General features: G+C 52.4%; 45 protein-coding genes (1 of these 45 cut by a window edge). 34 read left to right on the top strand and 11 right to left on the bottom strand.

What is annotated here, in order from left to right; all coding sequences use genetic code 11:
- The 3 genes from H1D31_RS10125 to H1D31_RS10115 all read left to right on the top strand — a co-directional run.
- Nucleotides 1-43, top strand: partial view of a capsule biosynthesis GfcC family protein gene (locus H1D31_RS10125; protein ID WP_261258250.1) — the end only. 689 nt of this gene lie to the left of the window's left edge; 43 of the gene's 732 nt are visible here — the last part of the coding sequence; its start codon lies off the left edge, out of view; the stop codon is at nucleotides 41-43.
- Nucleotides 44-99: 56 nt separating this feature from the next.
- On the top strand, nucleotides 100-2,151 hold the full coding sequence (locus H1D31_RS10120; RefSeq protein WP_409976791.1) for a YjbH domain-containing protein: 2,052 nt from the start codon (nucleotides 100-102) through the stop codon (nucleotides 2,149-2,151).
- Between the two features lie 101 nt (nucleotides 2,152-2,252).
- Entirely contained in the window at nucleotides 2,253-2,558 is a 306-nt protein-coding gene (locus H1D31_RS10115; protein ID WP_008608044.1) for a DUF6170 family protein, read from the top strand.
- A gap of 62 nt (nucleotides 2,559-2,620) precedes the next feature.
- On the opposite strand, the gene H1D31_RS10110 is transcribed toward H1D31_RS10115, so the two are convergent.
- On the bottom strand, nucleotides 2,621-4,504 hold the full coding sequence (locus tag H1D31_RS10110) for a propionyl-CoA synthetase (protein ID WP_261258245.1): 1,884 nt from the start codon (nucleotides 4,502-4,504) through the stop codon (nucleotides 2,621-2,623).
- Nucleotides 4,505-4,882: 378 nt separating this feature from the next.
- Here H1D31_RS10110 and H1D31_RS10105 point away from each other — a divergent pair, with 378 nt between their 5' ends.
- The 17 genes from H1D31_RS10105 (at nucleotide 4,883) to H1D31_RS10025 (ending at nucleotide 22,496) form a co-directional block, all read left to right on the top strand.
- Nucleotides 4,883-5,698 carry an MSHA biogenesis protein MshI gene (locus tag H1D31_RS10105; RefSeq protein ID WP_261258244.1) on the top strand — a complete coding sequence of 272 codons (816 nt, stop codon included), beginning with the start codon at nucleotides 4,883-4,885 and terminating at the stop codon, nucleotides 5,696-5,698.
- Complete coding sequence (locus tag H1D31_RS10100) at nucleotides 5,682-6,272, top strand: PilN domain-containing protein (RefSeq protein WP_261258242.1); 591 nt, start codon at nucleotides 5,682-5,684, stop codon at nucleotides 6,270-6,272. The genes H1D31_RS10105 and H1D31_RS10100 overlap by 17 nt, the downstream gene beginning before the upstream one ends.
- Nucleotides 6,269-6,925, top strand: a complete 657-nt coding sequence (gene gspM / locus H1D31_RS10095) for a type II secretion system protein GspM (protein ID WP_261258240.1) — start codon at nucleotides 6,269-6,271, stop codon at nucleotides 6,923-6,925. The genes H1D31_RS10100 and gspM overlap by 4 nt, the downstream gene beginning before the upstream one ends.
- Nucleotides 6,903-7,220, top strand: coding sequence for a hypothetical protein (locus H1D31_RS10090; protein WP_008608053.1), 318 nt, complete (start codon nucleotides 6,903-6,905; stop codon nucleotides 7,218-7,220). Before gspM ends, H1D31_RS10090 begins: the two co-directional genes overlap by 23 nt.
- Nucleotides 7,210-8,871, top strand: a complete 1,662-nt coding sequence (gene mshL / locus H1D31_RS10085) for a pilus (MSHA type) biogenesis protein MshL (protein WP_261258237.1) — start codon at nucleotides 7,210-7,212, stop codon at nucleotides 8,869-8,871. Before H1D31_RS10090 ends, mshL begins: the two co-directional genes overlap by 11 nt.
- 3 nt (nucleotides 8,872-8,874) lie before the next feature.
- Nucleotides 8,875-9,753 carry an ExeA family protein gene (locus tag H1D31_RS10080; RefSeq protein WP_008608055.1) on the top strand — a complete coding sequence of 293 codons (879 nt, stop codon included), beginning with the start codon at nucleotides 8,875-8,877 and terminating at the stop codon, nucleotides 9,751-9,753.
- On the top strand, nucleotides 9,750-10,778 hold the full coding sequence (locus tag H1D31_RS10075; RefSeq protein ID WP_261258236.1) for a hypothetical protein: 1,029 nt from the start codon (nucleotides 9,750-9,752) through the stop codon (nucleotides 10,776-10,778). The genes H1D31_RS10080 and H1D31_RS10075 overlap by 4 nt, the downstream gene beginning before the upstream one ends.
- A gap of 4 nt (nucleotides 10,779-10,782) precedes the next feature.
- Nucleotides 10,783-12,522, top strand: coding sequence for a GspE/PulE family protein (locus H1D31_RS10070; protein ID WP_261258234.1), 1,740 nt, complete (start codon nucleotides 10,783-10,785; stop codon nucleotides 12,520-12,522).
- 4 nt (nucleotides 12,523-12,526) lie between these two features.
- Nucleotides 12,527-13,741 (top strand): type II secretion system F family protein, encoded by a 1,215-nt coding sequence (locus H1D31_RS10065; protein ID WP_261258232.1) that lies wholly within the window; start codon nucleotides 12,527-12,529, stop codon nucleotides 13,739-13,741.
- A gap of 96 nt (nucleotides 13,742-13,837) precedes the next feature.
- Complete coding sequence (locus H1D31_RS10060; protein ID WP_261258230.1) at nucleotides 13,838-14,377, top strand: prepilin-type N-terminal cleavage/methylation domain-containing protein; 540 nt, start codon at nucleotides 13,838-13,840, stop codon at nucleotides 14,375-14,377.
- A 9-nt stretch (nucleotides 14,378-14,386) separates the two neighbouring features.
- A complete protein-coding gene (locus H1D31_RS17325; RefSeq protein WP_314732997.1) occupies nucleotides 14,387-14,884 on the top strand; it encodes a prepilin-type N-terminal cleavage/methylation domain-containing protein in 498 nt (165 codons plus the stop codon).
- Nucleotides 14,859-15,350, top strand: a complete 492-nt coding sequence (locus tag H1D31_RS10050) for a prepilin-type N-terminal cleavage/methylation domain-containing protein (RefSeq protein ID WP_261260110.1) — start codon at nucleotides 14,859-14,861, stop codon at nucleotides 15,348-15,350. The genes H1D31_RS17325 and H1D31_RS10050 overlap by 26 nt, the downstream gene beginning before the upstream one ends.
- The gene (locus tag H1D31_RS10045; protein WP_261258229.1) at nucleotides 15,344-15,925 is read left to right on the top strand and encodes a prepilin-type N-terminal cleavage/methylation domain-containing protein; all 582 of its coding nucleotides are present in this window, start codon (nucleotides 15,344-15,346) and stop codon (nucleotides 15,923-15,925) included. Before H1D31_RS10050 ends, H1D31_RS10045 begins: the two co-directional genes overlap by 7 nt.
- Entirely contained in the window at nucleotides 15,925-16,713 is a 789-nt protein-coding gene (locus tag H1D31_RS10040; protein WP_261258227.1) for a prepilin-type N-terminal cleavage/methylation domain-containing protein, read from the top strand. Before H1D31_RS10045 ends, H1D31_RS10040 begins: the two co-directional genes overlap by 1 nt.
- Nucleotides 16,703-17,152, top strand: a complete 450-nt coding sequence (locus H1D31_RS10035) for a type II secretory pathway component (RefSeq protein ID WP_261258225.1) — start codon at nucleotides 16,703-16,705, stop codon at nucleotides 17,150-17,152. The genes H1D31_RS10040 and H1D31_RS10035 overlap by 11 nt, the downstream gene beginning before the upstream one ends.
- Nucleotides 17,149-20,493 (top strand): DUF6701 domain-containing protein, encoded by a 3,345-nt coding sequence (locus tag H1D31_RS10030; protein WP_261258223.1) that lies wholly within the window; start codon nucleotides 17,149-17,151, stop codon nucleotides 20,491-20,493. The genes H1D31_RS10035 and H1D31_RS10030 overlap by 4 nt, the downstream gene beginning before the upstream one ends.
- 122 nt (nucleotides 20,494-20,615) lie before the next feature.
- Nucleotides 20,616-22,496: a putative bifunctional diguanylate cyclase/phosphodiesterase gene (locus H1D31_RS10025; protein ID WP_261258222.1), complete on the top strand. Its 1,881-nt coding sequence runs from the start codon at nucleotides 20,616-20,618 to the stop codon at nucleotides 22,494-22,496.
- A gap of 62 nt (nucleotides 22,497-22,558) precedes the next feature.
- On the opposite strand, the gene H1D31_RS10020 is transcribed toward H1D31_RS10025, so the two are convergent.
- Nucleotides 22,559-24,400, bottom strand: coding sequence for a tetratricopeptide repeat-containing diguanylate cyclase (locus H1D31_RS10020; protein ID WP_261258220.1), 1,842 nt, complete (start codon nucleotides 24,398-24,400; stop codon nucleotides 22,559-22,561).
- A gap of 339 nt (nucleotides 24,401-24,739) precedes the next feature.
- Here H1D31_RS10020 and H1D31_RS10015 point away from each other — a divergent pair, with 339 nt between their 5' ends.
- Nucleotides 24,740-26,047: a hemolysin family protein gene (locus H1D31_RS10015; protein ID WP_065956392.1), complete on the top strand. Its 1,308-nt coding sequence runs from the start codon at nucleotides 24,740-24,742 to the stop codon at nucleotides 26,045-26,047.
- A gap of 48 nt (nucleotides 26,048-26,095) precedes the next feature.
- Here H1D31_RS10015 and H1D31_RS10010 read toward each other — a convergent pair whose 3' ends face one another.
- The 3 genes from H1D31_RS10010 to H1D31_RS10000 all read right to left on the bottom strand — a co-directional run bounded on the left by H1D31_RS10010 (nucleotide 26,096) and on the right by H1D31_RS10000 (nucleotide 29,450).
- Nucleotides 26,096-26,704 (bottom strand): DUF5610 domain-containing protein, encoded by a 609-nt coding sequence (locus H1D31_RS10010; RefSeq protein ID WP_261258219.1) that lies wholly within the window; start codon nucleotides 26,702-26,704, stop codon nucleotides 26,096-26,098.
- Between the two features lie 146 nt (nucleotides 26,705-26,850).
- On the bottom strand, nucleotides 26,851-28,194 hold the full coding sequence (locus tag H1D31_RS10005) for an MFS transporter (protein ID WP_261258217.1): 1,344 nt from the start codon (nucleotides 28,192-28,194) through the stop codon (nucleotides 26,851-26,853).
- 152 nt (nucleotides 28,195-28,346) lie between these two features.
- Entirely contained in the window at nucleotides 28,347-29,450 is a 1,104-nt protein-coding gene (locus tag H1D31_RS10000; protein ID WP_261258215.1) for an alkene reductase, read from the bottom strand.
- A gap of 222 nt (nucleotides 29,451-29,672) precedes the next feature.
- Here H1D31_RS10000 and H1D31_RS09995 point away from each other — a divergent pair, with 222 nt between their 5' ends.
- Entirely contained in the window at nucleotides 29,673-30,884 is a 1,212-nt protein-coding gene (locus H1D31_RS09995; protein ID WP_261258213.1) for an MFS transporter, read from the top strand.
- On the opposite strand, the gene H1D31_RS09990 is transcribed toward H1D31_RS09995, so the two are convergent.
- The 3 genes from H1D31_RS09990 to H1D31_RS09980 form a co-directional block, all read right to left on the bottom strand.
- Entirely contained in the window at nucleotides 30,856-31,614 is a 759-nt protein-coding gene (locus tag H1D31_RS09990) for a pseudouridine synthase (RefSeq protein WP_261258211.1), read from the bottom strand. The genes H1D31_RS09995 and H1D31_RS09990 overlap by 29 nt on opposite strands.
- 113 nt (nucleotides 31,615-31,727) lie before the next feature.
- Nucleotides 31,728-32,318, bottom strand: coding sequence for a DUF4136 domain-containing protein (locus tag H1D31_RS09985; RefSeq protein ID WP_008608079.1), 591 nt, complete (start codon nucleotides 32,316-32,318; stop codon nucleotides 31,728-31,730).
- A 181-nt stretch (nucleotides 32,319-32,499) separates the two neighbouring features.
- A complete protein-coding gene (locus H1D31_RS09980; protein ID WP_261258209.1) occupies nucleotides 32,500-33,960 on the bottom strand; it encodes an OmpP1/FadL family transporter in 1,461 nt (486 codons plus the stop codon).
- Nucleotides 33,961-34,278: 318 nt separating this feature from the next.
- On the opposite strand from H1D31_RS09980, the gene H1D31_RS09975 reads away from it, so the two are divergent.
- The 5 genes from H1D31_RS09975 to H1D31_RS09955 all read left to right on the top strand — a co-directional run bounded on the left by H1D31_RS09975 (nucleotide 34,279) and on the right by H1D31_RS09955 (nucleotide 43,160).
- Nucleotides 34,279-35,337: an efflux RND transporter periplasmic adaptor subunit gene (locus tag H1D31_RS09975; protein ID WP_008608082.1), complete on the top strand. Its 1,059-nt coding sequence runs from the start codon at nucleotides 34,279-34,281 to the stop codon at nucleotides 35,335-35,337.
- 13 nt (nucleotides 35,338-35,350) lie between these two features.
- Entirely contained in the window at nucleotides 35,351-38,584 is a 3,234-nt protein-coding gene (locus H1D31_RS09970) for an efflux RND transporter permease subunit (protein WP_261258206.1), read from the top strand.
- Nucleotides 38,581-41,703: an efflux RND transporter permease subunit gene (locus H1D31_RS09965; protein ID WP_261258204.1), complete on the top strand. Its 3,123-nt coding sequence runs from the start codon at nucleotides 38,581-38,583 to the stop codon at nucleotides 41,701-41,703. Before H1D31_RS09970 ends, H1D31_RS09965 begins: the two co-directional genes overlap by 4 nt.
- A gap of 252 nt (nucleotides 41,704-41,955) precedes the next feature.
- Nucleotides 41,956-42,516: a TMEM165/GDT1 family protein gene (locus H1D31_RS09960; RefSeq protein WP_008608085.1), complete on the top strand. Its 561-nt coding sequence runs from the start codon at nucleotides 41,956-41,958 to the stop codon at nucleotides 42,514-42,516.
- 113 nt (nucleotides 42,517-42,629) lie between these two features.
- Nucleotides 42,630-43,160 (top strand): hypothetical protein, encoded by a 531-nt coding sequence (locus H1D31_RS09955; RefSeq protein ID WP_261258201.1) that lies wholly within the window; start codon nucleotides 42,630-42,632, stop codon nucleotides 43,158-43,160.
- Here the strand turns inward: H1D31_RS09955 and H1D31_RS09950 are convergent.
- Nucleotides 43,140-44,000: a bile acid:sodium symporter family protein gene (locus H1D31_RS09950; protein ID WP_261258199.1), complete on the bottom strand. Its 861-nt coding sequence runs from the start codon at nucleotides 43,998-44,000 to the stop codon at nucleotides 43,140-43,142. The two genes, H1D31_RS09955 and H1D31_RS09950, sit on opposite strands and share 21 nt — an antisense overlap.
- Nucleotides 44,001-44,136: 136 nt before the next feature.
- A complete protein-coding gene (locus H1D31_RS09945) occupies nucleotides 44,137-44,994 on the bottom strand; it encodes a cation diffusion facilitator family transporter (RefSeq protein ID WP_261258197.1) in 858 nt (285 codons plus the stop codon).
- A gap of 195 nt (nucleotides 44,995-45,189) precedes the next feature.
- On the opposite strand from H1D31_RS09945, the gene H1D31_RS09940 reads away from it, so the two are divergent.
- The 7 genes from H1D31_RS09940 (at nucleotide 45,190) to H1D31_RS09910 (ending at nucleotide 55,909) form a co-directional block, all read left to right on the top strand.
- Nucleotides 45,190-47,499 carry a YgiQ family radical SAM protein gene (locus tag H1D31_RS09940; RefSeq protein ID WP_039925259.1) on the top strand — a complete coding sequence of 770 codons (2,310 nt, stop codon included), beginning with the start codon at nucleotides 45,190-45,192 and terminating at the stop codon, nucleotides 47,497-47,499.
- Between the two features lie 3 nt (nucleotides 47,500-47,502).
- Complete coding sequence (gene thpR, locus H1D31_RS09935; protein ID WP_008608094.1) at nucleotides 47,503-48,027, top strand: RNA 2',3'-cyclic phosphodiesterase; 525 nt, start codon at nucleotides 47,503-47,505, stop codon at nucleotides 48,025-48,027.
- Nucleotides 48,028-48,168: 141 nt separating this feature from the next.
- Nucleotides 48,169-49,422: an ectonucleotide pyrophosphatase/phosphodiesterase gene (locus H1D31_RS09930; protein ID WP_008608095.1), complete on the top strand. Its 1,254-nt coding sequence runs from the start codon at nucleotides 48,169-48,171 to the stop codon at nucleotides 49,420-49,422.
- A 5-nt stretch (nucleotides 49,423-49,427) separates the two neighbouring features.
- Nucleotides 49,428-50,582 (top strand): 23S rRNA (uracil(747)-C(5))-methyltransferase RlmC, encoded by a 1,155-nt coding sequence (rlmC, locus tag H1D31_RS09925; RefSeq protein ID WP_261258193.1) that lies wholly within the window; start codon nucleotides 49,428-49,430, stop codon nucleotides 50,580-50,582.
- Between the two features lie 127 nt (nucleotides 50,583-50,709).
- Nucleotides 50,710-51,372, top strand: a complete 663-nt coding sequence (gene imuA, locus H1D31_RS09920) for a translesion DNA synthesis-associated protein ImuA (RefSeq protein WP_261258191.1) — start codon at nucleotides 50,710-50,712, stop codon at nucleotides 51,370-51,372.
- A 10-nt stretch (nucleotides 51,373-51,382) separates the two neighbouring features.
- The gene (locus H1D31_RS09915; protein WP_008608105.1) at nucleotides 51,383-52,786 is read left to right on the top strand and encodes a Y-family DNA polymerase; all 1,404 of its coding nucleotides are present in this window, start codon (nucleotides 51,383-51,385) and stop codon (nucleotides 52,784-52,786) included.
- Between the two features lie 9 nt (nucleotides 52,787-52,795).
- Complete coding sequence (locus H1D31_RS09910; RefSeq protein WP_261258189.1) at nucleotides 52,796-55,909, top strand: error-prone DNA polymerase; 3,114 nt, start codon at nucleotides 52,796-52,798, stop codon at nucleotides 55,907-55,909.
- Between the two features lie 29 nt (nucleotides 55,910-55,938).
- Here the strand turns inward: H1D31_RS09910 and H1D31_RS09905 are convergent, their stop codons facing one another.
- Complete coding sequence (locus H1D31_RS09905) at nucleotides 55,939-57,489, bottom strand: methyl-accepting chemotaxis protein (protein WP_261258187.1); 1,551 nt, start codon at nucleotides 57,487-57,489, stop codon at nucleotides 55,939-55,941.
- Nucleotides 57,490-57,671: the final 182 nt, after the last annotated feature.

Genomic DNA, 57,671 nt, shown 5'->3' with positions numbered 1-57,671 from the left:
CCAACTCTTGGTTGAACTTATGCAGTATAGGATTGCAGTATGAAACGGATAACTATCAAACACTTGCTGCCATTTGCGCTATCGCCGCTGCTGCTAGCAATGTCTGCAACAGTTAACGCCGAACAACGCTGGCAGTTACCACCGGCAGGGGTATCACAAAGTGCTCATGGTGGCGTAGGTCTAATTCAGGTACCCACAGCTCGCATGGCGTCGGAAGGGAACTTATCGATTAATTATTCTGACAATGAAGAGTATCGCTTTTGGACGGTAAGTACCCAGTTATTTCCTTGGTTAGAAGCGACAGTACGCTATACCGATGTTAGAACTCGTTTATATAGTAATGACCCAGGCTTTAGTGGTGATCAAACTCTTAAAGATAAAGGAATAGATGCCAAATTTCGCTTAAGGCAGGAATCGAAATGGTTACCTGAAGTTGCTGTAGGTTTGCGTGATTTAGGTGGTACGGGCTTTTTTGAGAGTGAGTTTGCAGTTTTAAGTAAAAAATTTGGCGATTTTGATTTACATCTTGGTCTTGGGTGGGGGTATCTTGGTAACGCCGCAAATATTACAAACCCATTCTGTAGTTTGGCTGAGAGTTTCTGTTTGCGAGCTGCTGATGTTGGCCAGGGTGGTACCGTTAAATATGATAATTTCTTTAAAGGATCAGCTTCTGTCTACGGTGGTATTGAGTACCAAACGTCCTGGCAACCGCTCCGGTTAAAGCTGGAATACGAGGGTAACAATTATCTTGACGATGCAGCAGGGGCTCTAGCGCAAGATAGCCGCTGGAACTTAGGGGCGGTATACCATTGGCGTGATTTTGATTTTAGCCTGAACTATCAACGCGGTAATACCTTAGGTTTTGGTGTTTCCTATGCGCTGAATTTGCATAATGCCGCTGGCTATAAAGTAAAACCGCCACTACGTGATGTTCCTGCTGAGCCAAAGGTGGCACAGTTTGACCAGGTACAGCGTGAGCAATTGATTTATGATTTGCTTTATCAGGCGGGCTTTTTAGTTAAGAGTTCAGCCCTGGCAGATGGGGTATTAACCGTTTATGGTAACCAGATAGCCTATCGCGATCACGAAGAAGCGTTAGAACGGATTGGGCGTATTTTAGCGGCCGAGTTACCTGCGGATATCACAACCTATAAGATTGTAAATCTGAACGGCAATATTCCAATGCTGGAGTCGGTGATTGATGCGAGTGAGTTTAAGGCGGTGGCCCGTAACGAACGTTTAGGTGCACCTTTTACCTCCACCTATGTGCGGCAGGATGTCTCGGCGCAAAGTCTGGCTGATTTTAAACCGCTGGTAACCAAAGGTTTTTACACTAATATGGAGCTATTCTGGATCCAAACCTTTGGTAGTCCGGAAGAGTTTTATATGTATCAGGGTGGTGTGATCTTGGGTGCTGGCTATAGCTTTAACCCAAACTGGGCGCTGCATGCCTCCAGCAAAGTAACCTTAATAGAGAATTTTGATAAGTTTAACTTTACTGTAGATGCCTTTGATACTGGATTACCACGGGTGCGGACCTACATTCGTGAATATGTTACCCGTAGTAAGATTACCCTGGATACACTGTATGGCAATTGGCAGGAGCGTTTAGCGCCAAATCTGTATGGTCAGCTTTATGCTGGCTATCTGGAAGCCATGTACGGCGGGGTAGGTGGCGAGGTGATGTATCGCCCGGTGGACAGTAATTGGGCTGTCGGTTTTGATCTGAACTATGTGCGGCAACGTTCTTACGAAAACGATTTTAGCTTTTTCGATTACAAGGTACTGACTGGCCACGCCAATATTTATTGGAAACCGGATTTTCTGCCTGATACCCAGCTAACTTTCAACGTTGGGCGTTTTCTGGCAAAAGATTTGGGCGTTAACGTCGACTTCGCCAAGCGCTTTAACAGCGGCATAGTGATGGGGGCTTACGCGGCCATTACCGATGTATCGTCAGAGCAATATGGTGAGGGGAGTTTCACGAAAGGGTTCTATATTTCGATCCCATTCGATTTGTTCTCTATTACGCCGGCGACGGGCCGTGGTAAGTTACCATGGATCCCAATCTCCCGCGATGGCGGACAAATGTTGAACCGGCCGAGCATGCTCTACAACATGACCGAGCAACGCTCCCCCTTCTTCGACTAATTATCCACAGCACTCCGGTACCGGTCTGACCTGTTTATCCACAGCACTCCGGTACCGGTCTTACCAGTTAACGGGTAGGATTGAGGTTTTAAGGTATAGCGATGATTTATTTCAACAGTCAAAGTATCCCGGAATTACAAGGACTTAACTTTTCGCAGCGGATGCAGATTATTCGTACGGCAGCAGATCGTTTGCCGGCACCGACCAAAATTACCCTGAATATTATTAAGCTGATTATTTTATCAGTGCTGTTTATTATGATTGCACGCGCCGATGGCTGGGCAATAGCAGGCTACATACTGTTGCTGGTTGTGCTCTATCCACTGATCACCAGACCTATCACCTTCTATCTTTGCCGTAAGCAGTTTGCGACTATTCGCCGCCAGCAGTTTCCAGAGCAAAACTAAGTTATCCACAGCACTCCGGTACCGGTCAGAGCTCTTACCGGTACCGGAGACGTGTGGATAAGTCAGGCGAGGCCGTGCTGTTTCATCAGGGCTTCGAGTTCAGGTAGGCTCGCCGGATCGTCAATGGTGGAAGGGATCTGATAGGCCTGGCCTTCGCCGATTTGGCGCAGCAGTTTACGCAGGATTTTGCCGGAGCGGGTTTTCGGTAGGCGCGGCACGACTAAAGCGCGTTTAAAGCAAGCGACAGCGCCAATTTCCTGCCTTACCAATGCGACTAACTCATCCTGCACGGTCGAAGCATCGGTGTTGACGCCGTTTTTCAGCAAGACAAAGCCAACAGGTTGCTGACCTTTAAGTTCATCCGGTAAGCCTATAACGCAACACTCGGCAACCGCTGGGTGCGAAGCGATGATTTCTTCCATTTCACCGGTAGAAAGCCGGTGCCCGGCAACATTGATCACATCGTCAGTGCGGCCCATCACAAACAGATAGCCATCCTCATCCAGATATCCGCCATCGCCTGTCGCATAATAGCCTGGAAATTGGCTCAAATAACCCGCCACATAGCGATCCGGATTACCCCACACTGTACTTAAACAGCCGGGCGGTAAGGGAAGCTTAATCGCAATATTGCCCTGTTGGTTGGCAGCGACCGGTTGTCCTTCGTCATTCAGGATCTGTACGTTATAGCCGGGTACCGGACAGGTTGCTGAGCCGGCTTTGGCAGGCAGTAATTCAACGCCTGCCAGATTGGCGCAAATCGCCCAGCCGGTTTCAGTTTGCCACCAATGATCAATAACCGGCTTACCAGAGACTTCGCAAGCCCAGTGATAGGTTGGAGGATCCAGCCGCTCGCCGGCCATAAAGATGGTTTCCAGTTTACTCAGATCATACTGCTTCATCAGCTCAGCGTTCGGATCTTCTTTGCGGATGGCCCGAAATGCCGTAGGTGCCGCAAAAATCGCCTTAACACCGTACTCGGCGCAAACCCGCCAGAAAGCGCCGGCATCAGGGGTGAAAACCGGTTTACCCTCGTAGAGGATAGTTGTGCAGCCAGCTAATAGCGGGGCATAGACGATATAAGAATGGCCAACAACCCAACCGACATCGGATGCCGCCCAGAACACTTCGCCAGGTTTAATATTGTAGATGGCGTGCATGCTATAGTGCAGGGCAACGGCATGACCACCGTTATCACGCACCACGCCTTTGGGTTTGCCGGTGGTACCAGAGGTATACAGAATATATAACGGATCTGTGCTTTTTACCGGAGTGGGAGCTGCCGGGCAGGCAGTGGTCATTTCGGCTTGCCAATCGAGATCCCTGCCGGCAACTAAATTGGCGACTTGCTGCGGCCGTTGAAAAATAATACAGCGATCGGGCTGATGGCTGGCTTTCTCCAGAGCGCTGTCGAGCAGTGGCTTGTAGCTAATCACACGGTTAATTTCGATACCACAGGAGGCGCTTACCACTACCTTAGGTTTGGCATCATCAATCCGCACTGCCAGTTCATGCGGTGCAAAGCCGCCGAACACCACCGAATGAATGGCACCGAGGCGCGCTGTCGCCAGCATTGCAATTGCAGCTTGCGGGATCATCGGCATATAAATGACCACCCGATCCCCCTTGATCACGCCCTGAGCTTGTAATACTCCGGCAAAAAGCGCGACCTCATCCCGCAACTCGCGGTAACTGTAACGACGTTTACTGCCGGTAACCGGGGAATCGTAAAACATCGCAGTTTGTTCGCCGCGGCCTTGCTCCACATGGTAGTCGAGCGCTAGGTAGCTGGTATTGAGCTCGCCATCGGCAAACCACTGATATTGCCCATCTTGTGCGGTGAGTACCTGGGTTGGTTGCTTGAACCAGGCCAGCTTACTGGCTTTGTCGCCCCAAAACTTAACAGCATTGTCGACGGATCCTTGGTATTCGGTACGGTAAGACATGGTTTTTGCCCCTATTGATGGTCTTTATGTCGACACTTTACAAAATTTTACGCTGAATAAAACTTAGACTATTGGCTATAACCCCGCCAATTTTTATCCACAGCACTCCGGTACCGGTCTGAGGTCGGAGCTCTGGCCGGTACCGGAGTGCTGTGGATAACTTTGGGGTGAAGAATTTATTGCTCAGTCAGCGGCTTATCGTTATTCTAAAGCTAAGGGTTCACAAAGGTTATGTAACAGATGTTGCAGCAATTTTGGCGTAGGTTTTCAGGTCAGGCTCCGGGCGTTAGATCCTTGCTGGTACTACATCTGCAGGAACACCAAATTCATCTCTTATCGGCGCGGGCGGATAAGCTTAAATCCGGCTCATCTGCCCCGATGAGTCGACTTGTGCCGTTACAGGGCGCGACAGTATTAACGGCATTGCCAGCCTTGTTAAAAGAGTTGCCGGCGAGTGCGGTCAGTATCGTGTTGGGCCCGGAGCATTATCAGTTACTGCCGCTGGATAAACCCAATATCCCTGCTGCTGAAATGCATCAGGCTTTGCCCTGGCTGCTGAAAGACATCTGTAATTTGCCGCCGGAAGATATGCAGCTCGACTATCTGGATATGCCGGCAACTGCCGGTGCCAGTGCTAAGGTGAATGTGGTGGTTGCCAGTAAAGGTTTTTTACAGCAACTCTGTAAGCTGCTGGTCGACGCCGGCCATCAACCACAGCAAATTCTGGCTGAAGAATTATTAAGCCGCGATCTGTTATCGCCGCAAGGGCCGACCCGGTTAATTGTGCAACAACAGCCTGGTCATGAAGTGATTTTACAGGTCGTTCGCGACGGACAGCTCTGTTTTAGCCGGCATTTACGCGGCTACCAGCAGCTGTTAAAGAGCAGTAGCACAGAGTTACAGTTTGGCTTGCTAGATAACTTGCTGCTGGAAGTGCAGCGTTCGATGGACTTTATTGAAGCCCAGCTGAAATTACCGCCGGTGCGCGAAATTTTGCTACTGCTGGCGCACCCACAGTTAGCCGAGCTGCCAGCTTTGTTTCAGCAAGCTGGATTTAATCAGGCCAAGGTGCTGACCTTACCTGATAACTGGCCGTGGGCGCGACAGCTGGATCTGCCATTACACTGGCCGGCGATAGTGGCGTTGCATCGTTTACAGCAACCGGCAGAGGTGGCCTTTGAAGCAGCAAGTTAATCTGTTTTCTGCCAGCTTATTGCCGGCAAAGCCGGTATTGCCGCTGCGCAATCTGGGGATTTATAGTGCAATGTTACTCGCGCTCACACTGCTGTTGATGGCCGCATTCAGTTATCTGAGCCAGCAGCAATTGCACACAGTGCAGGCGTTACAATTACAACAGCAACAACTGCAGCAGCAGGCAGAAACCCTGCAACTGGCGTTATTGCAACGACAGCCAGACAGCCAGTTGCAGCAGCAATTATTGCTGGCGCAGCAGGATCAACTCAGACGTCAGGCCTTGTTACAGTTTTTGTTACAGCAGCAAAATGGTACCCGTTTTAGCCCGGTACTGACCGCATTAGTAAAAATCGACCGGCCGGAGCTGTGGTTAGAGCGCTTTAGTCTGAGCAGTAATGGCAGCAGTTGGCAGGGGCTAACCCAACAACCTGCCAGTGTCGCGCTCTGGTTAAACGAGTTGTCACAAGTCAATGAATTAAAAGGCCAGCAATTTCAGCAGGTGCAGTTACAACAGCAGGCGGAGTCGTCGTTAGTGCAATTTAAACTGGATAGCCGCCCGGGAGTAACGCCATGAGCGCAACCAGCTGGCAGCAATTAAATACACGTTATGACGCGCTGAAGCTAAGAGAAAAGCGGTTGGTTTTCTTCGGCCTCTTGTTAGTGCTGGCTTATTTGTTATTGATATTGCTGATAGAGCCGGCCTGGCTGCGCTATCAGCAGGCGCAGCGTCAAAGCGCGCAACTGCAGCAGCAACTGGCGGCATTGACGGCACAAAATGAACAGCTTGCTCAAGAGCTTAGCGTTGATATAAATCAGCCGCTGCGCCAACAACTGGCACAGCAACTTGAGCTGAATCAGCAGCAGGCTGAGCAACTTAAACCCTTTCAGGCCCGTTTTATCACTGGTAGCCAAACTGTGGCGCTGTTACACGATGTCCTTGCCGAACTGAAAGCCTTACAGCTAGTGTCATTACAAGCAGCTCCCGCGCAGCCCATGCATCTGCCGGGGCAGGATAGCGCTGAACCGCCGGCCCTGTATCAGCACCTGACCACGGTCGTGGTGCAGGGCAAGTATGACGAGCTGCAGCAGTTAGTGCAGGCATTGGAACGCTTGCCGTGGCTGCTGCGCTGGCAACAACTGGACTATCAGGTCCAACAATATCCGCTGGCGCATCTGACGCTGCAGCTGGCTACGGTAAGTGAACATGAAAGCTATATTCAGTTTTAGTCTGTTGCTGTTGGCACTGCCACTGCAGGCCGATCCAACCCGACCACCGGCAACAGTGCAGGCCCAGCAGCAGGGCGCTCAGAGCATGGCTGCGCCAGGGCCGCGGCTGGAGCTGATTATTGAGACAGCCAATGGTTATCAGGCTATGCTAAATGGCAACTTAGTCAAAGCCGGCGATCGTTTCGGGCACTACCGGGTGCAGAGTATTACGGCTGAACGTGTCGTGTTGGTTGGCGATAGCGGGCAGTTACAACTTTCGATTAATAATAAAAAGATCAAAACCTATGAACCTTAGTCGTCTGAGTTATTCCGTTGTCGCCCTATCCTCGCTGCTGTTAGCCGGTTGCAAGATCACACCGGATCCCAAGGTCACTGCCGATGCCACTAATCAGTTATCGCAGGCAGCGTCTATGCCGGCAGCCGTAGCGGCAAATCCTGCGGTACCTCTAGTGGTGCAACAGGAAGTGCTGGCCGAATCGCTGCGGCCGCTGCTGCGCAACGAACCCCGATTTAATGTGAATGCGCAGGATGTCGCCTTGCCGGATTTTCTGCGCTCGCTGGTGGCGGATACGCCTTACAGTATGGTGGTACACCCCGAGGTGAGCGGCCGCATCAGCCTGCAGTTAAAGCAGGTTACGCTGGCCGAGACGCTGGAGCAGGTCAGACAGCTGTTTGGCTTAGATGTGCGGCAAAGTGGCAGCATCTTTCAGGTGTTTCCGGCCGCGCTGCGTACTGAAACTATCGCCGTTAACTATTTGATGTTACAGCGTCAGGGCTTGTCGGCCATTACCGTGAACTCGGGTGGCGTCTCGCAAAACAGTAATAATCAAAGTAATCAGAATAACCGCGGCAATTTTAATAACAATAATCTTGGTAGCAGCAATAGCCTGGGGAATCTGGGCTCGATGGGTAATCAGCAGCAGTTTAGTGGCAGCAGTATCCAAACCGAGAACCGCACCGATTTCTGGAGAGATTTAGAGCAAACGCTGCAGGCCTTTTTAGCTCAAGCACCGGAGCGAATGGTGGTGGTTAGTCCGCAGGCTGGCCTGGTAACAGTACGCGCCATGCCGGATGAAATTGCGGCCATCCGTGCCTTTCTGGGGCAGACTGAGCAGCATTTGCAGCGCCAGGTGGTACTGGAAGCACGGATTATTGAAGTTACACTTAATGACGATTACCAGCAGGGGATTAACTGGCAAAATGCCCTGGCCTCTATTCGCAGCACGGAGTTTAACTTAACGACCTCTGGTATTACCCCGGCAAACGCCTTAACTGCTCAGCTGGGTGGCGTAACGGCGATCAGTTTTAATAATGCCGACTTTAACGGTGTGATTAACCTGCTGCAAACGCAGGGCAATGCCCAGGTCTTATCCAGCCCGCGGGTTACGGCGATGAATAATCAAAAGGCGGTGATTAAGGTTGGCCAGGATGAGTACTTTGTGACGGACGTTACCAGTAACACTACCATTGCCGGCACCGGTGCCACCACCACCTCACCCAACATCAGTTTACAGCCGTTTTTCTCCGGTATCGCACTGGACGTGACACCGCAAATTGATGCCCAGGGTGCGGTGATCCTGCATGTTAACCCGTCGGTAACTGAAACCTCGGAGCAAAGCAAAACCATCCGTTTTAGTGACGAAACCGTGGTGTTGCCGCTGGCGCAAAGTAATATCCGCCAGTCGGATACCCTGATCCGCGCCCGTAGCGGTGAGATAGTGGTCATTGGTGGCCTGATGCAAACGGTGAAGTCTGATTCGGTCTCACGTACGCCAATCCTGGGTGCTATTCCGGGACTGGGCCAGCTATTTACCAGCAAACGGCAAATCGAACAGAAGAAAGAGCTGGTGATCCTGTTAAAGCCGACGGTTGTCGAGCCGGGTGTCTGGCAGCAGCAAATTGGCCAATCCAGCGAGCAGCTGCAGCGCTGGCAGCAAGGGCAATAACGCATGTATACCGGCTATTTTCAGCTGACGCAGATTCCGTTCAGTCTGACGCCGGATACCGCTTTTTATCTGCAATTACCTCAGCATGAAGCCGCGCTGACCACCTTGCGTACCGCTATTGACAGTGGCGAGGGCTTTATCAAGGTTACCGGTGAAGTCGGGACCGGTAAAACGCTGCTTTGTCGTTTGCTGCTCAAGCACGCGCCAGCCAGTTGGCAGTTGGCTTATTTGCCGGATCCGGCGCTGACACCGCTGGAGCTACGCTGGGCGCTGGCGCAGGAACTGGGGTTGAAATACTCGGCTAATATCGATACCCCGCAGTTACTGCAATTATTACAACGTCAGCTAGTTTTGCTGGCTGGGCAGCAAAAACGGGTAGTGCTGGTCATTGATGAAGCTCAGGCACTGCCGGATGATACGCTTGAAACGCTGCGGCTATTAACCAATCTGGAAACCGAGCAGCAAAAACTGTTACAGGTGGTGTTGTTTGCTCAGCCAGAGCTTGATAAAAGGCTGGCGAGTTCTGCTTTTCGCCAGTTACAACAACGTATTACCTTTTCGCAGCAACTTACAGGAATGACCGCAGCACAGCTGCAGCATTATGTGCAGCACCGCCTACAGATCGCCGGCTCTACGCAGCAGCGTTTTTCTGTTACGGCATTAAAGCTGCTGCATGTATACAGCCGGGGTATTCCCAGGCTGGTGAATATTCTGGCGCACAAATGCCTGATGCTGGCTTATGGCGAGGGCGCCGCGCAGGTTAACTGGCGTCATATCCGTTTTGCCGCGGCAGATACGGCAGCAGTGCGCTGCCGTTCACATCACTGGCCGTTGCTGGGCCCGGCTTTACTCTGGTTAACGGCATTAAGGGTAAGCGGATGAGTGTGATTAATAAAATGCTGCAGGATTTAGAGAAGCGCCAGGCCAGCACTAATGCTATTGGCCATTCTGCTGCGTTAAGTAACGTCGTCCTAGAAGGTAAGCCTGCTCAGAGTCATTGGCGACGTAATCTGCTGCTATTTGTGCTGGGCTTTTTAAGCTATCAGCTGGTGAAGTACTTTTGGTTTGATACTGATAAGTCTCTGGCTTTGCCGCAGTTCCAATCCCAGCCTCAGTCCCAGATCAGCGTGGCCTCACCGGCCTTAGCTGTTACTGAAACTGTCGCGTCTGAGCCAGCGGCAGCTTTGCCAGTTACGCTAACCGAATCCACCGCTGGTGGCATCCCTACCGCTGCTGTGATACCAGCAGCGCAGAACACGGCTGCCATTAGCAGCCAAAATGCGGTTGTGCTGGTTGCGTCGGCGCAGCCATTAGCAGAGCTATCTGTAATAGAGAACCCGGTAACAGAGAACCCAACTAAGCGGCAAACAGTACAAGAAGACGATGCAGCCTTGGGATCTGAGCCAACAACGCCTGTTGCTGTTGCAACAAGGCAGCCTCAGGCAGCCGCCAATCTGCAGCTGGCAGCAAACCGTGGTGCCGGACAACAAGCACCAACTTCAATTCAAGCCGGTAGCGGTCAGCTGGCGATTGAGCAAAGCCGGCCATCCTACTTAGAACAACAGATGTCGCAGGCCGCGGCCTTAGTGGCAGCCGGGCAGTTACAACAGGCCTTGCTTGAGCTTAATTCGCCTGTTTCGGCCAGCGAGTTTCCGGAATATCTGGCGCTTAGGGCTGCGATCCTGCAGCAACAGCAGGACTGGCCGGCTGCGCTCTCGCTATATCAGCAGCTATTAACGGTTGAGCCGGCGCATCCAGGCTGGAACCTGGCGGCCGGAATAGCGGCAGCGCAGCAGGGGCAACAAGCATTGGCCCGGCAGTATTATCAGCAAGCCTGGCTGCAACAGCAGCGGCTGGCACCAGCCAGCCAGCAATTTTTACAACAACAATTGAACCAGATGAACTAACACCATGCAAAAACCAAAACTTAAAATGCGGCTGGGCGATCTGCTGGTTCACGAAAAAATTATCAGTGAACAGCAACTGCTGGAAGCCTTAAAGCGGCAGCAGGAAAGCGGTCGCAAGTTAGGGGCGACGCTGATTGAGCTCAATTTCCTGTCGGAGCAGCAGCTATTACAATTTTTGGCGCAGCAGCTGCAGCTGCCTTTTTTGGATATTGCACAGCGGCGGATTGAAGCGAAGGATGCCCAGCTATTATCCGAAGTCCAGGCGCGCCGCTTTCGGGCGCTGGTGTTGGAAGCCAATGAGCAATCCGTATTACTGGGAATGAGCGATCCGGCGGATCTGACGGCGCTGGATCAGTTATCGCAGTTTCTGGCGCCGCGGGAGATCCGACTGGCGGTAGTGCGGGAAAGCCAGCTAATGCAGGCGTTTGATACCCTGTATCGGCGCACCAAAGATATTGAAAGTTTTGCCACCCAGCTAAAGCAGGAATACGGTGCGGCGCCTGAGCAGGAATTTGCACTGGCCGAGCAGTCGGAAGCCGACAACACCATCTCGCGGTTACTGCAGTCGATTTTTGAAGACGCAGTGCAGGTCCGTGCTTCAGATATCCATATTGAACCGGATGAAAAAGTGCTGCGCATTCGCCAGCGGATTGATGGCGTACTGCAGGAAAATATTCTGAATGAGGTCAGTATCGCGTCAGCACTGGTATTGCGCTTAAAGCTGATGGCCAGTCTCGATATTTCGGAAAAACGCTTGCCGCAGGACGGTCGCTTTCAGATCACGGTAAAGCAACATAAGATTGATGTGCGGATGTCGACCATGCCGGTGCAATATGGCGAGTCGGTGGTTATGCGCTTACTGGATCAATCAGCCGGGGTGCTGACGCTGGAAGATACCGGTATGCCGGAGCAGATGCTGCGCCGGCTCAGACGCATTATGCAAAGCCCGCATGGTATGTTGCTGGTAACCGGGCCAACCGGCTCCGGTAAAACCACTACTTTGTATGGCATGTTAAGTGAACTGAATCAGCCGGGTAGTAAGATTATTACGGTGGAAGATCCGGTGGAATACCGCCTGCCGCGGATTAATCAGGTGCAGGTAAACCCAAAAATTGATTTAAGTTTTAGCAAGGTACTCAGGACCACGCTGCGGCAAGACCCGGACATTATTATGGTGGGCGAGATGCGCGATCAGGAAACGGCCGAAATGGGCCTGCGTGGCGCTTTAACCGGTCACCTAGTGTTGTCTACCCTGCATACTAATGATGCGGTAACCAGTACGCTACGCTTAATTGATATGGGCGCCGCGCCTTATCTGGTGGCGAGTGCACTACGCGCAATTATTGCACAGCGCCTGGTTCGCCGGCTGTGTGAATACTGTAAAACCCCATATCAACCCGATGAGATGGAGCAAAACTGGCTGCGCCATCATAAAATTCCGGAAGGCACGCCTTTCTGGCATGGCCCCGGTTGTCAGTCCTGCAATAATACCGGTTACAAGGGGCGGCTCGGGGTGTTTGAACTGCTGGTACTGACTAAGCCGCTGGCTGATGCACTGAGACGAAACGATGCTGAGGCCTTTACCAGCCTGGCGTACCACAGCGAGGGTTTTGTCAGCCTGGGACTGATGGCGCTGGACTACGCCCGTAAAGGCGTGACCAGCCTGGAAGAGGTGATGAAGGTGTCGGAATATCTGGAGTCAGACCCGCAAAGCGCCTTTAGTGCGCTGTTAGCAGAGAGTTAAGCCGATGCCCGGTTTTCAGTATAGCGCCCGTGATTTAAAAGGGCAGCCGGTAGCGGGGCAGTTAGAGGCTGCGGATCTGGCCGCGGCGGCCAATACGCTGCGCGAGCGCGGCCTGATCCCTGTTGTGATTAACCCGCTGACAGAGAGCAAGGGCGCAACCTGGTTTAGTTGGCAGGCTAAAGTGGGGCTGGATGAACTGATTATCTTTTCCCGGCAAATGTACTCGCTAAACAAAGCGGGGATCCCGATTATCCGCGCCATTAGCAGCTTACTGGAAAGTGCCCGCTCGGTAGCGATGCAACGGGTGCTGACAGACGTGCTGGAGCAATTGCAAAATGGCCGTAATTTATCCACAGCAATGGCGGCACATCCGCAGGTATTTAACCGGCTGATTATCAGTATGGTGCATGTCGGGGAGAATACCGGCCGGCTGGATGAAGCCTTTATGCAGCTCAGTTTTTATTTTGAGCAGGAGCAGGAAACCCGTAAACAGATCAAACAAGCCAGCCGTTATCCGACCATGGTGCTGATTGCCTTGTTGGTGGCGGTCGTGATTATGAACCTGTTTGTGATCCCGCAATTTGCTGCCATGTTCAGCCGCTTTAATGCGGAACTGCCCTGGTCTACCAAGATCCTACTGGCCAGCTCCGGCTTTTTTACCGCTTACTGGCCCTATTTGTTATTTAGTAGCGTGGTACTGGTTTTCTGGTGGCGACATTATCTGCAAACGGCCGCGGGTAAACTCTGGTGGGGGCGGATAAAGCTGCGCTTGCCGCTGGTTGGCGATATTATTAACCGTGCCACACTGGGGCGCTTTGCCCGCAGTTTTGGCATGATGTTAAAGGCTGGGGTACCTATTACTACTGCGCTAAATCTGGTGGCAGAGGCGGTGGATAACGACCATCTGGGCGAGCTAATTCGCGAGATGCGGCGCAATATTGAACGCGGCGAGAGCCTGTACCGGGTGGCGCAGCAAAGCGGAATCTTTACGCCGCTGGTGCTGCAGATGTTATCGGTAGGCGAGGAAACCGGTCAGATGGATGAAATGCTGACGGAAGTGGCAGGCTTTTATGAGCGGGAAGTGGGCTTTGATTTAAAAAGCCTGACCAGCAAAATCGAACCGATTTTAATTGCGATAGTAGCAGCGATGGTTCTGATTCTGGCACTGGGTATCTTTACCCCAATGTGGGATATGCTGGATGCCTATAAAGGGCGTTAGTATAGTCCGCCAAAGACCCCGGCTGGGTTAAAACTGTACTGGCGCGCACCAAGGTTATCGCGCATAATCAATTAAAAGGGCAGTGGATACACTAAGATGTTAAAGCGTAACGGTTTTACCCTGATTGAAATAGTGATAGTGATCATTATTCTTGGTTTATTGGCCGCCGTAGCCTTACCGCGTTTTATCAGCGCGACCAAGGATGCGGAAGAGGTGTCTATTGAAGCTGTGGCCAGCGCCTTTGCCTCGGCAGTAAGTTTAACCCGTAGCCAGTGGGAGTTGGCAGGGCGTCCCAGCGGGCAGGTATTGTTAGAGGGAACACCAATTTTGGTTAGTCCCAACGGCTACCCAACCGGAGGTGGTTTACCACAAGCCATGACTGCACAGCAGTGTTTACTTGTGCTGGACAGCATTATGCAAAGCCCGCCACGTGCCACCACTTCGGCGAGTATCGAGGATATCCGCCGCGCCCGGCTGTTTGTCCGGGTCGATACCCAGCTATTTGCCCCGGATCACGCCTGCACTTACTATCAAACAGCGGGGTTGGTAGCAGCACCAACTAATCAAATTAATCTGAATGGTTTTGTTTATGTCCCGGCCACCGGTCGGGTAAGTACTTTTATTAATAAGAACTGAGGTATCAGCATGAAACGGCAACAAAGCGGCTTTACGTTAATTGAATTAATTATTGTGATTGTGATTCTGGGGATCCTGGCGATTACAGCAGCTCCGAGGTTTTTTAATTTTGGTTCTGATGCGCGGGCTTCGACGCTAAATGGTTTAAAAGCATCTCTGGATAGCGCTGCGGCGCTAACCTACGGCAAATCTATTATTGCAGGTTCGCAAAATGTTGCTAAAACTGCGGTTACTCCACCTACTGTTACGGTATCTGACGGAGTCACAGTACTTACTCATCTGGGGTACCCTGTTGCGACAAAATCAGCATTACAGCTTGTTGCAGAACTATCAGATTCTGAATGGGATTTTGTTGAGGGTACATCTGATGCTGCTACCCCTCCGGAAAACTCAATTGCTGTGCTTCCTAAAGACTTTACTTTTAGTCAGAATTGTCACGTAGTTTACGCAGAATCTACAGGAAATGGGTCTAAACCTGTGATTGCTGTTACAGCAACTGGTTGCTAACCACGATATTATGATGAGCTCAGGCAGAGGCTTTACACTAGTCGAGCTTATCGTGGTCATTATTATTATCGGGGTACTGGCGATTAGCCTGGTACCCCGTTTTTTTTCAGCTGCAGGTAGCAGTGAATATTTGCTGCGTGAGCAGGCGCTTGCGGTGCTGCGGCGTGCGCAGCAACAGGCGATGCAGTGCACAGCGACTAACCCGGCAATTTGCCCGCCGGTGAGCATCCGACTGGCCGCTGATCGTTTGGGTACGACAACAGCGTGCTTAAACGATGCCAGTCATTTGTGTATCACCGATGGCAGTGTGCAACTCAGTAGCCAGCCTGTAAATTTAACCGAGCTGAACTTTGATAGCTGGGGCCGGCCGGTGCAATGTCAGGCTGCCGGCTGTCAAATTCGGTTGCAGGGCCAGGTTACACTGAGTCTGTGCCTGGAAAGCGAAGGCTTTATCCATCTATGTTAGCCCGTACCGCGTCTTTCACAGCGATAACCCAGGCCCGGCGTAAACAGCAGGGGGTAACGCTGGTTGAGTTAGTGGTTGGCATTACGGTGCTGGCGATAGCGCTTACCCTGATCACCTCGATACTAAGCCCGTTATTTGTACGTAGTACCGATCCCTGGCATCAGGTGCGGGCGGCAGAGCTTGGGCAAAGCCTGCTTAATGAAATTCTGGCGTTAAGTTTTGATGAAAACAGTAACCGCAGCGGCGGCTTACTGCGCTGTGCTGAGGCCGGTGCGCCTGCCTGCACCCCTGTGGGCCAGTTTGGTCCGGATGGCAGCGAGACCCGGCTTAGCTATAACGACGTGGACGATTTTCATGGCTTTGTTGGCAGTGCCGGTGAGCTAAGTTCGTTATTGGGTGAGGAGCTGGCCAGTGTCTATCTGAACTATCAGGTCATGGTGACCGTGAGTTATCCGGCGCCGGAGCAGGTTGGTGGTATCAGTTTACCGGCTTTTAGTGCTAAGCGCATCACAGTGGCAGTGACCACGCCGACAGGTAGCATCCTGCAGTTTAGCGCCTATCGGGGGAATTGGTAATGGCGCGCGGTTTTACGCTGATTGAGCTGGTGGTGGTAATGGTATTGCTGGCGTTGTTAGCGCTTGGTACCAGCCGCTATCTGGGCACCGGTGCCCGCATGTTTAGCGATGCCGCCGAGCGTGAGCAAATTTTAAGTGCCGGGCGTTTTGCTGCCGAGCGGCTGGTGCGTGAGCTACGCCAGGCTGCACCCAATAGTGTGCGGATTGCTACTGCTGCGCCCTGGCATTGCCTGGAGTTTACGCCACTACTTAGTAGCGGCCTGTATCAGCAGGCACCGATAGCGCCGGACAGTGGTAATCAGTTGCTTTTGCTGCACGCCAACTGGCAAGCTAATTTTGTCGGTTTGCCGTTTAGTATTTATCCAAGACAACCGGCCGATATTTATCAGCAGGGTGGGGCGACGATTTTACTTAGCGGCGCGCTGGCGCCGGATAGTGATGCTAACCCCGGTACTCATCAGTTTAATCTTAGTAGCAATCACAGCTTTCCGGCTGGCTCGCCGGAGCAACGCTTTTTTATTCTCGCTGACAGCCCGGTAAGCTTTTGTTATAACGCAATCAGCCGGGAGCTTAGACGTTTTAGTGACTATGCCTTTAATGCGGCGCAGCCCTTACCTCCCGCTGGTGGCGGCGTGCTGATGGCAAAACAGCTGGCTGAGGTGCGTTTTAGCCAGCAAGAAGTATCGCTGACGCGTAATAATGTGGTCAATTTACTACTGCGTTTTGCATCTCAAAGCGGCGATGATTTGTTTTTTAACTATGAGGTGCATCTATACAATGTACCCTAAATCGCACCCTGAATCGCGCCAGCCAACTTATTACCCAGCCACGGCGTCTAAGCAGCGCGGCAGTGCCCTGGTGATTGCCGTTTTTATTATTGTGGTGATGCTGGCGGTGATCCTCAGTTTATCGCGGTTATTGTTAAGCTCATCTGAGTCGCTGGTATATGAAGTGCAGGGCAGCCGGGCATTTTTTGCCGCACAAAGTGGGCTTGAGCTGGCGCTAACCCGGGTGTTTCCGCTCACAGGTGCCGCCAGTTGCAGTGCGCTGAGTTTAAATTTTAGCGATGATGGCCTGCGCGGTTGTCGCGCTGAGGTAAATTGCCAGGCGCTGAGTTTACCCGCCGGTAATGTGGCAACGGTGTTATATCAGCTGAGCAGCACCGGCATCTGTCAGGCAGATAACTTTATCACTAGCCGCGAGCTGGTGTTGGAGGTCAGGCAATGAGGGGGGCACTGTTACGCCTGGTGCTGGTGATCTGGCTGTTGGGGCTGCCAACCCTTGCCTATGCGGTAAATTGTAATGAGATCTGGACTCAGGCAATCCGGCCCAACAGTCCCGTGCCTGGAGGGATTAGTTTTCCGGCAGCTAATCCGAATTTTCCGCAGCCACTGACTAACACCGACTACTATTATGATCAGCCGGGTAGTTATCAAATTCAGAACAGTACGACTCGTACCACCAGCGGCCCGACCAGCCGGCTATTTATTAATGGTGACCTGACTATTGGCGCCAATACGCAGTTAAACAGTGCGGGGCCGCCGGAGAATCTGATTATTGTCGTCAGCGGCAGCCTGGCTATTCAGAATAATGTGCAGATCAATGGTTTTATTTATGCAGCTGGCGCCATTTCTATCGGTAATGATACGGTAATTTCAGGCGGCGTTACCGCCGGTAGCACCATTGCCGCGCCGGGCGCGCTGGTTCAGTTTGAGCAGAACGCGTTAATTCGTTTAAATGGCGGAACTTTCTGTGCTCTGGGGCTGGGGTGTGGCGTTGATAGTTTTAGTGATGCTGCACTGTCTGATAATTGGGTTACAGCGACCAGCAGTGGCAATTTTACTCCGCAAATTGTCAATGGTCGCTTGCGCATGACGCAGGCTGTAACCAATCAGGCAACTTCCGTTACCTATCAGCGGCTCTATCCGGCGCGAGATAACCTGGTGATAGTAGAGTTCGACTATCTGGCCTATGGTGGCAATGGTGCCGATGGTATGGCGGTAGTGTTATCTGACGCCGCTATTACACCTCAACCAGGTGCTTTTGGGGGACCCTTAGGTTACGGTTTTAAGCCCGGGATCCCAGGTTTTGCCGGTGGTTGGCTCGGTTTTGGCCTGGATGAATTTGGTAATTTCTCTAATGAGGGCGGTAGCACGAATGTCGGGCGGCGGCGCCAGGCTGTTGCTGTGCGTGGTTCAGGCAGTGGCACCAGCGGTTACCGATATTTACGCGGCACCTGTAATAATGGCACCGTCAACCCCAACGGCAATTGCCTGAGCCCGGCCGTTGATGGTAATCAGAATAATCCACATCGCTATCGTATTGTGGTTGATTCGCGCAGTGGCAGCAGCACCCTGGTGTCAGTAGAGCGTAATACCGGTTCGGGTTTTACAACGCTGATTGCTCCTTTTGATGCGCAATCTCAAACTGGCCAGGCGCCGGTGCCGGAGAATTTCTTTCTGTCATTGACGGGCTCAACTGGGGGGTCAACCAATATTCATGAGTTAGATAATGTCAGTATCTGTGCCTTACGATCATTGCCAGTGGGACAGCAGATCGATCATTTTGAATTCGATTACAGCAGCACACCGCTGACCTGTAAAGCAGAGAGCTTTACGGTCAGAGCCTGTGCCAACCCAGCCTGTAGTGAATTGGTTACTACGCCGGTTACCGCAACCCTGGCGCCGGCAACGCTGGCGAATGGTGGTTGGGTTGGCGGCAATGTGATTAGCTTTAGCGGGGGATCTACGCAGGTCACTTTGCAAAATCGCACAGCGTCTTCGGTAACGGTAGGGGTGACCAGTTCGCTGCCCGCTACCCGGCCACTGAGTCAAACGCTATGTCGTCGTGGCAACAGTACGCTAACAGCGCAAAATTGTAATGTTCCCTTCGCTGCCAGTGGTTTTATCTTTGATGTCCCTGATGATATTGCTGGTCGGCCGCGCTCGAATATTACATTGTCTGCGGTAAAGCAGGACGATGTGAGCCAGCAGTGTATCCCTGAATTTGCGAATGTCAGCCGTAATATCAGTTTCTGGAGCAGCTATATCAATCCCGGGCCCAGTGGCCGGCCGGTAAGCTTGCCGGTGCAGGTGAATTTGAATGATGTGGGTCTTAGTCAGGCGCAGGCAACGACTATACCGCTGAACTTTAATGCCCAGGGGCGGGCGACCATTAGTGTGAATTACCCGGATGCCGGACAGATGGAGCTCAATGCCCGTTATGTCGGATCTGCTGCAACCAACGATGCCGGCCTGATTATGACCGGATCAGATCGCTTTATTCGTCGCCCGGCGGGGTTGTGTGTCAGAACCACTGCCACATGCAATGCTGCCGACGCCAGTTGTCCGGCCTTTGCGGTGGCGGGAGACCCGTTCCCGCTAACGATCACTGCCCACAGTTGGGGTAATGGCAATCTGAATTATTGCGAAAATCCGATAACGCCTAATTTCGAACGTACCGCCATACCATTGCAGCTCCAGCTTTTGGCTCCCGCAGCAGGTGCGCTGGGTAGTCAGGGGGTGGCGCAGTATAACCATAGCCGTAACAGTCAGGCACAGACGGTGGTGCAGCAGTCTGTCTCCGAGAGTGGGGTATTCCGTTTTGGTACCAGCGCCTTTAGTTATCTGGGGATGGCAGAGCAGGTACCCCAGGCATGGAGTAATAGCACCGGACGTTTTGTGCCTGCTCGTTTTCGTTTATCGGAGTTAGAGCTGCTTCGGACGCCGACGTGTAACGTAAATGATAATTTGTATATGCGACAGAATCTTGCGCTGAGCTATCGCCTGACGGCGTTAAACCGGCAAGGCAATGTCACCACCAATTACCACTCGGGCTTTGTCCGCGCCACCCCGGTATTGGGTGCAGCCAGTTTATCTCCGGCCCAGAATCTGGCGGATCGTTTGCATTTTCAGGCTAACGCTGGCAGCTGGGCAGCGGGATCAGCTTTTTATACTACAGCAAGTCTGGCTGGTGAGTCACAGCTCTGGCTTAACCGGCAAAGCAATGGCCAGCCCGATGGCCCCTATGAAAATACGGTGCTGGCGCTACAGGTGTTGGATGGTGAAAACCCGCAACTCGCTTCAATCGAGAATCCGGATTTTAATGTCCTGATCCCTGGTTGTACCGGTGCCCAGTGTAATAGCCGGCGCCTTGCGACGTATACGCTGCGCTATGGCCGCCTGGCGCTCGATAACGCCTTCGGGCCGGAATTTGACGCCTTACCGCTGGTGTTACGGGCGGAATACTGGCAACAGGGACGCTTTATTACTAATCCGTTTGACCAATGTTCGGTCGTAGAGTCCGGTCGTTTAAGCTGGGTGAGTGGCGATTTTAATCTTGCTGCCAGTGGTGGCAGTACCGTTTTGGCAAATGGCATCAGTTCACCGCTGGCATTACTATTGGCTGCGCCCGGTCAGGCGGGCAGTGCCCGTTATCGTTATCAGGCACCACCCTGGCTAACTTACGATTGGGCACAAAGCGGTAGTTTTAACCAGCATCCGCAAAATGAAGTGATCTTCGGCCGCTACCGCGGCAACCCACGCCAAATCTTCTGGCGCGAACGCTAACTTATCCACAGCACTCCGGTACCGGTCAGAGGTCAGACCGGTACCGGAGTGCTGTGGATAAGTGTTGTGTGATATGGTTTTGCGTGTTTGCAGTTTTGCAGATACACTGAAGTTATCTGGTTTTGCAAGCCGAGGTACGCTTGACTGAGCCGCATCCCCCCGCAGATAGCTTTTTTAATATGGTCGCCACCATTTCGGGCGCTTTTGTCCAGGCGACGGCGGCTGACGTGGACGAAGTGATTAACTCTGCACTAGCGGCTATTGGCCGTTTCTATCAGGCAGATCGCTGCTACTTATTTAAGTTTTCCGCTGATTTAACAACCGCCAGTAATAGCCATGAGTGGTGTGCGCCAGGCGTGAGCCCGCAGCTGGAGCAGTTGCAGCAGTTGCCTTCTGCCGCTTTTGGTGACTGGTATCGGCAATGGACAGCAGGTTTGCCATCGATTCTTTGTGATATCAATAGTTTACCGCATGATTCCGCTGAGTATCAGTTATTAGCTCCGCAAGGGATCCAATCTTTACTGATGTTGCCGCTAAAAAGCCGGGACCGTCTGCTTGGGATGTTTGGTCTTGATATAGTGCGTGGTTTACAACAATGGTCTGCTGAACAAATTGCTGGGCTGCAGCTCATTGCGGGTAATATTTGTAGTGCCTTGATCCGGCAACAAATTGAACATCAAGCCGAGAGCCTGGCTTTTTATGATCCGGTAACCGGGTTGGCAAACCGGCAACTGATGCGGGACAGGATCCTACAGGCGCAGCTGCAAAGTAGCCGCAGCCAACATTACGCGGCTTTACTCTTTATTGATATCGATGATTTTAAAACCCTAAACGACAGTTTGGGATACAACACCGGTGATCGGGTTCTGAAATTGGTCGGGCAGTCGCTGCAGGCGGTGCTGCCGTCCGGTGATACCGTGGGTCGTTTAAACGCTGACGAGTTTCTGATCCTGACCGAAATGCTCTCAACCCAGCGGGCGGCGGCAGTGCAGGAGGTGACAGATTTGGCTGCCGCGCTGCAAGCTGCTGTGGCGCAGAATGTGGCACTAACTCAGTTACGACCGAAGAATACCCTTAGTATAGGCGCGACCTTGTTTTTAGGTGATCAGCTGGATACTGATGTCTTGATCACCCAGGCGGATATGGCAATGCATCAGGTTAAAGCTGTGGGAAACGGTTTGGCGTTTTTTGACGCAGAGATGCAGTTACAAGCCAGCCGGCGTTTGTTATTGGCGCATGAGCTGCGTGAGGCTATCGTCAATGATCAGTTTGAGTTGTACTTTCAGCCACAACTGGTGCATCCGGGTGTGGTAACCGGTGCTGAAGCGTTGTTACGTTGGCGACATCCAACACGTGGCATATTGGGACCCTATGAATTTATTGATTTCGCTGAGGAAAGTGGCCTCATTCTGCCAATAGGGGAGCTGGTATTGCGCAAGGCTTGCCAGCAGTTGGCGCTTTGGCAGCGTCAGGCTGGAACCAGCCGGCTCGAGCTGTCAGTTAATATTAGTGCCCGGCAGTTTCAGCAACCCGATTTTACGGCTCTGGTTATTGAAATCTTGCAGCAAAGCGGTGTTGATGCGACGAGTCTAAAACTAGAGCTTACCGAAAGTATGTTGGTAGATAACTTTGAGCAGGTCGTGGCCAAGATGCAGCAATTACGGGCTTTGGGTATTCGTTTCGCGTTAGACGATTTTGGCACTGGCTATTCGTCTCTGGTTTATCTAAAACGTTTACCGCTGTACCAGCTTAAAATTGATCGCGGTTTTGTCGATGAATTGGTGCAGGACGATAATCAGCAAGCGATAGTGCGTACTATTATCATGCTGGGACAAACGCTTGGTCTGGAAGTATTAGCTGAAGGTGTTGAAACGGAGGCTCAGTTAAAATCACTATTGCAATTAGGATGTTACCATTATCAGGGATACTATTTCGCCCGGCCTCTACCACACTCTGAGTTTGAACACTTTCTACGTCAACATCATGCCGGTTTAGGCTACTAACTTATCCACAGCACTCCGGTACCGGTCAGAGGTCAGACCGGTACCGGAGTGCTGTGGATAAGTTAGCCGGCGATGGTGTGGTAGTGAATCATCTGCTCGCGGATGGCGCCTGACAGGTCTGATTGTAAATGGGGTTCTGCTTCGCTGAATGGCACGCGCAAACCTGTGACCAGATTTATCTGATTACGGCCGTTTACCTTGCTAAGGTATAGCGCCATATCGGCTACCTGAAGTACCCGCTCCCAGTTAAATTGATGCTCTGGCACGCCTGCAAAAGGCAGGTTGATAAAGCCGCCACTGATGGTTACCGGAATCGTCTTACCTTCAAATTCGACTGGTAACTCGGACACTTTTCGCAATAAGGTTTGGCACAGGCTATCAATAGCCGTTTGTTGCGGACGCTGTAGCACCAGTAAAAACTCTTCGCCGCCCCAGCGAATCACCAGTTCATTTTCCTGGCAAAGTGCGCTTAGTCTTTTGCTGATTTCGACTAACACCGCATCGCCGGCGGCGTGGCCGTAATGATCGTTAATATGCTTAAAGAAGTCGATATCAAGCAGCAATAAACTGCAATGTTCAGCCTGAGGCTCCTGGTGGCGTTTTGCCATCTTTTCCTGCATAGCACGGCGGTTAAACAAACCGGTAAGCGGGTCACGGATGGATTGATACTCTAACTGCTTATTCATCTCCCGTAGGCGTAGGTTGGAGCGGCGTACTTTGCGGTATAGTTGCACCAGCATTACCGCAGCGAGTGACATTAACAGGATAAACAGCAAGGTAATGCGTTGTTGTAGCTGCTTATTCTCCAGTAACTGCTGCTGTAGTTCGTTTTGTTGCTGCAGTATCGTAATCCGCTGCGTCTGGGCTTTCATATCATAACGGGTTTGCAGATCGCTGATGCTTTTCTCGCGTTTTTCAGACATGATTTCTTCGCGCAATCGCAGTTGCCACTCCAGTGTGTCGGCGAGTTTTTGATAGTCTTTTAGCTCACGATAAGCGTTGGCGAACCAGGTCAGATAGCCTTCAATTTCTGCTTTATTGCCCTTTTGCTGATAATAAGAAAACGCCTGATGCATTTCTGCCAGTCCTTGCTCGGCATCGTCCTGTATTGCCTTAATATAGCCGAGGTTAAAACGGATAATCTGTTCATTATCAGGATCGTTTAATGGTAGAACTTCGGTAAGCGCCTGAGTGAGTACCTGACGTGCTGACGGGTAATCTTTATGCTCAATATAGATAGAGCCGAGATTATTGAGAAAAGTCAGCGCCAGCAGCTGATTATTTTGCTGGCGGGCACCCTCAAGCCCCTGCTTATTAATAGCCTCCGCCGCGGTATAATCTTTTTGACCAGCTAACACATACCCCAGCGATAAATATAAGTCAGGTAGGATCTGCGTCTGATTTTGCTGTTTGGCCTCGCTAACCAGCTCTTCCATTAGCTGGCGGGCACGTTGCCAGTTTTGCAACTCTGAGTGAACCAGGGCTATTTGCAGATTCAAGTAACTGCGGCGGGTTAGGGTGCGCTCATCATTAGTTGTCATTAAGGCCACCAGTGCTGCATCATAATGCACCAGCGCCTTATCATACTGACCGTCGATGCGGTATAAACGCCCTAACAGAGCATGCACCCAATAAAGTACCCGTGGGTTTCGGGCATCCGCAAGCAATTCACTTAGGCTATCAGCCAAAAGATAGGCTTCATTTAGTTGATTCCGTTGGATATGTACTTCTAATTCCGCTGCAATAATCTCGGCTAGCGCATTAGCACCCGGCTGCTGTTGTTTTATCGCCAGTAAATCATCCAAGGCTTGCTGTGTCTGTGGTTCCTGGCGTTGATACAAAAAGTTGAATAACAGATAGGTTTGGGCTCGTACCCGCGTTTCTAAAGGGGTCTGCTCATTCATTGAGCTGAGGATTGCCTGAATTTGTCTGACAGCGACATCGGCATCAAAAGATTGCTGTGCTAAATACTGGTCAAGCTGAGCCTCCAGAACGGGATCGGTTCCGGGGGGAGGATTGTCTGCCTGGGTATTGAAGCTAAAGCTTAAACACAGAAGCAGCAGAAAGAATAACGCCGGCTTTAACATAGTTATAATAGTGCCGTAAACAGCAGATTTATCTGATATTTGTAACGAAATTTTACGCCAAAGTCTAGGTTGTCAAAAAATATACTTTCAAATCGCGTATAATTGGCAACAATATTTGTGCATCAGGCCCGAATTGATGGATGTAACGGAACAGCTATGACCACCCTCGAATACTTATTAATTATGTTTATGCTGGTCGCAGCCAGTGCCTTTTTTTCTATTTCAGAGATTGCGCTGGCGGCTTCGCGCAAAATGCGGCTGCGGATGTTAGCGACTGAAGGGGACCAGCGGGCAGAAAAAGTGCTGCAGTTACAGGATCATCCCGGAAATTTTTTTACTGTGGTGCAGATTGGTCTGAACGCCGTGGCGATCCTTGGCGGTATTCTTGGTGAATCGGCCTTTACCCCCTATTTCGCGGCGTTGTTAGGGTTGCTTAGTGCCGAAGCCTGGGTGCAGCCTGCAGCCTTTACGCTCTCGGTCTTTTTCGTAACCTCACTGTTTATTCTGTTTGCTGATCTGATGCCCAAACGGCTAGCGATGATTGCACCGGAGCAGATCGCACTGCGTATTGTGTCTCCGATGTTATTGCTGGTGATGTTGCTACGGCCTTTTGTTTGGTTATTTAATGGTTTGGCCAATCTGTTTTTCAGTTTATTTAAAGTACCGACCATGCGTAAAGATGACATCACCCCGGATGATATTCTGGCGATGATGGAAGCGGGCGCACAGGCCGGAGTGTTACAACAGCACGAGCATCAGCTACTGGAAAACGTCTTTGATATGGAATCGCGTACTGTGACCTCAGCGATGACGGCGCGGGAAAGTCTGATTTTCTTTACCAAAGATGAGTCACAAGACAATATTAAATTGAAAATTGCTGAGCATCCGCATGCCAAGTTTTTAGTCTGTGACAAAGTTCTGGATCAGGTTGTCGGTTATGTTGATACCCGGGATATTCTGATGCAGGTATTACACAATCAGCCGATCTCACTTAGCAAAGATGGCATAGTCCGGGCACCCTTAATTATTCCTGACACGCTAAGCCTATATGAGGCGCTGGAGCATTTTAAATCGGCCGGTATTGATTTTGCGATTATCTTAAATGAGTACGCGCTGGTGGTGGGCATTATTACGCTAAAAGATGTGATGAGTATTGTGATGGGGGAGCTGGTCAGTTCTGAGGAAGAGCAAATTGTCGCCCGTGACAATAACTCCTGGCTGGTGGAAGGTTTAACCCCACTGGCGGATGTGATGCGGGTACTGGATATCGACAGTTTTCCGGATGCAGAAAACTACGAGACCATCGCCGGTTTTATGATGTATAGCCTGCGTAAGATCCCGAAACGGACTGACTTCGTGTTGCATGGTGGTTATAAGTTTGAAGTGGTCGACATTGATAGTTATAAAATCGACCAGTTGCTGGTTACCCGCATCGAGTCTTTGCCAGCGGCCAGAGCCGAATAGGGCTGGTGAGCAGGCCCTCGATACTGAACGAGGGCCTGCTTGTTCAAGTTAGCTTTTCGACTGTTCTGCTTGCTCGGGTTGCTTAAAGCTTTCCAGCATCTGTTCCCGGAATTTCTGTAATCCCTGCATTACCAGTTCGTAGGTGCTGTCGACCCCGGCTTTAACCTCGCCTTCAAATACCTGTAAACCTTGAAGAATATTAATCGCATCGGCAAAGCCTTTTTCGATCCCTTTGCCAATAATGTCCATAAAATCATTTAGCTGTTGCTCTTGATCAGCTGATGGCCGCTGTTGCTGGTAAAGAGTAAACAAGCTGGTGGCAAAACCGACGATGCGCCCTGCGGTTGCTTCTGGCGAGGTGTCGATGCCAGAGTCATAAATTTTTTGCGCCGCATTACTACCGAAAATCGGTTCCAGTTCTTTGTTAATGCCTTCCAGCGCGGTTTTATAAAGCAAGCTAAGCGATTTGTTACCGCTTTGCAGCGCAACCTTCTCGTTGGCTTGCATAATGGATTGGTTAAGCACATCTTTACCCGTTTTCTGCAGCATCTGGCTGTAGTTTTCCTGAGCCTTTGCGTTCGCTGTAGCCGGTAATTCGGTCTTATAACCACTGGGCCGACTGGCGTTTACTGCGGCATCTGGTTTAATGGTACTCATCTGGGCGCTCCTGTTACATTTTGGCCTTAACGGGTTAACGGCTGCCTGTGATTAAACTTTAGCTTTTTTTTGCTGATTTTTTGCGCTGTGGCAATAAAAAAAGGGAGCATGACTAGCTCCCTCTTTTTATTGCTGCTTAATCAGCGTTACCCGGCACTTTTGCTGGTAATGCTATCCAGGCCATGACCTGTAGGCCCTTGTTCGGTGCGCCATAGTTTATAAGAGAAATATAAGCCCAGTGACGCCAGTGCCGTGTATAGCCACATACCCGGAGTATAGCCAGCAATATTTTCTGGCCCGGCCAAAAAGCGATCGTTTAAGAACCCGATAGTCAGCGGCACTATTGCCCAGCCAATTTGCTGACAGAACGTCATCAGCGCATAAGCAGAACCCAGGCGGCGGCCATCGACGATGTAAGCAACAGAAGGCCACATTACCGCCGGGATCAATGAGAAAACGATCCCCAGTACTGTAATCACTAACAGTAAGGTCAATGGCACAATAGCACTGCCAATAAACGGAATACTAATACCAACCAGCGGGCCGGCTGGTGCATAGGTGACAATTAAGAACAGTGGCAACAACACCAGTGAGCCGGCAGCCATAAAGAGCGCGCGCTTACCAATACGGTCTACCCACAGACCAAATAGTGGCGTGGCGATAATGGCGGAGACTGGCAGAATGCTGCTTAATATGCCGGCAGCTTCGCGGTCGAGGCCATGCGCTTGTTGAAAGTAGTCGATGGCAAAGCTGCGAAACGGAAAGACGGTGGCGTAAAACACGACGCACAGCGCGACCACATACCAGTAAGAGGCACTAAAACTGTACAGGCCTTTAAATTCCAGTTTTTCGTTATTTTCCGCTACACCCAGGCTATAACGGCCTTCGGCGCGGCGCTCTAAAATCCAGTACAGGATAGCGGCACTTACCGAGATACCGGCTACCGCAGTGGCCAGCCATAATGGATCTTGCCAGTTGGCATACAGCGGGCTGGCAAAACCGGTCGACCAATCGGCGGCAGTAGAGCCTAAACGGGCAATCGACAAGTTAATACCAAAGGCAAAGCTCAGTTCCTTACCTTTAAACCATTTTGCCAGTACTGTGGTAGCCGCCACAATCAGCGGTTCTGCTCCCAGGCCCAGTAAGAAACGGCCGGCCAGCATCATTTCAAAGTTTGGGCTCCAGGCAGTTACGACAGCCGCAAATAAGCAAATGAGCGCGAATAGTGTAATAGCCCTTTTGGTGCCCCAGCGGTCAATCAGATAGCCACCGGCCAGTAATACCAGCAGCGCAGCGACGTTATAGGCGGTAGAAAGCCAACCAATTTGTTGATAACTAAAGCCGCGCTGTTCGCGCAGTAAGTCAACAATAGGCCATAAGGAGTCATAGATATAGTAGTTACCAAACATCGCCAGGCTGACAAACAGCAACACCATCCAGCGATAGAAGGGTGTGGGCGGGGGTAAGTCCCGCCAGGATGCATCATGCATAAAGTCATTTCTCGTTATTAGTATATAAAGGTAAAAAGGGGCCAGATCTGCCGATCTCACCCCATTCTTGACCTGATAACTGTACCCGAGCTGACAGCCAGCTGCAAGCGAGCTTCGGGGTCAGATACCGAAGCCCAAACAATTTTGAAATACTAATGCCCTGTCTTTGCTTTCTTTGCTTCGGTATCTGACCCCGAAGCGCGGGGATAATCGGTATAGCCTTTGGCATCGTGGGTGTAGAAGGTGGCAACATCGGGCTGGGCCAATGGCAGGCCTTGTGCCAGCCGCTCGACCAGATCCGGGTTAGCGATAAAGGCACTGCCAAAAGCTACCGCATCGGCTTTGCCAAGGCCAATCACCTGATTGGCTTCGGCCAGATCATAGCCCATATTTACCACCAGTTGCCCCTGATAATAAGCGCGGGTGGCGCTTACGACATCGCCAAATTGCAGGCCGGCAAAGTCGGCGCGCATCAGGTGCAGATAAGCCAGCTTTAATGGGCTTAATGCTTTGGCCAGATAGCTGATCAGGCCAATAGGATCACTGTCTTTGGCACTGTTAAAGCTGTTTAGCGGTGATAAGCGAAGGCCCACCCGATCGGCGCCCCAGACACTGATGACCGCCTGCAGCACTTCCATTAAAAAGCGTGCGCGGTTTTCCAGACTGCCGCCGTAACGGTCAGTGCGATTGTTAATGCCATCTCGCAGGAATTGGTCAATTAAATAGCCATTGGCGCCATGCACTTCTACACCGTCAAAGCCGGCTTGTTTAGCGTAAATCGCTGCCTGACGGAATTGCTCGACCACCTCTGCAATCTCAGCAGTCGGTAATTGCCGCGGCGCGGTGTAGCTTTTTTTACCTTCCGGCGTGTGAGTGTAATCGTCGATGGCGTCGGTGCCGGCTGAAACCGGCACCTTGCCGTTATTTAAGGCCGGGTGGCAGGCGCGGCCACCGTGCCAAAGCTGCAGAAAAATCTTACCATCTTGCGCATGTACAGCCTGAGTAACCTGCCGCCAGGCATTGGCATGCGCGGCCGAGTAAATGCCCGGTTCGCGGTAAAATGCAGAGTTGCCTTCCGCAATCATGGTGGCTTCTGCGATTAATAAACCGGCACTGGCACGCTGGGCATAATGCTCGGCCATCAGTTCGGTGGCGTAGTGGTCCAGGGTAGCGCGGCAGCGGGTTAAGGGTGCCATCAGGATGCGGTTTTTTAGCGCCACAGCGCCCAGTTTTATTGGTGAGAATACGGTATTCATAGCACTCCGGTTAGTTTAGGGTTGTTAATTACAGTCCGGGCTAGATATGGGCGCGGTTGCGGTAAGACCAGTGCAATAAATCCAACTAATCTTTCGATTTTCTGCACTTTTTAGCCTGGACTGGGTTTTAAGTCGATATTGGCGCTAACTTTGCCATTACGCATCCGATGGCGCCCGGGATCGGTTACAATAAGGCTCTGAGTAGAAACAGGATCACCGGCTTTGATTGAATATAAATCGGCAGCGTTTTATCGCAGTGCATTGGCGCTTTGTGTGGCCGCCGCTGCGGTATTTGCCAATTTGCATCTGATGCAACCGCTCTTGCCGGAGTTGAGCCGACAGTTTCAGCTCTCGGCGTTAACGGTAAGCTGGGTCTATACCATAGGTACTCTGTGTCTGGGCTTGTCGTTACTGGTGTATGCGGCGCTATCCGATGCCTGGGGGCGTAAAAAACTGCTGTTAATCACCCTGGTTGGCATGACGCTCAGTACGCTGGTCCTCAGTCAGGTTTCGTCATTTCAGGCGTTGCTGTTTTGGCGTGCGGTGCAGGGGCTTTTTCTCGGTGGCCTGCCGGCTATTGCCATTGCCTGGATGGGCGAAGAGTACAGCAAACCCGCGCTGGTCAGTGCGGTTGGGCTTTATATCAGTGCCAATTCGCTGGGCGGTATCAGCGGCCGTTTATTATCGGGGGCCATGGCCGACCTTGGCCACTGGCAGTGGGTGTTCTATCCAATGACGCTGCTGGGTTTACTGAGTTGCTGGCTGGTATGGCGTTATTTACCCGCCTCGTTACAATTTCAGCGCCAACCATTCCGGCTGAAACAAGCCTTAAGTGATAACCTGTTTCATCTGCGCCAGCCGTTGCTATTGTTGGTGTACTTGATTGGTGGCCTGAATTTTCTGGTGTTTTTAAATCAATATACCTATATCGCTTTCGTGCTGGCGGCGGCACCGTTTTCCCTGAGTAGTAGTTTGATTGGCTTGCTGTTTGTCACCTATTTAACCGGCACTGTCGGCTCAGCATTATCGGCAAAAATTGCGGCGCGCTTGTCTGCACCCGGCGCCATGGCGGCCGGTATTCTGATTATGATGCTGGGGTCGGTCATTACCCTGGGGCAAAGCTTAGTGCTGATTGGCGCAGGCTTTTTTATCAGTGCCTTTGGCTTCTTTTTATGTCACTCACTGGCCAGTAGCTGGGTTAGTCAACATGCGCTCCGTGCTAAGGCCAGCGCCAGTGCGCTTTATCTGGTGTTTTACTATCTGGGCGCCAGCTCGGGGACTTTATATCTGCAGCCGTTCTGGCAGGCAGGGCAGTGGTTGGGCGTGGTGAAAGGCTCGCTGTTAATGTATGGCCTGACGTTATTACTTTGTCTGCTGCTATGGCGACTTAAGCGGCAACACTCAGCTACAGCGATGCCAGCTCGGCAGCACTAAGCGGTCGCAGCTCGCCTGCTTCTAAGCTGCCAAGCGCCAGATCGCCAATAGCCACCCGGCACAGATCCTGTACCCGATAACCAAGCTCGCGACACATATAACGAATTTGCCGGTTCTGGCCTTCATATAAGATAACTTCAAATTGGCTTGTGCCAAGCGGCCGCGCCTGGCAGGGCTGGGCCTGGTAGCGATGCGGCCCGACTTGCCAACTGATACCTGCTGCAAAACGAGCACTGAGATCTGCCGCAAGAGGTTTATCCACCTCAACCCAATAGGTTTTGGCGTGTTTGGCACCCGGATGTAATAACCTTTGGGTTAGGGCACCGTCATTGGTTAGTAGCAGCAGGCCGCGCGAGTCCTTATCCAGCCGGCCAACCGGGTAGAGCCTGGCAGGTAAATCGCGAAGTACCGCCGCGATACTGGCCGGATCTTCGGGTCGGATATTGCAGTCAATACCCACAGGTTTATGGTACAGGTAATAGCTTAGCTTGGCCGGGGTAGGCAAGGGCTTGCCATCGACACAGATGGTGCTGGCATCGGACAGGTGCAGGGTATGGCTGGCCGGTTGGCCATTGATGCTTACCCGGCCGGCCGTGATTAACCGGCTGGCTGCCCGGCGCGAACATAAACCACTTTGTGCAATCAGCAGCGCCAGGCGTTTGCCATCTGCTGAGGTTGCACTGCCCGTTGCTGCGGCGTCGAATTCATTATTCTGCAAGCTATTCGTCATAAAACTGCCATGCTGCTACCGGATAATAGCAGCCGTTATACCTTCCTTCCTGGATATTACTCTGCGATTGAGTGCTGGGGGCCTTTGGCCCCCGCTTTTTTTTGCGAAGTCAGTTACTGACTAACGAGTCTGGTTGGATAACGCTGAAAAATCAGATTGACGGTATCGTTGATCGCCTGCTGCGGTTGCTGCATAGCTTTGTTGGATAGCCGACCTTCCAGCATCCCCTGCCAGATCACTCTATTGGCTGAGGCATCAATCACTTCGATTAATACTGACCCCACTTTATAGTCGACCTTTTCTACGCCGCCATAGAGCGGAAAGCCAACACTAAAAGCGCTGTTGCGGCCAAAAAAGCCAAAGCCGGTGTTAACACTAAAAGGCGAGCTGCGCACATCCTGGCGGTTTTCAACATTGGTCAGGTAGTTCACCAGTAACTGCGGTGCGGTCTCGTCCAGCGTGTAACCCAGGGCGGTCATTTCACGGCTGATAGCAGTTTTAAAATGTTGTTCCAGCAGCGGATCATAGGCTGGCTTGGCGGCCTCTTCGCCTTCTGCCGGCGCTGCCTGATAAAAGGCAAAGCGCTGGTACTGGCTGAAATTGACGCTACGATCATAATCGATATTGGCCTGACGCGGACTGCTGGCGCAGGCAACCAGCAACAAACTGGCACAAAGTAACAAGGCGGTTGGCAACAATTTCATGATAGGACCCCCGGTAATACAGCCTTTGGCTATTGAACGGCCTTTGGTCTGCTGCAGATCAATCTGGTAGCAGTGTACCTGAATTTGACTGCTATCGATAAGAATAGTTTAGTAGCGATAGTATAGTAAAAGGGCGTGAACGCCCGCTGAAAGCCAGCGGGCAATAAGATGGCAGAACGCCTTAGAATTGATAGTTAAACTGCACACCCAGCACATGGGCTTTGTTGCGGTAGTTTGCCTGCAGGTTGGCCTGATTCAGCCGGTTATCGGCAACACCATACTCAAATTCATTAATGGCGACATCATCCATAAACATATAGCCGTAGGCCAGATCCAACGTGCTCTGGGCAGAGAGCCGGGTGGTTAAACCTGTGGTTAACCAGATCCGATCTGAGGTTGGGATCCGTGCTGTTTTGTGAACTGTGTGGATCGGGTTTTCGTCATAGGCGATACCGGCACGTAACGTTAAATCAGCCTGATACTGATAAGTTGCGCCGAGCGAAAAGGACCAGGTATCGTGCCAGTATTCCGGGATATAGCCAATGTAACCCGTGCCACCTAACTGGGCACCGGTACTGAGGGAGATACTGGGGTTGGCATCTTTGCTGACGATATCGATACTTTTAAATACACTCCAGCCAGTCCACAGCACGCTACCCTGTACACTGAATTTGGCATTAAGTTGCTGATCCAGACTAAAGGTCAGGGTCGCAGGTGTGGTCAGCGCCAGTTTACTGCGTTCCGTAAGCAAGTCGCGGGCAGCAAAACGCCCGGTACTAGCATCCACCAGGGGCAGGCCCGGAGCAACGCTGATAAGCCCAGGTGTATTGCCTGCCGTGGCTGCCGTAATAGGAGTATTGGTAATTTCGGAGTCGCCACTTAGGGTATAACGGACCGCAGAATGGTAAATCAGCGCCAGCCGGGTACCGCTTAGCGGCTCGGCATGCAGTGCCAGTGTATATCCCAGACTAACGTCACTGCCTGTGACTTCATAATGACTATCACAGAAGGCGGCGTTAGACAGATCGCGCCCGGCCAGCTGCGCAATACCGCTACCCAGCTCACATAAACCTGAGTGATCTTTGTACTTGGATAAGGTGCCTTCAGCGCGGTTCAGACTGATGGCGCCACCAACGGAGAGCCAGTCAGTTAATTTGTAACCGAGCGCCGGTTGCAGACTTACGATCTGAACGGCCGTTTCATCGGCAAAATAGCGGCCAACCCAGTCTTGCTGGTAGTTAGATGACAGGCCAAAGGGCACATAAAAGCCGAGGCCCCAGCTTAAATCGTCGTTCAGTTGTTGACTATAAAAGGCAAAAGGCACCACTTCGGTTAGCAATACCTTACCGTGATCCCGGCCTGTCACCTCCAGGCCGCGGGCATTTACCGCCTGGGCATCGCTGTAGCGGGTACGGGCATGGATCAGGTTTAAGCCACCGGATAAATGCTCGCCCTTAAGCTCGGTTAAGGCAGCAGGGTTGGAATAAACCAATGTCGCATCAGTAATTTGTGCACCGCGACCGGCATAGGCATTGCCCATGCTACTGACAGACTGCTCCAGTAATTTATAACCTTCCGCCTGCACAGTCAGGCTACTCAGTGCCACTAAAACGGCAGTGGCGACCGAGGTTTTTCTTAGCATAAGTTGTACACCTTGTTGGGACAAAAGGTGCGCAGTATAGAACGATTATTATTTAGAGTACAGACTCTAACGCTGGCTTGCGATGAGCTGATCTGATCTGTACGGCTGTGGCAGCGCCCACGACGAATAAACGGATTTTGCCTAAAAGGTGGTGTGTTTTACTATTTTTTGGTGTTTCAATTGTCGTGATTTGTAACAATTTAAAGCTAAGTAGCTGATCTTAAATCTATTAAACTATTGGCATAGTGGCTGCAATTTAGAAAGCGTCAGATTAACAGTAACGGGTTGAAATCAACCCTTTATGCAAGGAACACGAAAATGAAAACGATAATGCCGCTTGCGGCCGCCGTGCTGTGCAGTACCTTAGTCTTAACCGGTTGTAATAAGGCGCAAAGTAGTATTAATGCGACTGCTGCGACTGAAGTCGCAGTGCCGGTAGAAATTTCTGTGGCGAAGAATGGCGCCATCAGCAGTAGCTACCGTACTACCACCACCTTAACGGCCCGTGCTGAAGCCGAAGTGATGGCGAAAAGCAGTGGGCTGGTGCAGAAAATCCTGGTTGAAGAAGGCGATCAGGTACAGGCCGGACAATTACTGGCGGTGCTGGAAAATGAGCGGCAGCGTCACCAACTGGCGAAAGAGCGGGCGGAATTAGGTCGCTTAAGTTCAGAGCTGACCCGGATGACGGAAATGCATCAGCGCCAGTTGGTCAGTGCCGATCTGTATGAAAAATTAAAATGGCAGGTTGCGGCAATGCAGGCTGCAGTTGAGCTGGCAGAGCTGAATTTGCGGGAAACCGAAATTCGTGCGCCGATAGCTGGTGTCGTAGCCCGTCGTTATGTTAAGGCCGGCCAACTGATCAGCCAGTTAACGCCGAATTCGTTATTTCATCTGGTTAGCGAAACCGAGCTCGAAGCCGTTGTGCATTTACCTGAGCAGCAAGTGCTGCAAGCACAAGCCGGACAACAGGCGGTGCTGAGCTTTGCCGGTGTGCCGGAAGTTAAGGCGGCGGTAAGCCGGGTTGCGCCGGTGGTGGATGCCAGCTCAGGCACAGTGCGTACCACCTTGTTAATTGACAACAGCGCGCGCCAGTTAAAAGCCGGGATGTTTAGCCAGGTAGAAATTAAATTTGATACCCGTGACAACGCGTTATTGGTGCCAAAGCGGGCACTGCTGACACTGGATAATTTGCCGGGTGTACTGGTACTGGATGCCGAGAGCCGTATTGTGCGCCGGCCGGTGACCCTGGGCTACACTGCCGATAACGTAGTGGAAATTATCAGCGGCGTCGAAGCCGGAGAGCAGGTCGTGGTGGCAGGGCATGCTGCGTTAAAAGAGCAAAGCCTGGTCAAAGTCGTATCTGAGCGCGAATTCTGACAGGGACGAGAAGATGAAACTAGTAGAAACTGCCGTGGCCCGTCCGGTCACGGTCTGGATGTTCACGCTTGCCATCCTGCTGTTTGGGATGGTGTCAGTAGGTCGGTTAGCGGTTAATTTGTTACCTGACTTGTCTTATCCCAGTTTAACGGTGCGCACCACCTACGTCGGTGCCGCACCGGCCGAAGTGGAGCAACTGGTTAGTAAGCCGGTAGAAGAAGCACTCGGTATCGTCAAAGGCGTGCGTAAAGTCACCTCGGTCTCCCGTGCCGGTCGCTCTGACGTAGTGCTGGAATTTGACTGGGGCACTGACATGGATCTGGCCTTGCTGGAAGTGCGGGAAAAGCTCGATGTCCTGTTCCTGCCGCTGGATGTCGAAAAGCCGTTGTTACTGCGCTTTAACCCTAATTTAGATCCGGTAGTACGCTTATCGCTGTCCAAGCCGGAGATGAACCAGGCTGACTTAGTGGCAATGCGCACTTTCGCCGAAGAAGAATTCCGCCGCAAACTGGAGTCCTTTCCGGGTATTGCCGCCGTGCGGCCCGATGGCGGTTTAACTCAGGAGATCCAAATCCTGGTCGACCCGCAAAAACTCAGCCAGCTGCAGCTGGATATCAGCCTGATCACCCAGCGTTTAAAAGCCGAAAATATCAACCTGGCCGGTGGCCGGCTGGAAACTCCGGCTTATGATTATCTGGTGCGGACGATCAATCAGTTTGCCAATTTAACGGAAATTGAAAATCTGTATCTGGCCACCGTTGGTAACAGTCAGATCCGGTTAAAGGATGTGGCACAGGTCAAGGATGCCTTTGCCGATCGGCAGAGTATCAGCTATATCAATGGCGCTCAGGGCATTGAACTGGCGATCTATAAAGAAGGCGATGCCAATACGGTAAAGGTCGCCGAAGGCTTGTTATCCCGTCTCGACGAATTGAAAAAGATGCTGCCAGCCGGTTATCAGCTGGATGTGCTCTATGATCAGTCGCAATTTATTAAACAGGCGATCAGCGACGTGAAATCGGCCGGTATTATCGGCGGTATCCTGGCGATGCTGGTGCTGTATCTGTTCTTACGTAACGTCTGGGCGACGGTCATTATCTCGGTATCGATCCCGGTGTCAGTGATCGCCACCTTTAATCTGATGTACGGTCAGGATATTACGCTAAATATGATGAGTCTGGGTGGTATTGCGCTGGCAGTTGGCTTGCTGGTGGATAATGCCATCGTGGTACTGGAGAATATTGCCCGCTATAAAGAGCAGGGCATGCCGGCGAAAGACGCGGCGCGTAAGGGCGCCGGTGAAGTATCGATGGCGATCACGGCCTCCACCCTGACCACCGTAGCCGTATTTTTCCCGCTGGTATTTGTCGAAGGCATTGCCGGCCAGCTGTTTCGCGATCAGGCGCTGACGGTGACCTTTGCCTTGTTAGTCTCTTTGGTTGTCGCGTTAACCCTGATCCCAACCATGGCCGCGCGCTCCTGGCAAAAAGGCGCTGCAGCAACCGAGATCACGCCTTTACCCTCCTTGAAACCCAGCCGCTGGTATCACTGGCCGCTGTTGCCGCTGCGTGCGGCCGGGCGTTTGCTACATCTTTCAGTGCTGGCGCTGCTGACGTTACTAAGCTTGCTGGGCAAAGCCATTGCCAAGGGGGCTTATTGGTTATTCCGACCTGCGGTATTGCTGGTGCAGGGGCTGTTAAAAGCAATTGAAGCGCTCTACCTGCGCTTGCTACGCGCTGCGCTGGCAGCCAAAACGCTGACCCTGGCTTTAACGCTAACCGCTGCGGCGCTGTGTTTTAGTCTGTTGCCGCGCCTGGGCGCGGATGTGATCCCGCAGCTGAGTCAGGGCGAGTTCTATGTCGATGTGCAATTACCGGTCGGGACAGCTATTGAGCAAACCGATACCTTGTTAAAGCAATTATCCGGGCAACTGAAGCAGTATCCGGTGGTAGAACGCAGCTATGGTTTAGCCGGTACCGGTGTCCAAATGTCAGTGGATCCGGCGATCGGCGGCAGCCATTGGGGCCGCCTGCATGTGGTGATGGCAGAGCATAGCAATGCTGACGATGAAGCCCTGGTGCAGGAAGAATTACGCCGCACCCTGGCATTGTTGCCAGGGGTAACGAGCCGCTTTGACCGGCCGCAATTGTTTAGTTTCAGTACACCGCTGGAAATTGAGATCAGTGGCTATGATTTGGCCCAGCTGTCTGAGTCTGCTGAACGGCTGGTTAATTTGCTGGAGGCGGATAATCGCTTTACCGATATTAAATCCAGCCTAAGACCAGGTCAGCCGGAAGTGACCCTGTATTTTGACCATGCCCGCTTATCGCAGCTGGGGATGACGGCGCAGCAGGTCGCGCGCCGCGTTGCCACCTATATCGGTGGTGAAGTGGCCGGTCAGTACTCATTGCATGACCGCAAAATTGATATCCGGGTGCGGCTGGATGAGCAGTACCGTCAACATGAATTGCAGCTGGCCGAGTTGATTATCAATCCTGGTGCAGCCGAACCCTTGCCGTTAAGTGCGGTGGCGCAAATTCGTCGCGAAGTCGGTCCCAGTGAAATTACCCGGGTTGGCCAGCAGCGGGTGGCGTTGGTGACGGCCAACCTGGCTTATGGCGATCTGGAGCAGGCGACCGCTGCCGCCGAAGCCGCACTGGCACAGTTAGTCTTATTACCGGGCCAACAGGCGCTGGTGATGGGGCAAAGTGAAGAGATGGCGCGGGCGTACAGCTCATTAATGTTTGCCTTACTGCTGGCGGTATTCCTGGTCTATCTGGTGATGGCATCGCAGTTTGAAAATCTGCTGCAACCCTTGTTGATCCTGTTTACGGTGCCGCTGGCGGGGGCAGGTGCGGTACTGGGGCTTTGGCTTACCGATACCCGTTTGTCGGTGATCGTGTTTATCGGTTTAATTATGCTGGCCGGGATCGTGGTCAACAATGCCATAGTCCTGATTGACCGTATTAACCAGCTGCGTGCTGAAGGGTTGGCGCTGCAGGAGGCCATTATTGCCTCGGGGCAAAGCCGGTTGCGCCCGGTGTTAATGACCACCCTGACCACAGTACTGGGCTTACTGCCGCTGGCACTGGGCACCGGTGAAGGCAGTGAAATCCGCGCCCCGATGGCGATCACAGTGATCGCCGGTTTAAGTTTGGCCACGTTGTTAACGCTGGTATTTATTCCGGTGCTGTATAGCCTGCAGCGGGATAAGGCTGTGGCAGTAGAGCAGGAGGCAACGCTATGAGCCAACAGCCTTTAGACGATACGCAAACCAGCACCAATCACGCCGGATCGGCAGCGGACGAGCAAAAGCCAATCTGGTTAACCCGGGTGGCACTGCGCCGACCAGTGACCATCTGTATGCTGTTTATCTCCATGTTGTTATTTGGTGGTTTAGCCAGTCGGCTGCTGCCGCTGGAGATGTTTCCTGGCATTGATATCCCGGAGTTGTACGTCAATGTGCCTTATCCGAATGCCACACCAGCTGAAGTGGAGCGGCTGATCACCCGGCCGCTGGAAGAGGCACTGGCGACCGTCAGTGGTATTAAAGAACTGCGTAGCTTCGCCAATGAAAACAGTGGTGATATTTCACTGCAGTTTCGCTGGAGTGAGAATATCAGCAGTAAGAGTCTGGAAGTGCGGGAGCGGCTGGATACGGTGCGCCACTTGTTGCCGGCAGATGTAGAGCGGGTACTGGTATTCCAGTTTAACACCAGCGATATGCCGATATTTCAGTTACGGATCTCCTCTGAGCGCGATCTGGCGATGGCTTATGACTTGCTGGAACAACAAATAAAACGGCCGCTGGAGCGGGTACCCGGTGTTTCTAAAGTTGAGCTTTATGGGGTGGAAAAGCGTCAGGTGATTATCCGCCTGGACCCGGATCGGATGCGGGCGTTACAGGTTGACCCTACGGCATTATTAAATCAGTTACGCGGCAGCAACTTTGCTTTAAGTGCCGGTGAGCTGCGTAACGGCGAGCAAAGTGTGCTGGTAAAACCGCTTGGTGAGTACAAAGAGCTGTCGGAAATTGCCGCCTTGCCGATCCGGCCGGGCCTGCAACTGCGCGAAGTCGCCAGTGTTGAACTGGAGCTGCCAAAACGCGAAGACGGCCGGCATTTAAACCAGACCTATGCAGTGGGGATGAACGTTTATAAAGAGTCTGGCGCGAATCTGGTCGAGGTGGCCAAAGCCGCGATGCAGGTGGTGGCCGCCGCCGATGCCAACCCGGCCTTTAATGGTATCAGCCTGTATGTGATGGACGATCTTGCTGACAATGTCACCAAATCGCTGCGTGACTTGCTGCAAGCCGGTGCTATCGGTGCCTTGCTGTCCTTTATTGTGTTGTATTTATTCCTGCGTCATCTGACGACCACGCTGATTGTGGTGCTGTCGGTGCCGGCGGCAATCGTGATTGCACTGGGTGCCATGTATTTTATGGGCTACAGCCTGAATATTCTCAGTATGATGGGCCTGATGCTGGCGATCGGTATGTTGGTCGATAACGCTGTTGTGGTGACTGAGAGCATTTTCCGCGAGCGGGCACTGGGTGGTGATCTGCGTGCAGCAACCGAGCGTGGCGTAAAACGGGTTGGGCTGGCGGTGCTGGCCGGCACCGCGACCACCGCCATCGTATTTTTACCGAATATTATCGGTGAGAAGATGCAGCTGACCATTTTCCTCGAGCATGTGGCTATCGCCATTTGCTTATGTCTGGCGATCTCGCTGCTGTTATCCCTGACGCTGATCCCTTTGCTGACCACCAAACTTAAGGTACAGCCGGTCAGTGATCCGCAAGGTTCAGCGTTGGATCGCGGCTACCGGCGGCTGCTGACCAAGGTGATGCACTGGCCTAAAACCTCAACGCTGCTGGCGCTGCTGGTATTACTGAGTGCGGCACTGCCTTTTTCACAAATAGGTAGCAGTAATGAAGATGAAGAAGACCGTGGCCGGCTGTTTTTAAACTATAACATCCAGGGCAATTATAACCTGGAAGAGGTGCGCGCTGAGGTGTCAGCGATGGAGGCCTTCTTATATAGCCGCAAAGACGAGTTCTATATCGAGTCGGTATATAGCTATTACCGCTCCGGGCATGCCATTTCGATTATTTTGCTACAAGAACAGGTGCCGGTTGAGCTTAATAGTCTGAAGGAGCAAATTCGCAAGGAATGGCCGCCACTGGTGCGCGCCAGACCGAGTTTTAGCTTTGGTAATGATAACAGCGGGCTGCGCCTGCATTTACTGGGCAACTCGACTGAGCGCTTACTGGAACTGGCTGCTGAGCTGGAGCCGGCATTACAAAGCTTACCGGCTGTAGCAGAGGTACGCTCGGATCTGGCGCGTGGGCAGCAGGAAGTGCAGATTTTGTTTAATCGCCCCGAGCTGGAGCGCTTAGGGCTTTCGGCCAATCAGGTAGCGCAAAGTGTGGCCTTATCGCTTCGGGGCGTGAATCTGCGGACCTATCGCAGCGCCGAGCAGGGAGAGCTGCAGATCCGGCTGATTTATGACGAGCGCATTAGCCGTTCCTTGTCTGAATTAGCCGACTTACCGGTTGCCGTGGTGGCGGGCGTCAGTATTCCGCTGTCGCAGCTGGCTGAGCTAAAAGTGGTGCCAAGGCTGCAGTCGATCCGTCGCTTTAACCGCGAAACCGGTGTTGCCTTGCAGTTGTCACTGCAAAAAGATATCAGTATGGATCAGGCGCGTAAGGAAATTGGTCAACTGATGCAGCAGGTGCAATTGCCGGATGGTTATCGTTGGTCCTATCAGGGCGGCTTTACCCGCCAGAACGAGGAGCAGCAGGTGATGCTGGTGAATATGCTGCTGGCATTAGCGATGATCTATATTGTGATGGCGGCCTTGTTTGAGTCTTTGTTAATGCCCAATGCGGTGATTGGCAGCTTGCTATTCTCCTTTGTTGGTGTGTTCTGGACCTTCTTTATTACCGGCACTGGCCTTGGGGTAATGGGGATGATCGGTATGCTGGTTCTGATGGGCATCGTTGTAAATAACGGCATAGTACTGGTTGATCGTATTAATCAGGATCGGGCGTTAATGCCTGATCTGCCGCTGAAAAACCTGATTATCGAAGCCTGTACCGCACGCTTAAAGCCTATTCTGATGACAGTTGCGACCACCGTCTTGGGGCTGGTACCGCTGGCGCTGGGTGGCACCGCCATTGGTGGTAATGGCCCAAGTTATGCGCCGATGGCGATTGCCATTATTGGTGGCTTGTTGTTCTCCACCCTGACCAGTTTGTTGCTGGTGCCGCTTAATTACTATGGTTTAGTAAAACTGCGCACGGCAACAGGGCGTTTGCTGGCCCGCAGCGGTTTGTGGCAGCGGCGTTTACTGCGCCAAGCTTAATAGCTGTGCCCGGGAATCGCTCCCGGGCACAGGCTTGGCTTTTCTGCAACCAACAGTTATACTGCGCGCCTCTTTAAGGGAGTAATCGGCCGTAAGGCGCCTATATCAACATACTTGTGCCGCATGCATATGGTATAGGCAGCAGGTTCAGCAGCGCTGGCTTGTGTGATGAGACTTAAGACAAGGTACTGACCTAAAGCGGGAGTCAGCCCTTGTCTTTTGTCAATAAGATCCCGCTAGCTGCAGGATATTATGGACGCTTTATTATCTTCTTTTACCGCTGTCGCCATTGCTGAAATCGGTGACAAAACTCAACTTCTCTCCCTGTTTTTAGCTGCGCGTTTTCGCAATAAAACCGCCATTATCGCCGGTATTCTGGTCGCGACCTTATTAAACCATGCGGCATCAGCCTGGTTAGGCGTTTGGGCGGCGCAGTTTATCCCTGCCGGTTGGGGCCCGTGGTTGTTAGGTGGCTCCTTTATCGCTGTGGCGCTATGGCTGCTGATACCGGATAAAGACGATAGCGACGATACTGCGATGCTAAAGTACGGCGCCTTTGTTGCCAGCTGTGTGCTGTTTTTCCTGGCCGAGATTGGCGACAAAACTCAGGTGGCAACGGTGATCCTGGCGGCGGCGTTTGACGATGCGGTCTGGATGGTGATCTGGGGCACGACACTGGGCATGCTAGCCGCCAACGTGCCGGTGGTCTATGCCGGTAGCTGGTTACTGCAAAAAATTTCGCTCGATTGGGCACGGCGCAGCGCCTGTGCAATCTTCATCTTGCTCGGTATCGCTACCATTATCAGCAGCTAACTTATCCACAGCACTCCGGTACCGCTCTGACCAGTTAAGGTGCCTTAAAAAGGCTTCAGGTAGGATTCAGTTCTGTTGGTAATAATCGACAGCAGTATTTAATGGGGAATATTATGCGTAAAATGGTTTTAGTTTTCGCTCTGACCGCAACCAGTGCTGCTGTGTCGGCAACTACAGTTTTAACTGAACAAAATATTGCCCGGCTGGAAGCGGCGTTGCCGGAGCTGGTCGCTATTGAACAGGATAATCCACAAGGGCTAACCAAACTGCGGTTGAAAAAGCATTGTGACTGGCAGCAGCATGCCAGTGATCTGCGCCAACAAGAGCAGGGAAAAGCCTATGTGGCAGAGGTTGATCAGGTTCTGGCAAAACATCAATTAACGGCGCCGCTGTTTTTAGAGTTAACCGCGAAAGGCAGTTGGCCGCTATTGCAATCATTACAACCGGTACAACAACTGACCCGCCAGAGCTTACCCTTTTTACCTGAGTCACAGCGGCGCATCGCAGAGCAGAAAATTCAGCAAACCGAGCAGATGCAACAAGCCATCGGACCTTGTTTGACTGCTGCCGATAAGACTGCCCTAAAGCAATATCAGCAGCGGCTGTTAAAGTTAGCTGCCAGTTTACCGGGTGCCGCGTTTTAACGCCCACCAGGTAAATAAGCTGGCACTGCCAAACATCAGTAAACTGTATACGCTTGGTGCAATCGACATCGCTGAGCTTTGCAGAATACCAGTAGTAATTAGCAGTGCCAGGGTGCCATTTTGTAAGCCTACTTCCAGACAGATGGTCCGCGCTTGTTGTTCGCTATGCAGTAACCAACGTCCCAAACCATAACCCAGAGCCATCGACAGCAGATTTAGTGCCAGCGCCGCCGGGCCGCTTAGTAGCAGATAGTGCCAAAGCGTATCGCCTAAATCATAGGCAATACTGACAATCAGCAGCAGTAATACCAGTACCGAAAAACGGCTGATTTGTGGCTGGGCGCGCTCGGCAAAATGCGGAAACTTCGCTTTGACTAACATGCCGATTATCACTGGGATCACGCCAACGACCAGTAAGGTTAACCAGGTTTTAAGTAGCGGTAATTGCAATAAACTCTCGGCGCCTAAAAACTGTTGCATCGCCCAGGCGGCTAAAAAGGGCAGGGTAAAGGGTGTCACGAAACCGACCAGTGCCGTCAGGGATACTGATAAGCCAACGTCGGCTTTCGATAAATAACTATATAAGTTCGACGTAGTGCCACCCGGACAGAGTGCCAGGATAAATAAGCCGACCGCCAGCTCCCCCTGAAGTTGAAACACCGCAATCACACCAAGCGCCAGCAGCGGCAGTAGTATCAGTTGTGCCACGGCACCGACGAAAAACGCTTTCGGCTGGGTTGCGACTTGGTGAAAATTCTGCGGTCGCAGGCTCATGCCGACACCGGTCATAATAAAAATTAGCGCTAGTGGTAAACCAATCTGAGTCAGAGTTTCGAACATAAGGAGTTAATTTTTATAGCAGAATATCGACTAACCTAACCTGTTGTTCCTTTTAGAGCAACCCCAACTTATCCACCGCACTCCGGTACCGGTCTGAGATCCGAGGTCTGGCCGGTACCGGAGTGCGGTGGATAAGTCAGGGGTGGGGTTCGATGTGGACGATAAGCTGAATGCCGAGTGCTGCGAGTTGCTGCTCGGCCTGGTCTGCCAGTTGATGCGCACGCTCTACGCTCCAGTGGCCGGGTACCAATAAATCTGCCTGAGCAAAGGCTTGGGCAGCAGCAGCGCGGGTTCTGATATTGGTAAACTGCACTTGCGGTCCGCCGATTGTTGCCAGCATTTCACTCAGTTGCGCTACCCGTTCGGCGGGCAGGGCGTTATCCATTAAGCCATTAATGGCTTTATGTAAGATACGGCCACCTTCGCGCAGAATATGCAGTGCGACTAACATCGCCACCAGCGGATCCAGCCAGTTTTGTTCAAAGACCACGGCCAGGGCCACGCCCAATACCACACCGGCTGTGGTCCAGACATCTGTTAGCAGATGTTTGCCATCGCCCTCCAGCGCCGGTGAATGCCAGTGCTTGCCGCCGCGTAGCAATAACATTGCCACGGCCAGATTAATCAGGCTGGCCAGCACAGTAAGCAGGGTACCGATACCCAAAGCATTAATTGGCTGTGGGTTGAGTAAACGCTCGCCGGCCGTGACCAAAATGGCCAGTGCGGCCAGAAAAATCATGCCGCCTTCAAAAGCGGCTGAGAAATACTCAGCTTTACTATGCCCAAAGGGGTGGCCATCATCCGCTGGCCGACGGGCGATCGTCACCATCCATAATGCAAAACCGGCACCCGCAACATTGACCAGTGATTCCATGGCATCTGATAAAAAGCCGACGGAGTCGGTCAGATACCAGGCCAGGGTTTTCAGCGCCATGGTTAAAAAGCCGGCCAATAGTGACAGAGCCAGTAACTGGCGGGGGCGAAGAAGTGGCATGTAAGGCTCCGCTAGATGCGTTAAGTTCAGTGTACGGCGCGTGGCGATTAATGTCAGCTGGCAGCGCGAAGAAATCAGCGCATTCGCCTTTCTACAGCGCAACTTGTATAATACGCGCCCTTGTAACACTCAGGTGCTTGTTTTATGTCCACTGCTACTGCTCCCTTATCCCGTAAATCTGCTCCGGTAGCGCGGATGGCGCCTGAACGCGACCTGTTTTCCTATCCCAAATACTGGGCTGAATGCTTTGGTCCGGCACCTTTTTTACCGATGTCACGCGCCGAGATGGATAAGCTTGGTTGGGACAGCTGTGATGTGATCTTAGTGGTGGGCGATGCCTATGTTGATCACCCGAGCTTTGGTATGGCGGTAGTCGGCCGGATGCTGGAAGCCCAGGGCTACCGCGTAGGCCTGATTTGCCAGCCTGATTGGCACAGCAAAGATGATTTTATGCGCCTGGGTAAGCCGAACCTGTTTTTTGGTGTTTCGGCCGGCAATATGGACTCGATGATTAACCGTTATACCGCCGATAAAAAACTGCGGCACGACGATGCTTACACGCCGGGCGATATTGGCGGCAAGCGGCCGGATCGGGCGGTGACGGTGTATACCCAGCGTTGTAAAGAAGCCTACAAAGAAGTGCCGGTGATTATCGGCGGTATTGAGGCCAGTTTACGCCGCATTGCGCACTATGATTACTGGTCAGAAAAAGTACGGCGCTCGGTTATTTTTGATGCCAAGGCCGATATTTTAATCTACGGCAATGCCGAGCGGCCGCTGGTTGAAGTAGCACATCGTATTGCGTCGGGCATACCTGTTAGCGAAATTCAGGATGTACGTGGCACGGCGGTTATTCGCAAAGAGCCGTTGCCGGGCTGGCGCGGCGTCGATTCCACCGCCATTGATAAAGTCGGTAAAATTGACCCTATCCCGAATCCTTATGGCGCCGATGATGTTGGCTGTAGCAGCTATTCCGAATTTGCCAAAGCCGGTATTGATTTAACCAAGCCCGCTGAGGTCGAAGCGAAGCCAATTATGGTGCAGGCGCCGCGGCAAAAGCCGTGGGAGCAAACGTACGTTAAGTTACCCGCTTTTGAGCAGGTCAGTGTGAATAAGCCGCTGTATGCGCATGCGTCACGGATCTTACATCAGGAAACCAACCCCGGCTGTGCCCGTGCCATTATGCAGCGCCATGGCGATCGGCATATCTGGGTTAATCCGCCGGCCTTTCCACTCAGTACTGCGGAAATGGATCTGGTGTTTGGTTTGCCGTATCAGCGGGTGCCACATCCGGTGTATGGCAAGGCGAAAATTCCCGCCTATGAGATGATTAAAACCTCGGTCAATATTATGCGTGGCTGTTTTGGCGGTTGTTCGTTCTGTTCGATTACCGAGCACGAGGGACGAATTATCCAAAGTCGCTCGAAAGAGTCGATTATGCAGGAGATCAAGGATATTCGCGACAAAGTTCCCGGTTTTACCGGGGTGATCTCCGATCTGGGTGGCCCGACCGCCAATATGTACCGTTTAAACTGTAAAAACCCGAAAGCCGAGCAAACCTGTCGTCGCCCCAGCTGCGTCTATCCGACGATTTGCGAGCATATGGATACCGATCAGAGCCCAACGGTTGAACTGTATCGTGAGGCCCGTAATTTACCGGGCATTAAGAAAGTACTGGTCGCCTCGGGGGTTCGTTACGATTTGGCGGTAGAAGATCCGAATTATGTCAAAGAGTTAGTGCAGCACCATGTCGGGGGCTATTTAAAAATTGCCCCTGAGCATACTGAAGAGGGGCCTTTGTCGAAAATGATGAAGCCGGGCATGGGCGCCTACGATAAATTTAAAGAAATGTTCGACCGCTTTAGTAAAGAAGCCGGTAAAGAGCAGTATCTGATCCCGTATTTTATTGCCTCGCACCCGGGTACCACCGATCTGGATATGATTAATCTGGCGCTGTGGTTAAAGGCGCGCGATTTTAGGTTGGATCAGGTACAGAATTTCTACCCGAGCCCAATGGCCAATGCCACCACCATTTATCATACCGAAATGAATTCGCTGAAAAATATCAATAAAGCGAATACTGAAGTGGTGCCGGTGCCCAAGGGCGAGCGGCAGCGCCGGCTGCATAAAGCGATCCTGCGTTATCATGATCCCAAAGGTTGGCCGATCATTCGCGAAGCGCTGATCCGCTTGAAAATGCAGCACCTGATTGGCCGGGGTAAAGACTGTCTGGTGCCGCCAGAGACGAAAGATGAGCAGCAGCAAAGACCACAGCGCGGTGGTAAGCCGGCATTAACGCGGCACACTGGCTTAAATCCGGCTGCGCAGGCCACAGCAAGGTCAAAGCACAGCACAGCGAACGGCAAAGCAAACGGTAAAGCCAAAGCAGAGCAGGCTGCATCTAAGCCGGCCAGCCAGGCACCGGTAAAAGGTAAGCCTGCAGCAAAAGGTAAACCGGTAGTCAAAGGTAAACCGGCAGCAAAAACCGGCCGTGCCGGCAGCTGAGCAGTGGAAAGCCGGCGGCTGTTCTTTAGTTTGTGTTTTTCGGCGCAGCAGCAACAGCTATTAGCGCCTTATCAGCAGCTGGCGCTGCAAGCTTGTCCCGGCGCCAAAGCGGTAGCGGTGACAAACTTGCACCTGACGTTATTTTTTCTGGGGCAGGTGACGGCTGAGCAACAGCAGCTGTTATTGCAATCAGCAGCAAAGCTTCGTTCTGCTGCATTTGAGCTAGAGCTTGATTATCTGGCGGGTTTTAGGCAGCCAAAAATTCTGTATCTGGCGCCCTCATCGATACCACCAGCCTTACTATTGCTGCAGCAACAGCTGGCGCAGTTTTGTCAGGTACAGGGCTTTACCGAGCCACATGCTGAGTATCGGCCGCATATTACGCTGGCGCGTCAGGCGCTGTTTGAGGGGCAACAGCGCGTCACGCCGCTCAGACTTAAGGTGCGGGAGTTTGCGCTCTATCAATCACGGCGAGAGGGCGAGGTTCTGGAGTACTTGCCATTGCAGCGCTTTAAATTAATCAGTTAAGCAAAGCCTGAGGCCGCTTTCGGTAAAGTGCCGGCAATAACCGGCAAAATGTCATGAAGCGGTCAACAAAAATCAGTACACTTAATGGTTTTCTGCCTGAGTTGCTAAGATCAGGCTAATTTCGATCCGGACCTGATACTTATGAAATTTTTTGTGTTTTTTATCAGCCTGTTGCTACTTGGCTGCCATCAGCCACCAGCCACACCTAATACTAGTGCTGCCAGCACAAATAGTCTGCTGATTATCTCAATTGACGGTCTGCGTCATGACTACCTGAGTTTGCATCAGGCGCCGATGTTAGCCGAACTGGCGGCAGGTGGTGTGCATGTCAAACAATTACAGCCGGTATTTCCAAGTAAAACCTTTCCCAATCATTATTCACTGGTCACTGGTTTACACCCGGAGCGGCACGGTATTGTTGATAACTCGATGTATGATCCTGAGCATCAACGGCATTTTGCGATGAGTATGGCGGATCAGGTAGCAGATGGTTTCTGGTGGCAGGGTGAGCCGATTTGGATCACGGCTGAATTGCAGGGCGTGAAGGCGGCCACTTATTTTTTCCCGGGCTCGGAAGCGGAAATTAAAGGTAAGCGGCCCAGCCACTGGTTTCCCTATGTGCATGAGACGCCAAACCGTGAGCGTACCGAGCAGGTGCTGGCCTGGCTGGCGCTGCCTGAAGCCGAGCGGCCAAGAGTGATCACCTTGTATTTTAGTGATGTGGATAGTGCGGGTCATAACTATGGCCCGCGCTCAAAGCAGGTGGCTCAGGCTCTGGCCGAGGTGGATGCCGAACTGGCTTATCTGGTGCACACGCTGCGTGAACGCGGTCAGGCGGAGCAGGTTAACCTGATCATCAGCTCCGACCATGGTATGGCAGAGGTCGATCAGCGCAAGTATATTATTGCTGATGAGTTGTTTGATGGCAGTTTAACGCAGAATGTTCGCTTTTCACGTGAAATTGTCAGCATTTTCCCGAAAGATGGCCAGGAAGAGTTACTGTATCAGCAAATTGCCGGGCGTTATAACCCAGAACAGATGCGCCTGTACCGCAAGCATGAGTTGCCAGAACGCTTTCAGCATCAACACCATGTCCGCATCGCGCCGATTATTTTGCTGGCGGAGCAGCCCTGGATCTTTGTCCGGCGCAGTTTACTACCCGGTTTAAAGGCTGACCCGTCTTTCCTCAGAGCACGTGGCAGCCATGGTTATGATAATACCGAGCCAGATATGCAGGGAATGCTGATTGCCTATGGACCGGCCTTTAAACAACAGGCGACGGTAGCGCAATTAAGCATGGTCGATTTTTACAATGTGATGGCCAGAGTAGTGGGCCTGACACCGGCGCCTAATCAGGGTGATCCGCGCGCGTTATCGCTGTTATTGCGGGACTAAGCCTGATGCATTGTGCGCACTTTGTTGCAGGCCGTTGTCAGTCCTGCCAATGGCTGGCGATGCCCTATGCCGAGCAGTTGGCATTAAAGCAGCAACAACTGTTGCAGTTAGTCTCTCCTTTGGCGCCGCTGGAGATCCTGGCGCCGGTGGCAAGTCAGCAACAGGCGTGTCGTTATAAAGCCAAGATGGTGGTGCAGGGCAGCTGTGAGGCGCCGCTACTGGGGATCATTAATCAACAGGGGCAGGCAGTTGATCTCGCCGATTGTCCCTTATATCCGCAGGCCTTTGCGGCCGTTTTTGCGGTGATTAAGCAATTGATTAGCCGCGCTCAGCTTACCCCGTACGATATTGCCGAGCGCCGCGGTGAGCTCAAGTATGTGCTGCTGCAGCAAAGTTATCACAGTGGTCACTTTATGCTGCGTCTGGTACTGCGTTCAAAGAACTGTCTGGCGGCGTTGCAAAAGCATTTACCCTGGTTATTGGCGAGCTTACCGGCGTTGTCGGTGGTAAGTGTTAATTTACAGCCCAAGCCGGCAGCGCTGCTGGAAGGGCCGGAAGAAATCCTGTTAACAGAGCAGGCTTTGCTGCGCGAGCAACTTAATCAGGTACCGCTGTATTTAAGCCCGCAGAGTTTTTTTCAGATCAATCCTGAATTGGCTGCCCGGCTCTATGCCACTGCTGCAACCTGGACTGCGGAACTCACGCAACAAGGCGTGCCGATCCGGCACCTCTGGGATCTGTTCTGTGGCGTGGGCGGTTTTGGTTTACATTTGGCCAGCAATCAGATGACACTGACCGGGATTGAAATTGCACCGTCCGCCATTGCCAGTGCCAAGCAGGCCGCGGCTGAGCTGGGGTTGACTCAGGTCGATTTTAGGGCGCTGGACTCCGCTGCTTTTGCCACGGCGGCGGTTAGCCCACCGGATCTCCTGGTCGTGAATCCACCCCGCCGCGGCTTAGGCGTCGAGCTGGTGACGGCGATTAAACAGCTGGCCCCCGCTTATATTATTTATTCCAGCTGCAATGCCAATAGTCTGGCAGCTGACTTGGCCCTGTTGGACAACTATCAGTTACTGCGGGTGCAACTTTTTGATTTATTTGCCCATAGTAGTCATTACGAAGTACTTACCCTGTTACAGCAGCGGGCTAAAACCGCCTGATCCGGTTTTGTAAACCCACTAATCACACACCTTTACCCGCAGTCGGCAGCCTGTGAGCACTCTATGGGTGCTTGCATTTTTAACACCAGCAAATATACTGTATATATGAACAGTATTTTGGTGGTCTATGCACAGCTTACTTGAACAACTGACGCAGCGGCAATGGCTCTGGCAAGGCTCAGCCTTACCTGCTGCCGGTCAGCAGCTAAGTTCCGGTTATGCCGAATTTGACCGGCAACTGGGTGGCTGGCCGGCGTCCGGTTTGCTGGTATTGCAAAGTCAGCCGGCAATTGGCGAGTTGCGTTTACTGTTACCCTTATTCAAACAACTGCAGCAGCAAGGCCTGCTGGGGCTGATTAATCCGCCACAGTTACTCCAGGCTGAGCCGTTGGCGGCAGAGGGGATTAACCCGTCACAGTTGCTGTTGCTTTCCGGTGTCAGTGAAACAGATGCACTCTGGGCTGCAGAGCAGTTATTACAAAGTGGTTTATGTAGCCTGGTCTTGCTCTGGCAGGGGACGCTGGCGCGCAAGGCGGCACGTCGTTTACAGCTGGCAGCTCAGGCGCAGCAGGCGTTAGTGCTGCAACTGACCACGCAACAGCCGGAATTAACACTGCCTTTAGCACTGGCGCTACAGCTACTGCCACAGCCTCAAGGTTTGCAGCTTAAAGTGTTAAAGCGCCGTGCCGGCTGGGCCGGGCAACAATTTTATCTTAACTGGCAACAGGAGTGGCCTGAGCTTTATCCGGTACTGACCCGCAGCCACGCGGCCTTGGCTGAGACCGCCTGAGGGCTTTGTCATGCGCTGGCTTTATCTGTATTTCCCCAGCCTGCAACTTGATCAACTGGCAGTACAATATCCGGCACAACCGATGGCGCTGGCATGTCCGAAACGACATCAATTGCTGGGGGTTAATGCACTGGCAGCGGCAGCCGGGGTCAAGGTCGGGCAAAGTGTGGCAACGGCCGTGTTACTGTGTCGTGAGTTACAGCTGTTTAGTCCTGAGCCGGCACGGGTAAAGCAGCAGCTGCAGCAGCTGGCGGAGCGGTTATATCAGGTGACAGCCGATCTGGCGCTGCAGCCGCCGGATGCCTTGTTGATTCGGGTGAGTAGCATGCTAAAACTTTACCCGGATCCTGCCCGTTACTGGCAGCACCTCCAACTGCAACTGGCAGACTGTCCCTATCAATATCTAGCCGCAGCGGGGCAAACTCCGCTGGCTGCAAAATTACTGGCCCGCTCCGGGCAGGCCGCGCTGTACTTAACGCCAGCGGCAGAGCAGGCCAAGTTGGCACTTTGTCCGTTAACTGCCAGCGATCTGCCGGCGGCTAGCATTGAGCAGTTAGCCCGGTTGGGGATCCGGCAGTTAGGTCCCTTACTGGCATTGCCGGCAGCAGAGCTGGCGCGGCGTTTTTCTCAGGACGTGCTGCAATATCTGGCGGCATTAACGGGCAGAGTACTGCAATTACCACAATTTTACCGACCCCGGCTGCAATTTAACCGTGAACTACAGCTGCATTATGAAATTACTGAAAGTCCACAGTTATTAAAGCCGTTACAGCCATTGTTACAGCAACTGCAGCAGTTTTTACGCCGGGCCAACTTACTGTGTCAGTGTTTGCAACTTACCCTGCAGTTTCGCCAGCACAGCCCCTTACCTCTGCAGATCCGCGCCCGGGCCGGTGAAGCCTGTGCCGCAAACTGGCAGCAATTACTGTCCCTGCACCTGGCGCAGCTGCAGCTGCCAGAGCCGGTGTATGCGCTGCAATTGGCGGCAACAGACTATGTACCCGATCAGCGCGCAAGTTGTAATTTACTGGCACAGCGCTCACAGCCGCTGAGCAAAGCACAACTGCTCAGTATGCTGGTGGCCCGCCTGGGGGAGAAGGCGGTGGTGACACCGGTGCTAAGCCTGAGTCACTGGCCGGAGGCAGAGTCATCGGTATCAGCTGTAGCGGCGCTGCCGGCATTGAATGCGGCGCTTTGTTATCAGCTCAGGCCTATTTTACAACTGCCCAAAGCCCTGCCTTTAACCGAGGCGGTGACGCTGTTAAGTGGTGCCGAGCGTTTGGAGCAACTGTGCTGGCAAAGTGGCACCTTACTGCAGCGGGATTATTATCTGGCCCGCACTGAGCAGGGGCAGCTGTGGTGGGTATACCGCACACCGCAGCAGCAATGGTATCTGCAAGGCTGGTTTAGCTAAGGGGGGCCGATGAGCGAAACGTCAGCGGCAGCGCCGCCATCCGAGGCCGTGGCCTACGCGGAGTTATTTTGCCGTTCGAACTTTAGTTTTTTACAAGGCGCTTCCTCGCCGGAGGAGTTAGTTAGCACGGCGGCAGCTTTGGGCTATCAGGCGCTGGCACTGACCGATGAATGTTCGGTCGCCGGGGTAGTGCGGGCACACCGGCAAATCAAGCGGCTGCAATTACCGTTAAAACTGATCATAGGCAGTTATTTTCAGCTGCCTGGCCTGTCCTTAGTGCTACTGTGTCCGGATCGGCAAGCCTATGCTGAGCTGTGCCGCATTATTACCAATGCCCGACGGCGCGCTGAAAAAGGCCATTACCAGCTGGAAGAATGGGATTTACGCAGCAGCAAGCATTGCCTGGCACTCTGGTTGCCGCAGGGGGAGGCGGAAGTGGACCAGTACTGGGGGCAATTGTTAAGCCGGCATTTTAGTGGTCGCCTGCACCTGGCGCTAGTGCGGCAATTGCGTTATCGCGAAGCGCGCTACCTGGCGTATTGCCAGACGCTGGCCCACGATTTTGCACTGCCACAGCTGGCGGTAGGTGCGGTATTAATGCATCAGCGTGAGCGACTGGCATTACAGCAAACCTTGACTGCCATTCGCCTGAAAACGCCGGTCCAGCAATTAGGCCGCCAGTTGCTGAGTAATGCTGAGGCCTGTTTAAGACCCCTGAGCAAACTGGCAAAGCTCTATCCCGCTGCTGCACTGGCGCAGAGCGTGACGCTGGCTGCGGTGTGCCAGTTCTCGCTGGATGAGCTGCGTTATGAATATCCATCTGAGCTGGTGCCGTCTGATCTTAGTGCCAGTCAGTATTTGCAGCAACTGGTGCAAGCCGGAGCCCGGCAGCGTTTTGGTACAGCAGGGCCGGCAGCGTCGATCCAGGCACTGATTAACAAGGAATTGGCGCTGATTGCCGAGCTGCGTTATGAGTACTTTTTTCTGACCATCTATGATTTGGTGCAGTTTGCAAAAGCGCGCGGCATTTTATATCAGGGCCGCGGCTCTGCCGCTAATTCGGTGGTCTGTTATTGCCTGGAAATTACCGCTGTCGATCCGCGGCAAATTAATGTGCTGTTTGAACGCTTTTTATCCCGCGAGCGGCAGGAGCCGCCGGATATAGACGTAGATTTTGAGCACGAAAGGCGCGAAGAAGTGATGCAGTATCTGTATCAGAAATATGGCCGCGAGCGGGCAGCGCTGGCGGCAACGGTGATCAGCTACCGCTTGAAAAGCGCGATCCGTGATGTTGGGAAGGCGCTGGGGATTAATGAAATGCAACTGGAGCATTTTATTAAAAACCTGAACCGCCGCCATGGTGTGGTCAGCTGGCAAAAACAGCTTAGCCAGCTTGGACTGAATACCGAACAAGGTCTGGGGCAGCAGCTGGTGCAGCTGGTGGAGCAAATCCGCGGCTTTCCGCGGCACTTATCACAGCATGTCGGGGGCTTTGTGATCTCGGCCGGCCCTTTGTATGAGTTGGTACCGGTAGAAAATGCGGCCATGGCTGAGCGCACTGTGATCCAATGGGATAAAGATGATTTGGAAACACTTGGGCTGTTAAAGGTCGATGTGTTGGCTTTGGGCATGTTAACGGCAATCCGCCGCTGTTTTCAGTTGGTGCAGCAATACTATGGCTTGACGCTTAGTATTGCGGCAATTAATGGCTATGGTGATGACCCTCAGGTGTACCGGCAAATTCAACAGGCGGATACAGTGGGGGTGTTTCAGATTGAATCCCGCGCACAGATGAGCATGCTGCCAAGACTCAGACCAGCCTGCTATTACGACTTAGTGATTCAGATCGCGATAGTGCGGCCAGGACCAATTCAGGGGGATATGGTGCACCCATATTTGCTGCGCCGGCATGGCCTGGAAGCCGTGAGTTATCCATCGCCAGAAGTCGCGGGGGTGTTATCCCGTACCCTGGGCGTACCGATTTTTCAGGAGCAGGTGATTCAGCTGGCAATGGTGGCCGCTGGTTTTAGCGGTGGCGAAGCGGATCAACTCAGACGCGCCATGGCCAGTTGGAAGAAAACCGGTGAGCTGTTGCAGTTTAAAGAAAAGCTGATCAATGGCATGCTCAGCCGCGGCTATCAGCAAGACTTTGCTGAGCGGATCTATCAGCAAATTTGTGGCTTTGGCGAGTACGGTTTTCCGGAGTCGCATTCCGCCAGCTTTGCAGTACTGGCCTATGTTTCTGCCTGGTTAAAACATTATTTTCCGGCGGCATTTTATACCGCCCTGTTAAACAGCTATCCCATGGGGTTTTATAGCCCGTCGCAACTTATTCAGGATGCCAGACGTCATCAGCTTAGGGTGCTGCCGGTCTGTATTAATGCCTCCGCTGCCGCTCACCAATTGGTCCTGCATCAGGGTGACTGGGCTATCCGGCTTGGTTTACAACAGGTTAAGGGCTTAAGCCCACAGACGCTGCAACAGCTATTACAGCAGCGGCCAGCGGCGGGCTTTTGTCATCCGGCACAGTTAAAGCAACTGGGATTAAATGCCCGCGAACTGGCGGCGCTGGCCAGTAGCAATGCCTTGCAGAGCTTAACTGGCGATCGCTATAACAGTCGCTGGCATTTGCTGGATCAGCAAACGCAGCTACCGTTATTTGCCGCTGTAGCTGAACCGGCGGCACCGCTGCTGCAGCCACCCGGCGAGCGCGAAGCGATGCTGGAAGATTATCAGGCGCTGGGGTTTAGTCTTGATTATCATCCACTGCACTATTTACGCCAGCGAGGGAAGCTGGCCGGTTGTACTTTGGCTAGCGACTTGGCGACAGTGCGGCAACAGGCGGTGGTTAAGGTCGCCGGCTTAGTGACTTGCCGGCAGTGCCCGGGGACTGCCGCCGGCGTCACTTTTTTAACGCTGGAGGATGAAAGCGGTAATATTAATGTTGTGGTATGGCAGGGGACGGCTCTGGCACAGCAGCAGCCCTATCTGACAGCGAAGATCCTGCAGGTAAATGGTATTTTAGAGCGCGAAGGCGAGGTCGTGCATGTGATTGCCGGACGCCTGACCGATCTGACGCCCTTACTGGAAGCTCTGCCGGCCGGGTCACGGGATTTTCACTAGTCAACAAGGCTGGCGGTTACGCGCTGAGGTTAGCGTTTAAAGCCAATCCGAAAACCGCCCCAGTGCTTGCCATTAACATAGATAGGTACCGATAAGTCATGCACAATTTCGCCGGTATCTCTTTTATAGGTTTGCAGTAGCATCGGCTCAGTGTTGCTGCCACAGCGGCTACCGGTTCGGTCACTGAATATCCGTTTGGTACGATTTTGCAGCAAATCTTTATCGTAATTACCGGTCAGCGGCTGACTGAACTTTTTATTATGGGTCGGGAAGTAACCCTTGCGATCGACTGCGCCGGCATAGAGTACATTCTGATGCCGGCTTAAAATCGGCTCCTGGATCGGCGGGAACAGCTGATCCGTCAGTTTGTCATAAGCGGTACTGAACTTTTGTGGCTTGGTATTGGCAATTGGCTGATATTTTTCGGCAAAGAGTTCGCTTTGACTGACTTTACCTTCATTAATCAATTGTGTCAGCGCGGCGGCAATCGCTGTTGCCGCCTGTTTGGCCTCCGCCAGTATTGGCTGATAGAAGCTGTTCGTTGTCTGATCACTCAGTTCACGATAAATGGTTTCTGTCTCGGTTGACACCTCTACCGCCTGACCGGCGATGCGGGTGCCTTTTTGTTCAATATCAGACAGCGCCTGACTGATATTACCAATGGCGCCACTGATCTGGCTGCTGTTTTCCTGCAGGTTATCGCTTAGCTGTTCAATCTCACGTAAGGCAGAAGAGGCTTGCTTAACCTCCTGACTAATATGGTTCACCCCGGCTGCAACCTGCTGTAATTCCTGCTGTACCGTTTGACTGGACAGCTCCAGCTGTTGCATCAACTCCGCTGTATGGCTGCTTTGACTACGGATCTCCTGCAACATCGCCGCAATATCCTGGGTGGCGCCGGCTGTTTTGCCTGCCAGTGCCCGTACCTCGTCGGCCACCACGGCAAAGCCACGGCCTTGTTCACCGGCGCGAGCGGCTTCAATGGCGGCATTTAACGCCAATAGATTAGTTTGCGCGGCGACGTTATTAATCACTTCGGTGATATGCTGAATTTTATCAGCGCTGCTGCGCAGGCTTTGTAATTCGGCTGCCGCATTGGCGACCGCTTGCGCCAATGCTTCAATCCGCACCACACCATTTTGCAGGTTTTTATCTGCCTGCTCTGAGGCGCTGGCGGTTTGATTTATCGTTTGATTAATGGTTTGCAGGTTATGATTTAAATCACTGCTGCCGGCTGCCACACTCTGGCTGGCATTGGCCAGTTGCTGGCTATCATCGCTGCTATGTTTAATATCTTTAATCAAGGCATCAATATAAAAGGACACTTCTGCCGCGCCTATTGCCATCTTCGACGTTGCTTCGGTGATATTGCGGACCATCCGATCTGAGGTTGGTTGAGTCTGAGCCTGAGCGGGATCTGACGCTGCCGTTTTCAGGCCGGGCAGCAAAAACAAATAGGCAGCGCTTAGCAGCACGGTCAGCGCCAGGGCTAATAGTGGCTTGCCCAGCCACAGCAGCAAACTTAGCAGTGCCGCTAGCAGCACCAGAAATACAGTATGACGGATCAGCGGGGTAGACATAGACACTCCGGAAACACTAATACTTTTGGCAGGTTGGAGAATGCCGCAATCTTTGTAAATAGCTAACGGCGGCTTTTAGACTAAAGTCTATCGGAAAGCTTATTTTTTGCCAGTGACTTAGCCATGGTTTTACCTATGACAAACTTAAACAAAAGCCGACAGTTTTAGCTAAAATAGCCGTT

The organism is Alishewanella sp. BS5-314 (assembly GCF_025377695.1).
GTDB lineage: Bacteria > Pseudomonadota > Gammaproteobacteria > Enterobacterales > Alteromonadaceae > Alishewanella > Alishewanella aestuarii.
Note: the sequence above shows the minus strand (reverse complement) of the source record. Positions and strands in the feature narration are given on the sequence as shown.

What these genes read in the sequence shown, in the direction of transcription:
- H1D31_RS10005 (WP_261258217.1), bottom strand. Translation starts at nt 28,194, where the DNA reads ATGCATGATGCATCCTGGCGGGACTTACCCCCGCCCACACCCTTCTAT.
- H1D31_RS10065 (WP_261258232.1), top strand. Translation starts at nt 12,527, where the DNA reads ATGCCCGGTTTTCAGTATAGCGCCCGTGATTTAAAAGGGCAGCCGGTA.
- H1D31_RS09990 (WP_261258211.1), bottom strand. Translation starts at nt 31,614, where the DNA reads ATGACGAATAGCTTGCAGAATAATGAATTCGACGCCGCAGCAACGGGC.
- H1D31_RS10080 (WP_008608055.1), top strand. Translation starts at nt 8,875, where the DNA reads ATGTATACCGGCTATTTTCAGCTGACGCAGATTCCGTTCAGTCTGACG.
- H1D31_RS09955 (WP_261258201.1), top strand. Translation starts at nt 42,630, where the DNA reads ATGCGTAAAATGGTTTTAGTTTTCGCTCTGACCGCAACCAGTGCTGCT.
- H1D31_RS10060 (WP_261258230.1), top strand. Translation starts at nt 13,838, where the DNA reads ATGTTAAAGCGTAACGGTTTTACCCTGATTGAAATAGTGATAGTGATC.
- gspM (WP_261258240.1), top strand. Translation starts at nt 6,269, where the DNA reads ATGAGCGCAACCAGCTGGCAGCAATTAAATACACGTTATGACGCGCTG.
- H1D31_RS10070 (WP_261258234.1), top strand. Translation starts at nt 10,783, where the DNA reads ATGCAAAAACCAAAACTTAAAATGCGGCTGGGCGATCTGCTGGTTCAC.
- H1D31_RS09960 (WP_008608085.1), top strand. Translation starts at nt 41,956, where the DNA reads ATGGACGCTTTATTATCTTCTTTTACCGCTGTCGCCATTGCTGAAATC.
- H1D31_RS10035 (WP_261258225.1), top strand. Translation starts at nt 16,703, where the DNA reads ATGTACCCTAAATCGCACCCTGAATCGCGCCAGCCAACTTATTACCCA.
- H1D31_RS10110 (WP_261258245.1), bottom strand. Translation starts at nt 4,504, where the DNA reads ATGTCTTACCGTACCGAATACCAAGGATCCGTCGACAATGCTGTTAAG.
- H1D31_RS09910 (WP_261258189.1), top strand. Translation starts at nt 52,796, where the DNA reads ATGAGCGAAACGTCAGCGGCAGCGCCGCCATCCGAGGCCGTGGCCTAC.
- H1D31_RS10115 (WP_008608044.1), top strand. Translation starts at nt 2,253, where the DNA reads ATGATTTATTTCAACAGTCAAAGTATCCCGGAATTACAAGGACTTAAC.
- H1D31_RS09975 (WP_008608082.1), top strand. Translation starts at nt 34,279, where the DNA reads ATGAAAACGATAATGCCGCTTGCGGCCGCCGTGCTGTGCAGTACCTTA.
- H1D31_RS10045 (WP_261258229.1), top strand. Translation starts at nt 15,344, where the DNA reads ATGTTAGCCCGTACCGCGTCTTTCACAGCGATAACCCAGGCCCGGCGT.
- rlmC (WP_261258193.1), top strand. Translation starts at nt 49,428, where the DNA reads ATGCATTGTGCGCACTTTGTTGCAGGCCGTTGTCAGTCCTGCCAATGG.
- H1D31_RS10090 (WP_008608053.1), top strand. Translation starts at nt 6,903, where the DNA reads ATGAAAGCTATATTCAGTTTTAGTCTGTTGCTGTTGGCACTGCCACTG.
- H1D31_RS09945 (WP_261258197.1), bottom strand. Translation starts at nt 44,994, where the DNA reads ATGCCACTTCTTCGCCCCCGCCAGTTACTGGCTCTGTCACTATTGGCC.
- H1D31_RS10075 (WP_261258236.1), top strand. Translation starts at nt 9,750, where the DNA reads ATGAGTGTGATTAATAAAATGCTGCAGGATTTAGAGAAGCGCCAGGCC.
- H1D31_RS10000 (WP_261258215.1), bottom strand. Translation starts at nt 29,450, where the DNA reads ATGAATACCGTATTCTCACCAATAAAACTGGGCGCTGTGGCGCTAAAA.
- H1D31_RS10030 (WP_261258223.1), top strand. Translation starts at nt 17,149, where the DNA reads ATGAGGGGGGCACTGTTACGCCTGGTGCTGGTGATCTGGCTGTTGGGG.
- H1D31_RS10015 (WP_065956392.1), top strand. Translation starts at nt 24,740, where the DNA reads ATGACCACCCTCGAATACTTATTAATTATGTTTATGCTGGTCGCAGCC.
- H1D31_RS10105 (WP_261258244.1), top strand. Translation starts at nt 4,883, where the DNA reads ATGAGTCGACTTGTGCCGTTACAGGGCGCGACAGTATTAACGGCATTG.
- H1D31_RS09970 (WP_261258206.1), top strand. Translation starts at nt 35,351, where the DNA reads ATGAAACTAGTAGAAACTGCCGTGGCCCGTCCGGTCACGGTCTGGATG.
- H1D31_RS09940 (WP_039925259.1), top strand. Translation starts at nt 45,190, where the DNA reads ATGGCGCCTGAACGCGACCTGTTTTCCTATCCCAAATACTGGGCTGAA.
- H1D31_RS09905 (WP_261258187.1), bottom strand. Translation starts at nt 57,489, where the DNA reads ATGTCTACCCCGCTGATCCGTCATACTGTATTTCTGGTGCTGCTAGCG.
- H1D31_RS10120 (WP_409976791.1), top strand. Translation starts at nt 100, where the DNA reads ATGTCTGCAACAGTTAACGCCGAACAACGCTGGCAGTTACCACCGGCA.
- H1D31_RS09980 (WP_261258209.1), bottom strand. Translation starts at nt 33,960, where the DNA reads ATGCTAAGAAAAACCTCGGTCGCCACTGCCGTTTTAGTGGCACTGAGT.
- H1D31_RS17325 (WP_314732997.1), top strand. Translation starts at nt 14,387, where the DNA reads ATGAAACGGCAACAAAGCGGCTTTACGTTAATTGAATTAATTATTGTG.
- H1D31_RS10040 (WP_261258227.1), top strand. Translation starts at nt 15,925, where the DNA reads ATGGCGCGCGGTTTTACGCTGATTGAGCTGGTGGTGGTAATGGTATTG.
- H1D31_RS09950 (WP_261258199.1), bottom strand. Translation starts at nt 44,000, where the DNA reads ATGTTCGAAACTCTGACTCAGATTGGTTTACCACTAGCGCTAATTTTT.
- H1D31_RS10020 (WP_261258220.1), bottom strand. Translation starts at nt 24,400, where the DNA reads ATGAATGAGCAGACCCCTTTAGAAACGCGGGTACGAGCCCAAACCTAT.
- H1D31_RS10010 (WP_261258219.1), bottom strand. Translation starts at nt 26,704, where the DNA reads ATGAGTACCATTAAACCAGATGCCGCAGTAAACGCCAGTCGGCCCAGT.
- H1D31_RS09930 (WP_008608095.1), top strand. Translation starts at nt 48,169, where the DNA reads ATGAAATTTTTTGTGTTTTTTATCAGCCTGTTGCTACTTGGCTGCCAT.
- H1D31_RS09985 (WP_008608079.1), bottom strand. Translation starts at nt 32,318, where the DNA reads ATGAAATTGTTGCCAACCGCCTTGTTACTTTGTGCCAGTTTGTTGCTG.
- H1D31_RS09915 (WP_008608105.1), top strand. Translation starts at nt 51,383, where the DNA reads ATGCGCTGGCTTTATCTGTATTTCCCCAGCCTGCAACTTGATCAACTG.
- H1D31_RS09965 (WP_261258204.1), top strand. Translation starts at nt 38,581, where the DNA reads ATGAGCCAACAGCCTTTAGACGATACGCAAACCAGCACCAATCACGCC.
- imuA (WP_261258191.1), top strand. Translation starts at nt 50,710, where the DNA reads ATGCACAGCTTACTTGAACAACTGACGCAGCGGCAATGGCTCTGGCAA.
- mshL (WP_261258237.1), top strand. Translation starts at nt 7,210, where the DNA reads ATGAACCTTAGTCGTCTGAGTTATTCCGTTGTCGCCCTATCCTCGCTG.